The sequence below is a fragment of the Lentzea miocenica genome (assembly GCF_033949945.1).
In the GTDB taxonomy this organism is placed as follows: Bacteria; Actinomycetota; Actinomycetes; order Mycobacteriales; family Pseudonocardiaceae; genus Lentzea; species Lentzea miocenica.
On record NZ_JAXAVW010000048.1, the window covers coordinates 1 to 57,671 of the forward strand.

At 67.5% G+C, this 57,671-nt stretch carries 48 protein-coding genes (1 of these 48 running past the window's edge); 30 read left to right on the forward strand and 18 right to left on the reverse strand.

Annotated features, from left to right (window positions below; translation table 11 throughout):
* Positions 1 to 1,580: 1,580 nt before the first annotated feature.
* The 3 genes from SK803_RS41420 to SK803_RS41430 all read left to right on the forward strand — a co-directional run bounded on the left by SK803_RS41420 (position 1,581) and on the right by SK803_RS41430 (position 5,144).
* Positions 1,581 to 3,326 carry an RHS repeat-associated core domain-containing protein gene (locus SK803_RS41420; protein ID WP_319971692.1) on the forward strand — a complete coding sequence of 582 codons (1,746 nt, stop codon included), beginning with the start codon at positions 1,581 to 1,583 and terminating at the stop codon, positions 3,324 to 3,326.
* 10 nt (positions 3,327 to 3,336) lie between these two features.
* Positions 3,337 to 4,200 carry a hypothetical protein gene (locus tag SK803_RS41425; RefSeq protein WP_319971693.1) on the forward strand — a complete coding sequence of 288 codons (864 nt, stop codon included), beginning with the start codon at positions 3,337 to 3,339 and terminating at the stop codon, positions 4,198 to 4,200.
* Between the two features lie 524 nt (positions 4,201 to 4,724).
* A complete protein-coding gene (locus SK803_RS41430; RefSeq protein WP_319971694.1) occupies positions 4,725 to 5,144 on the forward strand; it encodes a hypothetical protein in 420 nt (139 codons plus the stop codon).
* On the opposite strand, the gene SK803_RS41435 is transcribed toward SK803_RS41430, so the two are convergent.
* Positions 5,132 to 5,926, reverse strand: a complete 795-nt coding sequence (locus SK803_RS41435; RefSeq protein ID WP_319971695.1) for a hypothetical protein — start codon at positions 5,924 to 5,926, stop codon at positions 5,132 to 5,134. The genes SK803_RS41430 and SK803_RS41435 overlap by 13 nt on opposite strands.
* Between SK803_RS41435 and SK803_RS41440 the strand changes: the two genes are divergently transcribed.
* Positions 5,925 to 6,179, forward strand: coding sequence for an integrase core domain-containing protein (locus SK803_RS41440; RefSeq protein WP_319971752.1), 255 nt, complete (start codon positions 5,925 to 5,927; stop codon positions 6,177 to 6,179). The two genes, SK803_RS41435 and SK803_RS41440, sit on opposite strands and share 2 nt — an antisense overlap.
* Before the next feature lie 74 nt (positions 6,180 to 6,253).
* On the opposite strand, the gene SK803_RS41445 is transcribed toward SK803_RS41440, so the two are convergent.
* A complete protein-coding gene (locus tag SK803_RS41445; protein WP_319971696.1) occupies positions 6,254 to 8,362 on the reverse strand; it encodes a PEP/pyruvate-binding domain-containing protein in 2,109 nt (702 codons plus the stop codon).
* A 107-nt stretch (positions 8,363 to 8,469) separates the two neighbouring features.
* On the opposite strand from SK803_RS41445, the gene SK803_RS41450 reads away from it, so the two are divergent.
* Both SK803_RS41450 and SK803_RS41455 read left to right on the forward strand, forming a co-directional pair.
* Positions 8,470 to 8,808: a PadR family transcriptional regulator gene (locus SK803_RS41450; protein ID WP_319971697.1), complete on the forward strand. Its 339-nt coding sequence runs from the start codon at positions 8,470 to 8,472 to the stop codon at positions 8,806 to 8,808.
* The gene (locus SK803_RS41455) at positions 8,790 to 9,455 is read left to right on the forward strand and encodes a permease prefix domain 1-containing protein (RefSeq protein WP_319971698.1); all 666 of its coding nucleotides are present in this window, start codon (positions 8,790 to 8,792) and stop codon (positions 9,453 to 9,455) included. The genes SK803_RS41450 and SK803_RS41455 overlap by 19 nt, the downstream gene beginning before the upstream one ends.
* Here the strand turns inward: SK803_RS41455 and SK803_RS41460 are convergent.
* The gene (locus tag SK803_RS41460; protein WP_319971699.1) at positions 9,412 to 9,717 is read right to left on the reverse strand and encodes a hypothetical protein; all 306 of its coding nucleotides are present in this window, start codon (positions 9,715 to 9,717) and stop codon (positions 9,412 to 9,414) included. The two genes, SK803_RS41455 and SK803_RS41460, sit on opposite strands and share 44 nt — an antisense overlap.
* Positions 9,718 to 9,867: 150 nt before the next feature.
* On the opposite strand from SK803_RS41460, the gene SK803_RS41465 reads away from it, so the two are divergent.
* Together SK803_RS41465 and SK803_RS41470 are read left to right on the forward strand one after the other, a co-directional pair.
* Positions 9,868 to 10,557: an arsenate reductase/protein-tyrosine-phosphatase family protein gene (locus tag SK803_RS41465; RefSeq protein ID WP_319971700.1), complete on the forward strand. Its 690-nt coding sequence runs from the start codon at positions 9,868 to 9,870 to the stop codon at positions 10,555 to 10,557.
* Positions 10,554 to 11,189, forward strand: a complete 636-nt coding sequence (locus SK803_RS41470) for an arsenate reductase ArsC (RefSeq protein WP_319971701.1) — start codon at positions 10,554 to 10,556, stop codon at positions 11,187 to 11,189. Before SK803_RS41465 ends, SK803_RS41470 begins: the two co-directional genes overlap by 4 nt.
* Positions 11,190 to 11,204: 15 nt before the next feature.
* On the opposite strand, the gene SK803_RS41475 is transcribed toward SK803_RS41470, so the two are convergent.
* Positions 11,205 to 12,188, reverse strand: a complete 984-nt coding sequence (locus tag SK803_RS41475) for an alkylmercury lyase family protein (protein WP_319971702.1) — start codon at positions 12,186 to 12,188, stop codon at positions 11,205 to 11,207.
* An 82-nt stretch (positions 12,189 to 12,270) separates the two neighbouring features.
* Between SK803_RS41475 and SK803_RS41480 the strand changes: the two genes are divergently transcribed.
* Entirely contained in the window at positions 12,271 to 12,699 is a 429-nt protein-coding gene (locus SK803_RS41480) for a heavy metal-responsive transcriptional regulator (RefSeq protein ID WP_319971703.1), read from the forward strand.
* A 367-nt stretch (positions 12,700 to 13,066) separates the two neighbouring features.
* Here the strand turns inward: SK803_RS41480 and SK803_RS41485 are convergent, their stop codons facing one another.
* From SK803_RS41485 to SK803_RS41500, 4 genes are read right to left on the reverse strand one after another with little or no spacing between them, the layout of a single operon-like run.
* Positions 13,067 to 13,696, reverse strand: coding sequence for a hypothetical protein (locus SK803_RS41485; RefSeq protein ID WP_319971704.1), 630 nt, complete (start codon positions 13,694 to 13,696; stop codon positions 13,067 to 13,069).
* Positions 13,697 to 13,754: 58 nt separating this feature from the next.
* Entirely contained in the window at positions 13,755 to 14,369 is a 615-nt protein-coding gene (locus SK803_RS41490) for a DNA-binding response regulator (RefSeq protein ID WP_319971705.1), read from the reverse strand.
* A complete protein-coding gene (locus SK803_RS41495) occupies positions 14,366 to 15,457 on the reverse strand; it encodes a hypothetical protein (protein WP_319971706.1) in 1,092 nt (363 codons plus the stop codon). The genes SK803_RS41490 and SK803_RS41495 overlap by 4 nt, the downstream gene beginning before the upstream one ends.
* Before the next feature lie 28 nt (positions 15,458 to 15,485).
* Positions 15,486 to 16,523 (reverse strand): sensor histidine kinase, encoded by a 1,038-nt coding sequence (locus SK803_RS41500; protein ID WP_319971707.1) that lies wholly within the window; start codon positions 16,521 to 16,523, stop codon positions 15,486 to 15,488.
* 526 nt (positions 16,524 to 17,049) lie between these two features.
* Between SK803_RS41500 and SK803_RS41505 the strand changes: the two genes are divergently transcribed.
* The gene (locus SK803_RS41505) at positions 17,050 to 17,337 is read left to right on the forward strand and encodes a helix-turn-helix domain-containing protein (RefSeq protein WP_319971753.1); all 288 of its coding nucleotides are present in this window, start codon (positions 17,050 to 17,052) and stop codon (positions 17,335 to 17,337) included.
* A gap of 18 nt (positions 17,338 to 17,355) precedes the next feature.
* Here the strand turns inward: SK803_RS41505 and SK803_RS41510 are convergent, their stop codons facing one another.
* From SK803_RS41510 to SK803_RS41530, 5 genes are read right to left on the reverse strand one after another with little or no spacing between them, the layout of a single operon-like run.
* Positions 17,356 to 18,876 carry a PfaD family polyunsaturated fatty acid/polyketide biosynthesis protein gene (locus tag SK803_RS41510; protein ID WP_319971708.1) on the reverse strand — a complete coding sequence of 507 codons (1,521 nt, stop codon included), beginning with the start codon at positions 18,874 to 18,876 and terminating at the stop codon, positions 17,356 to 17,358.
* Positions 18,873 to 20,891, reverse strand: a complete 2,019-nt coding sequence (locus tag SK803_RS41515) for a hypothetical protein (protein WP_319971709.1) — start codon at positions 20,889 to 20,891, stop codon at positions 18,873 to 18,875. The genes SK803_RS41510 and SK803_RS41515 overlap by 4 nt, the downstream gene beginning before the upstream one ends.
* 9 nt (positions 20,892 to 20,900) lie before the next feature.
* A complete protein-coding gene (locus tag SK803_RS41520) occupies positions 20,901 to 26,474 on the reverse strand; it encodes an SDR family NAD(P)-dependent oxidoreductase (RefSeq protein WP_319971710.1) in 5,574 nt (1,857 codons plus the stop codon).
* Complete coding sequence (locus SK803_RS41525; protein WP_319971711.1) at positions 26,471 to 26,725, reverse strand: acyl carrier protein; 255 nt, start codon at positions 26,723 to 26,725, stop codon at positions 26,471 to 26,473. The genes SK803_RS41520 and SK803_RS41525 overlap by 4 nt, the downstream gene beginning before the upstream one ends.
* A gap of 18 nt (positions 26,726 to 26,743) precedes the next feature.
* Positions 26,744 to 27,373 carry an RNA polymerase sigma factor gene (locus SK803_RS41530; protein ID WP_319971712.1) on the reverse strand — a complete coding sequence of 210 codons (630 nt, stop codon included), beginning with the start codon at positions 27,371 to 27,373 and terminating at the stop codon, positions 26,744 to 26,746.
* Positions 27,374 to 27,583: 210 nt separating this feature from the next.
* On the opposite strand from SK803_RS41530, the gene SK803_RS41535 reads away from it, so the two are divergent.
* A complete protein-coding gene (locus tag SK803_RS41535) occupies positions 27,584 to 29,062 on the forward strand; it encodes a CehA/McbA family metallohydrolase domain-containing protein (protein WP_319971713.1) in 1,479 nt (492 codons plus the stop codon).
* A gap of 863 nt (positions 29,063 to 29,925) precedes the next feature.
* Here the strand turns inward: SK803_RS41535 and SK803_RS41540 are convergent.
* The 5 genes from SK803_RS41540 to SK803_RS41560 all read right to left on the reverse strand — a co-directional run bounded on the left by SK803_RS41540 (position 29,926) and on the right by SK803_RS41560 (position 38,520).
* Positions 29,926 to 30,117: a hypothetical protein gene (locus SK803_RS41540; RefSeq protein ID WP_319971714.1), complete on the reverse strand. Its 192-nt coding sequence runs from the start codon at positions 30,115 to 30,117 to the stop codon at positions 29,926 to 29,928.
* Between the two features lie 275 nt (positions 30,118 to 30,392).
* Positions 30,393 to 31,052, reverse strand: a complete 660-nt coding sequence (locus tag SK803_RS41545; RefSeq protein WP_319971715.1) for an RNA polymerase sigma factor — start codon at positions 31,050 to 31,052, stop codon at positions 30,393 to 30,395.
* Positions 31,053 to 31,253: 201 nt separating this feature from the next.
* Positions 31,254 to 33,626 (reverse strand): type I polyketide synthase, encoded by a 2,373-nt coding sequence (locus tag SK803_RS41550; RefSeq protein WP_319971716.1) that lies wholly within the window; start codon positions 33,624 to 33,626, stop codon positions 31,254 to 31,256.
* Positions 33,627 to 33,646: 20 nt separating this feature from the next.
* Positions 33,647 to 34,786 carry an adenine nucleotide alpha hydrolase family protein gene (locus tag SK803_RS41555; protein ID WP_319971717.1) on the reverse strand — a complete coding sequence of 380 codons (1,140 nt, stop codon included), beginning with the start codon at positions 34,784 to 34,786 and terminating at the stop codon, positions 33,647 to 33,649.
* On the reverse strand, positions 34,783 to 38,520 hold the full coding sequence (locus SK803_RS41560) for a non-ribosomal peptide synthetase (protein ID WP_319971718.1): 3,738 nt from the start codon (positions 38,518 to 38,520) through the stop codon (positions 34,783 to 34,785). Before SK803_RS41560 ends, SK803_RS41555 begins: the two co-directional genes overlap by 4 nt.
* A 159-nt stretch (positions 38,521 to 38,679) precedes the next feature.
* Between SK803_RS41560 and fabG the strand changes: the two genes are divergently transcribed.
* The 19 genes from fabG to SK803_RS41655 all read left to right on the forward strand — a co-directional run.
* Positions 38,680 to 39,420: a 3-oxoacyl-ACP reductase FabG gene (fabG, locus tag SK803_RS41565; protein WP_319971719.1), complete on the forward strand. Its 741-nt coding sequence runs from the start codon at positions 38,680 to 38,682 to the stop codon at positions 39,418 to 39,420.
* Positions 39,421 to 39,496: 76 nt separating this feature from the next.
* Positions 39,497 to 41,143, forward strand: coding sequence for an aldehyde dehydrogenase family protein (locus tag SK803_RS41570; protein ID WP_319971720.1), 1,647 nt, complete (start codon positions 39,497 to 39,499; stop codon positions 41,141 to 41,143).
* An 11-nt stretch (positions 41,144 to 41,154) separates the two neighbouring features.
* Positions 41,155 to 42,258, forward strand: a complete 1,104-nt coding sequence (locus tag SK803_RS41575) for an acyl-CoA dehydrogenase family protein (RefSeq protein ID WP_319971754.1) — start codon at positions 41,155 to 41,157, stop codon at positions 42,256 to 42,258.
* Entirely contained in the window at positions 42,258 to 43,499 is a 1,242-nt protein-coding gene (locus tag SK803_RS41580) for an aspartate aminotransferase family protein (RefSeq protein ID WP_319971721.1), read from the forward strand. The genes SK803_RS41575 and SK803_RS41580 overlap by 1 nt, the downstream gene beginning before the upstream one ends.
* 28 nt (positions 43,500 to 43,527) lie before the next feature.
* Positions 43,528 to 44,013, forward strand: coding sequence for a type II toxin-antitoxin system RatA family toxin (locus tag SK803_RS41585; RefSeq protein ID WP_319971722.1), 486 nt, complete (start codon positions 43,528 to 43,530; stop codon positions 44,011 to 44,013).
* Positions 44,014 to 44,036: 23 nt separating this feature from the next.
* The gene (locus tag SK803_RS41590; protein ID WP_319971723.1) at positions 44,037 to 44,279 is read left to right on the forward strand and encodes an acyl carrier protein; all 243 of its coding nucleotides are present in this window, start codon (positions 44,037 to 44,039) and stop codon (positions 44,277 to 44,279) included.
* Entirely contained in the window at positions 44,276 to 45,505 is a 1,230-nt protein-coding gene (locus tag SK803_RS41595; protein WP_319971724.1) for a beta-ketoacyl-[acyl-carrier-protein] synthase family protein, read from the forward strand. The genes SK803_RS41590 and SK803_RS41595 overlap by 4 nt, the downstream gene beginning before the upstream one ends.
* Positions 45,506 to 45,514: 9 nt before the next feature.
* Complete coding sequence (gene fabI, locus SK803_RS41600) at positions 45,515 to 46,330, forward strand: enoyl-ACP reductase FabI (RefSeq protein ID WP_319971725.1); 816 nt, start codon at positions 45,515 to 45,517, stop codon at positions 46,328 to 46,330.
* Positions 46,327 to 46,806, forward strand: coding sequence for a MaoC family dehydratase (locus tag SK803_RS41605; RefSeq protein ID WP_319971726.1), 480 nt, complete (start codon positions 46,327 to 46,329; stop codon positions 46,804 to 46,806). Before fabI ends, SK803_RS41605 begins: the two co-directional genes overlap by 4 nt.
* A gap of 59 nt (positions 46,807 to 46,865) precedes the next feature.
* On the forward strand, positions 46,866 to 47,696 hold the full coding sequence (locus SK803_RS41610; RefSeq protein ID WP_319971727.1) for a helix-turn-helix transcriptional regulator: 831 nt from the start codon (positions 46,866 to 46,868) through the stop codon (positions 47,694 to 47,696).
* 122 nt (positions 47,697 to 47,818) lie between these two features.
* Entirely contained in the window at positions 47,819 to 50,083 is a 2,265-nt protein-coding gene (locus SK803_RS41615; RefSeq protein ID WP_319971728.1) for an MMPL family transporter, read from the forward strand.
* A gap of 156 nt (positions 50,084 to 50,239) precedes the next feature.
* Positions 50,240 to 50,938: a response regulator transcription factor gene (locus SK803_RS41620; protein WP_319971729.1), complete on the forward strand. Its 699-nt coding sequence runs from the start codon at positions 50,240 to 50,242 to the stop codon at positions 50,936 to 50,938.
* Positions 50,938 to 51,819, forward strand: a complete 882-nt coding sequence (locus SK803_RS41625) for a sensor histidine kinase (RefSeq protein WP_319971730.1) — start codon at positions 50,938 to 50,940, stop codon at positions 51,817 to 51,819. The genes SK803_RS41620 and SK803_RS41625 overlap by 1 nt, the downstream gene beginning before the upstream one ends.
* A gap of 69 nt (positions 51,820 to 51,888) precedes the next feature.
* A complete protein-coding gene (locus tag SK803_RS41630; protein ID WP_319971731.1) occupies positions 51,889 to 53,007 on the forward strand; it encodes an acyl-CoA dehydrogenase family protein in 1,119 nt (372 codons plus the stop codon).
* A 27-nt stretch (positions 53,008 to 53,034) separates the two neighbouring features.
* A complete protein-coding gene (locus SK803_RS41635) occupies positions 53,035 to 54,066 on the forward strand; it encodes an SDR family oxidoreductase (protein WP_319971732.1) in 1,032 nt (343 codons plus the stop codon).
* Positions 54,063 to 55,325, forward strand: coding sequence for an aspartate aminotransferase family protein (locus tag SK803_RS41640; RefSeq protein WP_319971733.1), 1,263 nt, complete (start codon positions 54,063 to 54,065; stop codon positions 55,323 to 55,325). Before SK803_RS41635 ends, SK803_RS41640 begins: the two co-directional genes overlap by 4 nt.
* 2 nt (positions 55,326 to 55,327) lie before the next feature.
* Positions 55,328 to 55,804, forward strand: coding sequence for a type II toxin-antitoxin system RatA family toxin (locus SK803_RS41645; protein ID WP_319971734.1), 477 nt, complete (start codon positions 55,328 to 55,330; stop codon positions 55,802 to 55,804).
* A gap of 9 nt (positions 55,805 to 55,813) precedes the next feature.
* Positions 55,814 to 56,320, forward strand: coding sequence for a flavin reductase family protein (locus SK803_RS41650; protein ID WP_319971735.1), 507 nt, complete (start codon positions 55,814 to 55,816; stop codon positions 56,318 to 56,320).
* Between the two features lie 11 nt (positions 56,321 to 56,331).
* Positions 56,332 to 57,671, forward strand: the 5' portion of a protein-coding gene (locus SK803_RS41655; protein ID WP_319971736.1) for a class I adenylate-forming enzyme family protein. It continues 334 nt past the right edge of the window; 1,340 of the gene's 1,674 nt are visible here — the first part of the coding sequence; the start codon lies at positions 56,332 to 56,334; its stop codon lies off the right edge, out of view.

Consider the following 57,671-nt stretch of genomic DNA (forward strand, 5'->3'; position numbering starts at 1 on the left):
ATCAGCGAGAGCCATATCACTAGCTGCATGGCGCCCGGCCGCCGCGCATCTTGCCCAAGCTCGGGAAATCAAGGCTGATCGAACGAGCGCATCGAGCTACTGGTGTTTCTGTGGTGAGCGCTTAGGTGGTGGCGGATCCTGTCGAGTTTCAGGCCTTCGCGCCGATCTCATCACGCGAGTCTTGAGCTGCCTGAACTGGTTTGCAGGGTCCCATTGCATCGTCGGCGTCTCGCTAGTGCTGAGGCGTCTCAGCTACCGGATTTACTACCGGTTCAGGGTCTGTGCCGTACGTGATGGCGCGCTCACTGGTCTAGTGACACGCCGCTTAGTGCGTGGTCACGACTGTTGTCCGGTCTGTGGCATGGCAGCACGCCATGCCACAGACTCCTGGTGAGATCCGGGTCGTCCTGGTTTAGGACTTGAGTGCTCGACGGAAGGTGGCGAATGGCCACGGTCGCCCGCAGGAGCCCCGCACACCGACGTGGCTGTCAGATTCCCAAGTCCCCTCGTTCTGGCAGATGATGTGGAACGCCTGTCTGGCCTGTGCGTCGGTACGCGCATCTGGGGCGCGACCGGACTTTCCTTCTGTGTCTTCTTCGGGCGTCTCGTTTTTGGGCATAGCACTTCTCCTCCATGAAGATCTCCGCGTTTCGCGTCGACGGTATTACTGGATTCGTTGGCATGGCGTCCACCTTCATCGAATGGTCGCGCGTCGTGTCCATATCATGAACATGCTGGTGGATAGCTGCCTAGCGCGTTTGGTGCCCCCTTAGGGGCTCTCAGGAAAGCGCGGGTTCTCGCCGCGCAGGGGGATGCCTGGCCCAACCTGTGGACTTTTATTAATATGAACTAATTGAGGGGAGCTTATATGACTATCTTTCAACGCGGGGTCAACCGTGCGGAGCGTGCCTCTGAAGGCTGGAGGTCACGGACACGCAGTGCGGATGGGCGGCGAGACCAGCAGCCTCGAACACGACTGACCGATGGGCAAGGCGCACGGAGCGCCCGATGCTGTGAGAGCTGCACACTGGGTGCGGGGAGGGGGGCCTGAGGGAAACGACACCAGGATGTTCTGTTCTCGATCTTGGGTGGAGGTCGGACCCGTGACCGGCAAGCCTCCGATGACGATCACGGCTCACCGCACCTGATCAGCGCAGTGCGCCGATCAGGTGACAAGTAGTGATCATCTAGTCACGTGCACCCGTTGGTTCCGCATACTCCGAGGCTCCGACTTCGCTCGGGAGGTGCCGATGGACGGGCAACGTGTCCAAGGCGATAACCGTGTGGTGGGGACCGTGTCCGGCACGGTGGTGCAAGCCCAGGTGATCAACGGCGGGGGTGCACGTCCACTCCGCCATTAAGCGAGACGCACCTCGTCAGCTGCCTTCAGTCCCGACCGGCTTTACCGGGCGAGCAGCGGAGCTCTCGGCGTTGGATGAGGTGTTCCTGAGTCGCACTGGACCGGCAGTGGTAGTGATCGTCGGCGTCGGCGGGATCGGGAAGACGGCCTTGGCGTTGAAGTGGCTCGGAGACCGCGTCGATCGGTTTCCAGACGGCCAGTTCTACGCGGACCTGTCCGTGTGGTCGAATACACCGACGCTTTCGGTACCCGTACCGAAACGACGTACGACCTGGCGGGGCGCGTCACCTCCGAGAAGCTGAACCCGCCGAGCGCGGCCGACGCGGCTCAGACCACCACCTACACCTACGACGACGCGGGCCGAATGCTCACCATGGCCATGGACGCCACGGTGCTCGCGACCGTCACCTACGACGCCGCGGGTGAACTGGTATCCGCGGCCTATGTCAACGGCACCTCCCTGAGTTCTGTCGGGAAGGATTCCGCAGGCCGGATCCTGTCGCAAGGCTGGAAGACCAGCGACAACGTCCAGATCAACTCGACCGTGGACCGAACCCGAGCGGGCACGATCACCGACGAGTCCCTGGGCGGAATCGATGCTCGACCGGGAGCCCCGAACTACGTCTACGACGCGGACGGCGGACTGACCGAGGCGTGGGTGGCAGGACACCACTACACCTACGACTTCACCTCCACCGCGAACGCGGCGTGCCCTGCGGGCACGAAGTCGAACGCGGGCCTGAACACGAACCGTGTACGGCTGCTGGACGAGACCTCGTCCGGCACGGCGGAGACCGGCTACTGCTACGACGCCGCCGACCGACTGCTGGCTACCACGGGTACGACCCCGGTGACCAACGTGCAGTACGACAGCAACGGCAACACCACTCAGTACACCACCGGCGGTGCGACGACGTATCTGTCGTGGGACGGCGCGGAGCGCAACATCGCTGTCCGTACCACCGGAACCACGCCGGCCGACGTGTCCTACATTCGCGACGCCACCGACCGGATCATCCGCAGGACTGCCGCCCAAGGCGACACCGAGACCGACGTGCGCTACGGCCACACCGGCAGCGGCGACACCGCCGACCTGGCCCTTGGCGCGGACAACAGGGTCCAGTCACGCAGCATCAGTCTGCCCGGCGGTGCGCTGTACACGTGGAAACCACAGGCCAGTGACCGCACGCTCGACCACCCCACCGTCCGCGGCGACCTCGGGCTGACCACCGGCGCCGACGGCAAGCAGGTCGGCACCCTGCGGACGTTCACGCCACACGGGGAACCGCTCCGGGCCGACGGCACGGTCGATCCCGACAACGTCCCCGACAACATGCCAGGCCAGATGGACCACGGCTGGCTCGGACAGCACCAACGCCCCTACGAGCACGCCGGAGCGCTGGCCATCGTCCAAATGGGAGCCCGGCCCTACAGCCCGCTGCTCGGCCGCTTCCTGTCCGTCGACCCGGTCGAAGGCGGCAGCGCCAACGACTACGACTACGCTGACGCCGACCCGATCAACCAGACGGACCTCGACGGACGATGCCCGTCGTGCGCCGCTGGAGCGGCAATCGGCACGCCGTTCGGGCCGGTAGGGATGTTCGCCGGCGCGCTGGTCGGTCTCGCGGTGATGATTGCCGCCACCCACGTGGCAACGCAGGCAGTTACCGCACCTAAACCTCACAAGAACTCGAACCGCTACAAGGGACCCTACTACGGGTACAGGATCGAGGATTCGAGGGGAAGAATCTTCAAGTACGGGATCACGGCCAGGAAGCCCTACACTGCCCGCCCGACGCAACAACTCAAGAAATGTGCGGCTGTGATGGGGTCGGCCTGTACTGTCAAACACATGGCAGGGCCTTTCGGCGGAAGGATTCCGGCGAGAAAGTGGGAACACGCCAGGATCATGCAGTACAAGCGTATCTACGGCCGTTGCCCGCCAGGTCAGCCGAGCTGCCGGTAAGGAGAGCAAAGTGATCCTGGTCCAGTGGACATTCTCCAGCGATCCATCTCTGATTCCGTGGTGGGTCGGACCATCCCGCTCCAGGAAGCCCTGGGGGCTGTACTGGCAGCCACTTGTGGAGCAGATCGCCAATAAGGTGAACGACAGCATCGACGAAGCCGCCTGGCTTGCGGGAACGAAGGCGGACAGTGTTCTGGTCGCGGTCGTTACTCCATTCTTCTCGGACTTCGAAGGTAAGGTGGTCGTACTGGACGGGACTGCCATGGTGGAACTGGTCGTCCCGGACGAGATCGCCAGTTCACGCCTCCTGGCCGAGGTTGGCGAATACATCGAGTCGAAGTCTTTCGAGGCGCTCGACAAGGTGGCCAAGAAGTTGAAGACCGGTCCCCCGGTACGTCGGATCGTCGAGGAGCCCGTCGGCGGTGAGCGGGTCGTCGAGTCTGATCAGGTTTCCCTGATCGGTACGGAATACCTGGGCGATGGACTCTTGGCATTGGTACCGCCACAGATGGCGGGGCGCAATTTCGTGGACGCCATCGTGCAAGTCTCGGAAGAGCTCGGCGAACATCGGCTGCACGGTTGGCGATTGTTCCAGGACGACACGCCTGAATCGGGACCAGGCGACGGCTCCGAGCTGTTCGTCGAGTTGGACTTTAGGGGGATTGACGTCCCGGCTCTGCTCAGTGTCCTTCAGTACAACAAAGAAAATGCTCTTGTAGTGATCGCAAGGAGTCTTGAGCAAGTCGGGCCGTGGCTGAAGAAGATCGAACCACTCATGCAGGGGGTGACCCTGAGTCCGATTCTGGCAGGGCGCGACGGGTCACTCGAGTGGATTTCCTTCCGTTTTGCCGAGACGCGAGGCAAGGGCAACTGAGATTGGTTGTCTGATGCGGGGTGGACAAGCTGGCCTTGCCACCCCGCATCTCCCGTTGCGAGGTGTTCGCCTGCGGTCAAAGGCCGCGGTGGATGCCTCGCTACAGTCCTGTACCGGATGAAGCCGAAGTGGTGGCGTGGATCGCGCCACCACGTGCACGTGGAGAGCGGTATGTTGCGGCGTCTGGCAAAGGTTCCCTCGCGGTCCGGGTCCTGTGCCCCGTCGTGGCCGCCGTCGCCGTCGCCACCTTCGTCGTGGTGTCCGCTAACGGATCTCCGCAGGAGTCCGCTGTCACCGCATCGAGTGAGCAGCGAGCCACGTCCGCCGAAGCGACCACGACCAATTCCTCTGCCGATCCGACCTCGCGCGTGGTCACCACAACCACGTCAGCGAGCAGTACTGCCAAGTCACCGGTAACCACTTCCACAGCACCGCGGGCCGCAGCCCCGGTCACGACCACGGTGCAGCGTGCCGAGGCGCCGTGGTTCACCAGTCGTGTTGGCGGCGCCAGCCAGGTGATCTCGGTGGTGGGTACGGGAGGCTCGAACGCGATGTTGTCCACGTGGCAGAGATCTGGAAGCGACTGGACGCCGGTGATCAGTGGTGTCGCGGCCAAGGTGGGCTCACCCGGTATCTCCGGTTCCTACGGGGAGTCCTCGTCCGCCACTCCGGCTGGGGTTTTCGCGATCACGGGCGCGTTCGGCAGACAGACCGACCCCGGTGCTGGGGTGTCGTATTTCCGGATCGACAACTCGGACTGGTGGGTCAGCGACGTCAACAGCCCCGACTGCAACACCCTGTGCGTGCCGAAATGTACGTCCGTGCAGGTCGCGGGGCTCGGCGCGTGGCTGGCGGTCGTCGGGCATGATCGCGCCCCGTGCTGGTCCGCTTCGCTTACCTTGCCGTCACCCACGCCTTCGCCGCGCTGCGGCTACTGCCACTGACTGACCGCGAGAAGGACGTCGAGATTCTCGCTCTTCGCCACCCACTCACCGTCTTGCAACGCCAACTCGGCGACCGACGCCCACAACTCCGACCTGAGGACAGGGCGTTCCTCGCCGCGCTCCTGACGCCGCTGGCTCGCGCAACTCTGCGCCGACTCAGACTGCTGGTCAGCCCGGACACGGTGCTGCGATGGCATCGTGACCTGGTGAAGCGTCGCCACGCCCGGACGAGCCGGCGTCGAAGGCCTGGGCGTCCGCGCACCGTGGCATCGGTCCGCCGCCTTGTCCTGCGTCTGGCGGCCGAGAACTCCTCGTGGGGCTATCGGCGCATCCACGGAGAACTCGCCCTCCTCGGTGTCACGGTCGCTCCTTCGACTGTGTGGGAGATCCTCAAAGCTGCTGGCGTCGACCCGGCGCCACACCGAGCGACCGTTACATGGGCCGAGTTCCTGCGCTCCCAGGCCGAGGTGGTCCTGGCGATGGATTTCATCGAGACCGTCACGCTGACCGGCGCACGCCAGTACATCCTCGCCGCTGTCCACCACGCCGGTAGGCGCGTGCGCATTCTCGGCACAACCGCGCACCCAACACATGCTTGGGTGACACAGGCCGTCCGAAATCTCCTGATGGACCTCGAGGACGCCGGCAGCCTCGCACGAGTCAGGTTTCTCATCCGTGATCGTGACGGCAAATCCCCCGCACTGATCGACGAGATCCTCGGCGGCGCCGGGATCGCGACGATCCTGACTGGCGTCCGGGTGCCCCGGCATGAACGCGATCATGGAACGCTGGGTCAAGACGCTCCGCGACGAGCTCCTGGACCGCACGCTGATCTGGAACGAGGCCCACCTCCGGCACGCGCTGCAAGCGTACGAGCAGCACTACAACCAGCACCGTACTCACCGATCCCTCGCCGCCGCAGCACCCTTGCGAGCCCGACTCCAACCCCTTGGACCTGACCGGATCGGACGCCTCGCGGTACTCCGACGGGACCGTCTCGGTGGAGTCCTCCACGAGTATCGGCATGCCGCTTGACCTGTGCAGACGTAATTTCGGCACGCACACCACCAGGACGTGGCTGACGATCAGGACCTGCAGGGCCATTGCCATCACCAGCTCACGACGCCAGTGGTGCCGTCGACGGCGACGGTTTGTCCTTCGGACAGCACGCGGGTCCCGTTGCCGGTTCCTACGATCGCGGGGATGCCATATTCGCGGGCGACGAGCGAGGCGTGCGCGGCGAGGTTGCCGCCATCAGTGATAACCGCCGCCGCGATGGCGAACAGCGGAGTCCACGCAGGAGTGGTCGTCGGTGCGACGAGCACCTCACCGGGGACGAACCGATCGATCTCGCTGGGCTCGCGCAGAATCCTGACCCTGCCGCTGGCTCGCCCTGGGCTGGCCGGTTGGCCGGTGATCGAGTTGTCCGCGGCGGGTGGCGGGGAGTGGGCAGCGCCTGCTCTGCTCATGACCACGCCGACCAGTCGGGACGGAGTGCCCAGCTGCAGCGGCGCTGCCAGACGACGCTGCCGCTGCCAGGTGGTGCGCCGCTGCTGAATCACCGCAGCGAGGTTCTCGTCCTTGGTGTTCAGCTCGGCGCGGGTGCAGAAGAAGATGTCGGTTGGATCGCTGGATGGCAATTCCGCGCCATGAAGCAGTGCGAGGCGGCGCAGCAACGGCCAGCCGAGCGTGAGGTCACGTGCCTGCTGCTCGCGAATGACGGCATAGCGCTGGGCGACGGCGAGCAATACGTCGAACTTCGCCCGCGACGAGGGCCGATTGGTGAGTGCGGCGCGGCACAGGTTCTCTGCGGCCTCACGGTTTGTGGCGGACCTGGTGCGTCGGGATTCATCCAGTGTGGACTGCGTAGCCATCGGGTGATACCAGTCGAGCGAGTACACCGCGTGCGGCGGGATGTCCGTCTCGATGCCCGGCAAGCCGGCGAGCAACACCGCTGCGCCGTCAGGAAGCTGATCAGCGAGGTACCGCCGGGCGAAACGTCCCAGCGCGGCCTCCATCTTCCACGCGGCGCCTCCGACGACTGCCAGCAGCCACAGGTACCTGCCCGCGAGGAAGGCGATGTCGTCGACCTCGCTCTCCGCGCTGTCGGCGAGCTGCTGGTACCGCGTACGCAACTCCGTCCATCGGACATGGAGTTGCGCGAGAAGCGCGGTGTCGGCAGCAGGAGGATTCACCAGTGGCCGTACCAGCGCATGATGTACGAACCGCACCAAGGTCAGCCTGCCTTGGACGAAAGCTCCGGCGAGCCGCGCGGGTGTGATGACCGGGTGCGGCGTCGTGTAGTACCAGCCGTGCACGAGCTCGTGCCCGAACGGCAGCGAGACGCCGGCCGTCGCTTTCATCTCCTCGTTGAACCCGGCGATGATGCGGGGGAGCACCCAGTCGGCGAACAGCGGAGTCAGCGGCTCCGGCAGCCACTCGCCGAGCCGGAAGTTGCGCTGCCACAATCCTGGTCCGGGTGCGCGCCAGTCCACGGGATCGGGCAGGGCGGTCATCGGCCGTGCCTGCATCAGGAACAGTCGCCCCGCCGCGAAGGCCCACTCGATGTCCTGCGGCCGTCCGAAGTGGGCCTCGACTCGGCGAGCCAGCTCGGCGACCGCGCGAACCTGATCGGCGTCCACCGCGTGTTCGGTCACCCGCTGACATCGCACCGCACTGCCTCGCACCGTCCACTGATCACCGATGGCCTCGCCGCCGACCAGTCGCTCGCCCAAGCCGCGGACCGCGGTGACCAGTAAGTCGTCCCGGTCACCGGTGAGCGGGTCCGCGGTGAACGCCACTCCCGCAGCGTCGGCCTCGACCATCGTTTGCACCAGCACCGCCATCTGCGTCGGCGTGTCCCGGTACGCGGTCACGCGCGCGGCGGCCATCGAGGCTCGGCAGGCCCGGACCGCCTCGGGGAGTCCGCCGAGGGGGACGTTGAGGAACGACTCGTACAGCCCGGCGTAGGACGCGTCGGGGAGATCCTCCGCCGCAGCCGAGGACCGCACAGCGAATGGGCTGCTACCCAGCCGCTCGGCGGCCTCGAGCAACGTGGCGTCGAGAGCTGTGTCGGACTGCTCGAAGGCGCGTGCGAGCACGACGAAGCCCGGTGGTACGGGGAAACCGATCGCGAGCAGCTCGGCCAACGTGGACGCCTTGCCGCCTGCTTCCTCGCGGTCGACGTCTATCGCCTCGGTCAGGTGAAGGATGTCCACGGCCACCACCGCCTATAGCTAGTATTGCTATAGGTAGCGATGCTACTCCAAGGCTTTGAACTGGCAAGTTGTGACTTTGTCAAGCCGCCGGAGTAGCGTTGCTACCTATGAGGCCCGAGACGCTCAAGGGGCACTTGGACGCGTTGCTGCTGGCGGTCCTGGAAGGCGGGCCGCGACACGGCTACGCGGTGATCGAGGCCGTGCGGGAAGGCAGCGACGGCACTTTCGATCTGCCGACCGGGACGGTGTACCCGGCGCTGCATCGGCTGGAACGTTCTGGACTGGTGCACAGCCGGTGGGACACCGTTGGCGGCCGGCGTCGCCGCACCTACGAGATCACGCTGGCCGGGCGCGAGGCCTTGAAGGCAGAACGGGTTGTGTGGGACACGTTCTCGACGGCGGTGTCAGCGTTGCTGGCGAGGCGACAATGGCCCGCGACGTCCTGATCATCGAGGGTTATCTGGCCGCCCTCGCCACTCGTCTTCCAGGCCCGCGCCGGGCGCGCGTCGCGGTGCTCGACGAACTCCGCGACGGTTTGACGGAAGCCGCCGCCCGCCACACCGACAGCGGTAGCCCACCCCGAGCGGCCGCCGAAGCCGCTGTTGGCGAGTTCGGCACGGTTGACCAGGTCGCTGCCGCGTTTGCAGGGGAGTTGGTCACGCAGCAGGCACGGCACGTCGTCACGGTGCTGGTCGTCACCGGCCCGCTGGTGGGTGTCTGGTGGCTGCTTCTGCTCGCGCCGACTTCACCGGCAGGCATTCCGGTGCTGCCGTTGATCGGTGTCGCGGTCCTCATAGGACTGTTGGTGCTTGCCACCACTGGCGGTTTGACGCGCTGGGTGCCGTCCGCTGTCCCTCGGCGGGCCTTGGCTGGCGCTGCAGCGGTCGCGGTGGGCTGCATGGTCGGGGACCTCGGCATGCTCACCGTCCTGGCCACCAGTTCCGATGCCGGGCTCAGCGTTTTGGCCATCACGGCCGTACTGGCGAGCCTGATTCGGCTCGGTTGTGGCGTTCATCTGCTGCGCGCGTGCCTCCACGCGCAGCAGGCGCTCAGTGGTGACGACGCGGATTCGGAGCGGAGATCAGCAGGGTGACGTCGTGTGCGGGGATCGGCACCAGGCCGGGGAAACGCCCAGGAGCAGCCTGTCCCGCACCAGAGGCCGAGCCGACAACCATGATGGCGGCGACCACGTCGATGCCGAACCCTGCGGCGACCCCGATGGTGCTCAGGAACACTGGTGGCAAGTCGAGCGTGCCCAGACTGGTGACGCGGGTCAGCACGGGGGTGGCCGCCATGAGGGCCATCAGGTCGGCAAGAACCTTGTAGAAGCGTTGCGATGCATCCGGATCGCCCAAGAGGCGCCGAGCAGGCTTTCCGTCAGCAGATTGACCGTGACCGCTCAATGCGTACCGAGCTCAGCCGCACAGCATGTGGGTCGTTGTGATTCTGTGCCGTGCCGGGCGGCAGCGTTGACAGCCGAAGATTACTCAATCACCATTGAGTCAATGAACATTGAGTGGTCTTCCTCGGTGGTGGAGCGGGCACGGCTGTACGCGGTGCTCGGCGAACCCGCGCGGCTGGCGATCGTCGACCGGCTGCTCCTGGGCGACGCCTCGCCCAGCGAGGTCGGTCGCGAACTCGGCCTGCCCAGCAACCTGTTGGCACACCACGTGAAGTTGCTGGAACAGGCAGGCTTGCTCGAGCGCACTCGCTCGGAAGGCGATCAGCGCCGCAACTACCTGCGGCTGCGCACCGACGCGCTGACCGGGCTCGGCCCGGCCGGGCAACGGGTCGCGCCGCGCGTGGTGTTCGTCTGCACCTACAACTCGGCGCGCTCCCAGCTCGCCGCCGCACTGTGGAAGAAGCGCAGCACCGTGCCCACCGCCTCCGCCGGTACGAAGCCGGCGGACGGAGTGCACCCGCTCGCGGTCGTGACCGCCAAGGCGCACGGCCTGCCGCTCGCCCGTGCCCGTACCGCACGGGTCGAAGACATCCTGCGGCCGGACGACCTCGTGGTCGCCGTCTGCGACAACGCCCACGAACAGCTCGACAGTCACCTCGACCGCCTGCACTGGTCGGTTCCCGACCCGGCCCGTGCCGGCACCGAGGACGCCTTCGAACACGCCTTCCTCGATCTCGCCGACCGGGTCGACCGGCTGGCCCCCGTCGTTCACCAGTCTGGAGAAGAGCGATGACCCTGAGCATCGACCAGCAACTCGCCCTCAAGACCGCCGCCAGCCGCCTGCAGTCGCAGTTTGACGGCATCTTCGGCACCGAGACCATCGAACGGTTCCTGAACACCAGCTACGACCAGTTCGCCTCGAACAGCACCATCCCGAACTTCCTGCCGCTGCTGGCCGAACGGTTCGCCCGCCAGAGGCTGCACGCCCTGGCCAAGGTCGAAGGACACGTGACGGACAACAAGCCGATCGTGCTCTTCCTCTGCGTGCACAACGCCGGCCGCAGCCAGATGGCGCTCGGCTTCTTCGAGGACCTCGCCGAGGACCGCGCGGTGGCCTGGTCCGGCGGCTCCGAGCCCGGAAACGAGATCAACCCGGCCGCCGTCGAAGCCATGCTCGAGCGCGGTATCAACATCTCCCGCGAGTTCCCCAAGCCGTGGACCGACGAGATCGTCCGCGCCGCCGACGTGATCGTCTCTATGGGCTGCGGCGACGCGTGCCCGGTGTTCCCAGGCAAGCGCTATCTGGACTGGACGCTCGACGACCCGGCCGGCAAGGACGTCGCCGACGTCCGCCCCGTGCGCGACGAGATCGAGCGCCACGTGCGTGAGCTCCTCCAGGAACTCGGGGTCGAGGCACGCGTCTGACTTTCTCGAGCGCGTTCATGACGATCCGGAAGCGAGAACCGGGCCGAAAGTCCGCGCGGCGATCTCTTCCGCCTGCGCCTGCTCGACGATGCGTCCGGGGACCTCGGGATGCTCGCTGATCCAGGAGTGGGCGGTGGTATGGCTCCGGAAGAAGTTCAGCGCGTCGCAGCATGCCGTGGCCGCGGGTCCGCCACCTGGGCGTTGTCCGACGAACACCACCGCACCGGCAGGTTCCCAGGTCGCCGTGCCGTCCCGCGTGGTGACGGTGATCGGCTCGCCGGTCACCGGGTCGGTGGAGGTGATCTCGGCGTCACGGTTGAGCATCGCCGGGATGCCGAGCGCGTCGATCGCGCACATCGACCACACCTCGGCGCCTCCATCGATCCGTACGCGGTGGCGCGTCTCCGTGGCGGAGAACGGATAAGCGGCGCGGATGTGCCCTTGCCCGTCCAAGGTCAGGAAGTCCTCGCGGGCCAGTTCCTCCAGCACGTCACCGGCCGTCCGGCCCGCTTCGGCGGCGATCGGTTCCAGCTCGTCCGGTGCGGGAGCGGTGCCGGTGGCGGCGAACTGGCGCAGCACCGCCTGATGCACCGCCCGCAGGCCTCGCGCGTCGGGCGCGCGACGCCCTCTCCCCCCACGGCCGACGGCGTCGAGCGCGTCCGACTCACAGCAGTCGCCGACAGCGGCCGGTTGCGGAAGGTCAGCACTATCGATCGCATGCCGCAGTGCGGCTTCGCTCGGCGCTCCTGCCACCGTTCCGTCCGCGCCCCGGTATAGGCGGCATGACACCGATGGCACCGCCTCGGCAGTCGCGAACGGGTCGATGCCGTCGAGCAGGATCGTAGGAGAGCCCGTCATCCCCAGTGCACAGGCCTGGTCTTGGTCGTGTACCTCGACCAACTCGATCTCTGCGGCCCGGCCCGCGAGGGCAGCTGTGACCCGCTCGAGCGCCGGGGCCGCATTCGGGCATCCCGGAACCGTCAGCACCGTGATCCGCATTGCGTGCCTTCCAGTCTTGTTCCGCACACCACGACGCTAGACCTTCCAGCGCACTGGAAGGTCAAGGAGTAGCGTCCGGGGTATGCGCATAGGGACTCTCGCTGTGACAAGCGGGTTGAGCACGAAGACCATCCGCTTCTACGAGCAGTCCGGTCTGCTGCCCGCGCCGCCACGTACAAGTGGCGGTTACCGCGACTATCCCGAGCAGGCCGTCGCGCGACTCGCCTTCGTCCGCAACGCGCAGAGTGCCGGCCTCACGCTCGCCGAGATCAGCTCTGTCCTCGCGTTGCGCGATGGTGGTCAGGCACCCTGTCGTCACGTCACCGCTTTGATCAGCGAGCGCCTGACCGACATCGAGCGCCGCCTGGCCGAAATGACCAAGACACGCGACGCGCTCCGCGGTCTTGCCCGACGAGGTGCGGCGACCGACCCAGCAACCTGCACCGAGAACGACATTTGCACGATTCTCGCCCAGACCGAGGGCCTACCTCGCGTCGCTCGTGACCAATGATTGGTTGTCGCTGGAGCTGACGAGGTTGGTGCTGAACGAGCGTGCGGGGGCCGTCCGTGAGGACGGCCCCCGCTTGGTTAGGCGTTCCCACCAACAGATCCCGGCCATCGGTAGCCGAGTCTTAGCCGCCGATCCGGCCACCGCCCAAGCGATCTCGGTCTGCTCACGCGTCGAGTTCGCCGCGCTGTACCCAAGCCAGCGGGATGATCCGCTGGTCCGTGGTGGGACGCGGCGGCACGGTGCCTCCATGCGAGTCGATCGGGAACGACAAGCACCGGCAGATCGGTTCATGTCGATCCAGGGCAGAGGTGGTCGTGCCGGTCAGCTGGCGACGCGAACATGAACAGCGGGCGAAACGTGCCCTGACCTACGCCGTTGCCACCGGCTCAAGCGGGATCGACAGGCCGGCCGCCGCGCTGCGAAGGCCGATGACGCGCGCTCGCCGCGACTTGATGACCGGCGATATCGCGGCTCGAACCTCGGCGCGGTGCTCATCGATCTGCTGATTGGCAACCTTGGCAGCCGCCGTCAGCGACTCTTCGACCTTGTCCCAGGCGTCGCGGAGGACTGACTCGAACGTCAGCCACACCTCGTCGTCGGCTGCGGCAAGACTCAGATTCAGTGAAATCTGCCAGGCCGGATAGTCGGGTTGTTTGGTTCGGAGCAGAGGATCGGTGGTGCCACCGCTGTTCATGATCCGGTCGGGCACGTCGAAGAGGGCGGAACCGGCACCCTCACATGGCACGTTCAAACTGAAGTGTGCGGGATGAGCGGTGTCGCTTGTCTCGAAGCCGAGTGCGTTGGTCTCTTGCATCTTGTTCCACTTGAGATCGAACCTCGGCACCACTGGAGATGCGGCGTGGTGGGCGAGAACTGCCTCGATGAGCGCGTCCCCGTCGTGCGCCGCAAGCTCGTCCTCCGACAGGCGGTGGGCAGCCGCCAGTGCCTGCGCGTGGCGTTCGGCGAACTTTGTTTCCCACGTCGGGATCGGCTCCAAGCGGCGAGGATTCGGCACGATGTTCAGTATCGGCCACCGAACCCGGTCGGTCAGGAGGTCAGGGCGTGTCGCCGTTGAGTTCCTCGGGCGCCACCAGGTTGTCCTCGATCGCGCGGGCGAGCAGCTCCGACTTGGAATATGCGGATCGGCCTGCCTTCTCGTACTTCTGGCGCGCCCGGCGGATGTACATGTCGACGGTATGCGGTGAGACCTGCATCTTGCGCGCCACCGAAGCCTTCGACGACGACTGGAACCAGAGCAGCAGTGCGATGCGTTCCTGTTCGGACAGCTTCGGTCGGTCGGCGCCGCCGTCGCTGATCAACGCGCCTGCCATCACCGGGCCGACGTACGGCTGGTCGGCTGCGACGGCGACCACCGCCTTGACGAGGTGCTCGCGTCCTTCGTGCTTCGCGACGAACTCGCGCGCGCCGGACTCCAGCGTGCGCAGGATCAAGCCGTGGCCGGTGAACTGCGAGTAGACGACGACGCGCTGGCCCGTGTCCGCCAGCTTGGCGACGTTGTCGAGGTCCAGCCGCCCGTGCAGGCTGAGGTCCAGCAACACGACATCGGGTTGGAGTCGGTCGTCCGCGGTCAGCTTGTCCACGTCGTCACCGGTGTGCACGACCTGGATGCGTGAGTCTCCGGTGAGCCAGCTCTCGACCCCCTCGATCACGACGGGATGGTCATCGATGATCGCGACCCTGATGGGGCTGTCCAATGCGCTTCCAGCCACAGGCGTCCTTCCTCCTCCTGAACGTCGATCGACACTTCTTCGGTTGGTGGCTCGCGGATCTGCTCGAGCGGTGTGCCGCCACCGTCAGCGAAGACGCTGACGGTCACGGCGTCGCTCTCCGCGAGCACGGTGATTCGGGCGTGCGACTGCGTGGCGACCAGCGTCACGAGCGCTGCTTCCGTGATCGCTCGTCTTGCTGTCGTTGCTATCTGGGGCACGTCGCCGACCACGATGAGCTCGACGACCACTCCGCGTCGCTCGGCCGCGTCGGCGCTGGCTCGAAGTTCGTGCAGCAGCGGGGTTTCGACCGTGTCGCTCTCGGCGAGGAGTCTGCGCATCCTGCCCACCGCGAGTTCACAACGTCTTCGTACCGCGGGATCAGACGGTTCGATTCCGCCGTGTGCGAAGTCGGCTAGCAGCCTGGTGAACTCGCGGTCCATCTCGGCGAAGCGGCGCAGGCGCCCGGTCTGGACGGCTCGCGCGGCGTTGTCCTTCGCGGCGATCATCACGCCGGAGTGGGTCGCGGAGACGGTGGTGCGCACCGCCTGAATGATCACTCTGTCGACGAGCACCGCGCAGATCTGCACGCCCACCGTGATGAACAGTCCGCTGAAGAGCCTCAGCACCACCGGATGTGCCGGTTGCTGCATCAACACCAGCGTGGCGAAGCTCAGCGAGGGAAGTCCGATCAGGACTCCGCCGACGATGTTCAGTTGCCAGTGCAGGATGAGCAGCACTCCGATCCACCCGACCGTCCCCGACATCCAGCAGCCGATCTCCTCGACGGCGTTGTCCGGGATGTAGGCGGTGACAGTGGCGATGCTGATACCGGTGGCGCACAAGGCAAGTACCCGAATCGCGTAGGTGCCGACCTGCAACCGCGCCATGAGCACCGCAATGCTGACGGTGAGCGCGGTGAGGACGATCGAAACCATCGCCGCCGGGTGGACGAACGGGGCCGGCTTGTCCGCGGCCAGTGCGTGCCACACGTTCCACGCGGCCGCCATCACGACGACAACCGCGGTCATGGTCCGGTTGTTGCTCTTTCCGGCCTGGTCAGCTGTTGCCGCGAACACGCCACCACCGCATCGTCACGCTTGTGCCGTCGTATCGTCCGCTCTGGACGTCAGCGGTGCCGCCCACCGCACTCATGCGGTCGACGATCGACCCGCGCAGACCACGACGGTGATGCGGAACCTGCCGGGTGTCGAAGCCCCGGCCGTCGTCGTGCACTGTCACCTCGATTCCGTCACCGCACTCTCTGACGCTCACAGAGGCGATTTGGCTCCCTGAATGTCGTGCCACGTTGGTGAGGGCTTCGGCCGTCGCCTCGGTGAACGCCATGACGACGTGTTTCGGCAGGCGGACGGGGACGAGGTCGAAGTCGATGCGCAGCTGGGGAAGGCCGGGCACCCAGGTCGATTCGAGTGTGCGCAGGGCCAGGTCGAGACTGCTGTCGGAGAGATCCGGGGTGGGCCCGGTGCGATGGCCCGCGCTCTGCAACGTGCGGAGGTCAGCCGCGGCACGCTGGCGCAACATCGCGCTGCCGTCCTGAACCGCGCCGGACGCCACCATGGTCAAGGTCGCGAGGCCGGTGTCGTGGAGCCTGCGCTGGTAATCGTCCTCGTCAGCACGCACGGCCGCGGCTATGACGGCGTGCACGTAGGCCGACGCGGCGTGAGTGACCGCCTCGTCGACCTGGCGGACGGCGTTGTTCAGGAGATGGATCAGTACCGCTGTGACCGTCCCTTGCGCGACCAGCATCGCCACGATGTACGCCGACGCGCCACCGACGTGCTGGGCGGACGCCAGCACCGCGCACACGATCAGGCCGCCGGAAGCGGAGAAGAGCATCTGGCCGGCGAGCAGCGATCCGATCGCGAGCAGGATCGTCCAGTCCACGTGGTCCGAGGGGGACGGGAGGAGCACGTCGTCGATCGCGCAGATCATGCCCACGATCGCGACGTCGGCCGCCGCGACCAGAGAGTTCGCGTTGTCCAGCACCGCGACGGCGGAGATCACCGACCAGAGGACCATTGCCGACACGACCAGGCCGAGCTGGGCTCCGGACACGCCGTGAGCAGCGCTCGCCACAACGACCGTCCCCGCAGTGGTAACGAGCCTGACCGCAACGGCGATTCTTGTGAAACCGATTCGCAAACGCTGCTGGGTCAAGCTCACGCGCTGCTTCTCGCGCGCTCCGTCCAGAGTTCCCGTCTCCACGTTGCCCCCTTGCCATCAAGTATGTCCGAGTGGACACGGCTCGTGCTGGGGTTTTGTCCGTGCAGGAAGGTCTGCTGGCAAATATGGGCCGATTGGTGTATTTTTCTGCGGCCTCTGGGCGGTACAGCTGCTATCTACTCTTGCGTAGGGTCACTGAGTGACTACTCGAATATCTGCCGGTAGTTGAGTGTTACGCGTTCGCGTGTTCCCTGTTCGCGTGTCATGCCGATTCGGCGTGCGCTCGGTACGGTCCCGGTTGTGGGGCTGAGAGACGGCAGGGGTCTTCTTCACTCGCCCTTCACACGATTGATTTCGCTGATCCGTGCCATTCGTCGAACCGACTGGTGCGTTCGGGTGATCCTGCATGATTGACGGCAGGATGGAGGGGGACGTGGTAATGCCGAGTTTTGTTGTGGGTGGACGGCGTACAGTCACGCCAGGACCTGTGCGGTTGCCGCTCGGGCCCTGGCTACGTGCGCGGCGGCGCGGTCGAGGGCTGACCGTGCGCGCCGCCGCTGGGCTGGCCGGGATGTCACCTGGCTTTCTGTCCATGCTCGAGAACGGGTCCCGGCGGCTCAACCGCCACCGGGACATCGTCGCGCTCGCTGCGGTTCTTCGGGTGACCGAGGCTGAACTGGTTGAATTTGAATCAACCGAGCCGGAGTACCTGCGGCTCGGTGCCTGAACTAGTGTGTTTGATGGCCTACTGCCTGTCCGAGTCGGTGGGGCAGTAGGTCCATTCGAACTCATCAGGAATGGAAACTTCAGCTGAACGAAGGTGTGCCACCCTGGTGTTGAAGGCGGCGCCTTTCATTAGGTGCAGCGCCACATCGGCGGCCTTTCGTCGGCCGGGATCCTTGAAGAACGTCGATACTGCCCATTCGTTGAACCCCGCCATCGCCGGCCCGCACCAGATCTGGTAGTCGAGACGGCGGTTTTCGTCGCCCGTGCTCGCCCAGCGCGACGCCATGCCGAGGTACCAGCGGAACAACAGGGCCATGCGGCGCTTCGGATCCTTCGCAGCACGTTCCAGCTGGCTGGGATCCCGCCGGGAGAAGTACTCGGTCACCTCACGCCACACGTGTTCGAGCGGCTGCTGGAAGATTTCTTTTTCGAGCTTGGTCCGCTCGTCGTCTGGGATCGCTTCCACGCCGTCGTAGCGCCGGTACAGCTCGTACAGCCGCCTGGCTCGCATGGGGAACATCGTGTTCCGGCGCAGCACCTGGATCTCCGCACCGAGCTCGAACATGTCCGCGGCGGGTGCCATCTGGAAGTCCGCCAGACCGGCATCGGCCAGTACCTGCCGCACAGCGGGTGAGGTGCCGGCTTCCACACACGCCTGGTTGATCGAGCCGGTGACCACGTAGCCGGCCCCCATCGCGAAGGCACCAGCCACTGCTTCGGGCGTGCCGATTCCGCCGGCCGCACCGACCCCGACGCGGATCTTGTACTGGCTCGCCGCGGCATCACGCTGCCGGATGATCATCGGCAGCAGGACGGGCAGCGGTCTGCGGTCGGTGTGACCGCCGGAGTCGGCCTCCGCGGTGATGTCGTCCGCCATCGGCACGAACTGGGCGAGCATGGCCTGTTCGGCGGTCACGAATCCCGCCTTGACCAGTTCCGTGACGATCGACTCCGGTGGTGGGGCGAGGAAGCGCGCGGCGACCTCGGGCCGTGACACCTTGGCGATCACGCGGTTCGCAGTCACGACCTCGCCGTCTGGACCACGGGAGAGGCCCGCGACCCGGTACCGCACGATGTTCGGGCTGAGCATCACGAACGCGGAGGCCTCGACGCACCGAACCTCGTGCCGCAGGAACATCTGGACGGCACCTTGCTCCAACGCCGGTTCGCTGGGGCTGCTGATCAGATTGCAGGCGAACGGCAGTCCGGGGATCTCTCGCGCGAATCGCAACAGGGCCTGCTCGATCACATCTGGAGTGAGCCCCGCCGCGCCGAAGGACGCGAGGAACCCCGCTCGTGCCATGGCGATGACCAGGTCGGCGGAGGCGATTCCGCCGGCCATCGCACCGCTTTGGTACGCGTAGCGAACGCCGTGGCGCTCGCGGAACGCGGCGGAGCCGAGCCGATCCGCAGGCAACGGGCCAACACTTGCAACGACTTCGCTGTCGTCGGCCGGGCGCTCGGTGGTCAAGGTGCCGCCACGCAACAGGTGAACGGTCGCGTCGAGGTCGGCCAGCGGGGACTGCTCGATCGTCGTCATCGTTGAGGCTCCACAGGTTCGGGGAGTGAACGGGTGAGCGCGGCCACGGCGTGTTGTTGTGCCACGTTGTGTGTGCGCAGGACGTGGCGATGCGCCAGCGCCACTTGAAGGGCGAGCACCGGCTCCGGGCCGGGAACGCGATGACATACGAGCCGGGCGAGGACCCTGGCGACGGCGAGACCGGTGGGCACGCCCCGCTGGTCCACCGACACCGCGACGTGCGGGCGATCGCCGAGCGTGTCACGGATCCATCGGGTGCAGCTCGCAGCCGGGCCGACCTCGATGAAGTACCGGTAGCCCCGCTGGTAGGCAGTCTCGACCAGACGGGGAAAGTCGACCGGGTGGGTGAGCGTGTGCGCAATTCGTTGAGCCGGCGTTGATCCGACCGGCAGCGACGCGGGCCCGAACTCGAACATCGACAGCAGTTCGGCATCGGGAACGCGGCGCACTTCGTGTGCGTGCAGGTCGGCCAGTCGTTGCCGCGAGCCGTCGAGCAACTCGCAGTGCAGCACGTGGGTCGTTGGAGACTTCGCCGACGAAGATCCCAGCCTCGCCAGCACTTCCGCACACTTCGCCGGATCGCCGGCGATCACCGTCTCCTCCGGCGTGTTGATGTGGGTGAGGAAGACTCGCTCCTCATCGCCGACGGCGGCTCGCACGCGTTCAGGGCCGGCGAGCACGACGTGCGAGGCCCACACCTCGTTGTCTGCGGTCGCCCACACCTGGCGCACAACGTCCTTGCGGCCGCTGATGCCGTTCTGAACCAGCGGACTCTCGTCCAATGAGGACGGATTCCAGTCCGCGAAGTCGAGAGCCGACAGCGCGAACAGCATGCTCGCCTCGCCGAAGCTGTAGGCCAGCGCGCCGTCCGGGCGCAGTCCGAGCTGGTCGCGAAGCATCCGGGTGTGGAGCACCGCGACGTTGAGGCCGATGTTGACCATGCCCGCCAGGTCGTCGCGCAGGGCTCGTTCGTGCCGCATTGCCTCGGCCGGACCGGGGGTGAGGCCGAGTCCGTGGATCGTGTCGAGGCGGTAGCGCCGGGCGGGTTCGGCGGCCTCCCGCTCGAACTGGTCGCGCAGCGCGGGGAAGAGATCGAACAGGTCCTCGGCGACGTCCGGGTAGGCGGTGAAACCGCCGGGGTACACGAACGCGACGCGGTAGGCCGCGCCGATCGGAGCGGTCGTGCAGTAGCTGCCCGCAGGTGTGGCCCACTCACCGCCAGGCGAGATGTCCGGCAGTCCACGCACAGCGGCCGACAACTCGTGCCGCAGTTGTTCCTTGTCGGTCCCCACGAGCGTCGCGCGCCATTGCCCGCGCCGTCCGGAGTGCTCTTCGATGAGCGCGTGTGCCGGGCGGTCCGCGGCGAGTTCGTCGAGGCATACCTGGGCCGCTGCCACGATCTCCTCGACGCTGTTTCCGGGCAGGACGAGCAGGAACGGAAGCGGGGCGGCGGCCGGAGGAGTGGCGCTGCGGAGGACAAGGCGTTCAGCGTCCGCATCGACCACTGCTGTCACAGGAGTTTCCCTGTGTCTGCGGAGCCACGGGCGGGTCTCGGCAGGAGTGGTGAAGCCGGCGGTGGTCAGCGTCGGTTTGCACGCCTCGGGGACTTCGAGAGACGACTTGGGCAGTTTCCGGACGGCGATGTGTTGTGCGACATGGGCGACCGCAGTGAGAAGTCCGGGGCTGGCGTCGATCGACTTACCGGGCGCCGAGCCGGGGTAGGAGGCCGCCACCGAGTTGAGCCGGTGCGCCGGCACCTCGCCGGCCAGCTCGACGTGGTCGGGTTCGCACGGTCCGCCGCTGAGATCGAGTGTCGCGTAGGTTCGTTGCGGACCAGCGGCGGCCAGCACGATCGCGGTGGTGTCGTCGAGCAGCACCACCGGCGACCCGTCCTCCTGAGCTACCAGGAGCAGCTGCTCCAGTGCGTCGACCCTCACCACGTGGGCGGTGTCGACTGCGGCGTCCCGCAACGCGGCATCCGCCGTGTCGCCGATGCCGATGATCGATGTGCGCATGTGCCTTCCTCAGCGGCCGAACTTCGCGGCGAGATTCGAGGTGGTGACGAGTTCGAGACCGGTGAAGCGCAGCAACACCCGGCCGTCGGGCGCGCATGCCGTCACCGTGCAGACGGCTTTCGGCGCCTGGTCGACGAGGTTCTCCACGACGACCACGAACTCCTCACCCAGCGGTGCGTGCACCTCGACCCGCTCCACCCGAGTGGGCAACGCGGACCGGCGGAGATCCCTCGACACCATCAGGGCGGCGGCTTGCGGCAGGAGATCAGCGCGAACCGGGTCGTAGTCGTTGGTGGCGCAGAGGCCACCTGCCAGCGTGTGAGCGGGCAGCGTGCAACCGAAAGCATTGCCATCGACCTTGGTGATCCCCTGGAACGCCGGGCCGTGGAACAACGTGCCGTCCAAGTACGGAGTGATCGGCATCCACTCCACGGGGAGTTCCAGCTTCTCGGGCTCACCCAGTTCGAAGTGCACCGTCGCGCTGTACCTCGGCTTGCCGCCGCCGTCGTGCACGCGCACGTCGTCACCACCTGAGCTGACGACCAGCTCTGACGGGCGGTTCTCGTCCAGGACGAGACCGCGGTGCACGGCGACTCGGCTCAGCCCACGTGGCTGCCGGTGTTCGACGGAGGCGAGCATCGCGCCGATCGCTCCGGTCAGCGGGAGCACCGCCACACCACCGATCGCGTGGTCGGCGAGCACCGGATCGGCCTCGAGTGCCGCGATCCTCAGCGTCCGGCCGGTCGTGAGTCCGGGCCCGGCCTGGACGACCGCGTCCGTCGCGGTGCACAGTTCAGCGAACAGCCTGGCGCCTGCGGCGACGTCGATCAGCTCGACACCGCGTTCGGCGAAGCGGCGAGCCAGCTCCGGCGTCACCATGCCGCCTGCCCAGGCACCCCACGCCACCGAGGTGACCGATGCCTTCGGCAGAGTCGTGCGCAACGCGCGAGCCATGCCATCAAGCGCTTGGTTCGCCATGGCGTAGGCCGCCTGTCCAGGGTTGCCGAAGAGGCCGGCGACCGAGGAGAACAGCATGACGTGGCGGAGCTGTTCAGTGTCGAGTGCGTCGAGCACGTGACCGAGTCCGTCGACCTTCACCGCGAGCACGTGGCGGGCGAGATCGAGGTCGATCTCGGTGATCCGCCGGTCTGCCAGCACGCCCGCGCCGTGCACCACTCCGGTGATGCGGTCGGCGTACGGAAGTAGCGCGTTGCGGACGCTCGCCGCGTTGGTGACGTCCATCGTCACGTACTCGGTGCCATCGATCGCCGCGAGCGTTGCCCGGATCTCCCGCTGGGCTTGGATCTGCTTGACGAGCTTCGCCACTGCCCGCGGTGTCGGACGTCCGTTCGCTGACAGCCGCTCGGTCACGGCCGCCGTCAGTTCCTGCTCCGGGACGCTGTCGCTCCAGGAGTGTTCGTCGGTCAGTTCGGTGCGGCCTGCCAGCACGACCTGACAGCGGTATAACGCGTGCAACTCGCGTGCGCACGCAGCCGTGACGCCCTGGCCACCGCCGATGATCAGAAGAACGTCGTCAGCGTTCGGTGCCTCAGCAGTCGTCTCGACTTCGGCGCGGCGGTCCGGCGCGATCGTCCACCTTCGCCCGTCGTGACCAGCCTGGCGTAGCGTGACGTCGGCGTCGTGGATCTCGGCAAGCAGCAGATCGGCGGAGGTCTCGTCGTCGAGTGCCGGATGGAGGTCGACCGCGCGGCAGAACAGGGTCCGGTCTTCGTGCGCCAGCGTCTTGACCAGGCCCGGCAGGCCGGCCAGTGCGGCGTGCGCCGGGTTGAACGACACGTCACCGAATCGGCCATCGATCCGGCTGACCGTCACGAAGGCTGCCCGGCCCGGTGCCTCGGAGAGCACCTGGGCTGTTTGCCTGGCAGTGGTCAGCGCCTCCGCTAGCGCGGTCGCCGCGTCGGCCACGGTTGCAGGCTCTTCGGCGATGTGAACCACCAGGTCGAGCCATCCATCCACTGTGGACGTGACGTCCCAGCCTCCGTCTCGCAGGGCGTCTGCCAGCCGCTTCGCCAGACCGCACTCGCCCCTGACAAGCGCCCGCTTGACGACGTACGCGTCATGCGTGACGTCCGGCGCGGGCAGCGGACGTGGACGCACCGGCGTGACGCCGGGTGCGCCCTCACCTGCTTTTGGGCCGACCACCTCCTGCGGGACGCCGGCCAGGAGGTCGTTGATGTCGGTGAGCGTGCGCAACTCCGCCAGCCGCTCGGGTTCCAGCTCAGGCGTGGTGGGGAAGCGTTCCCGCACAGCGCTCATGATCTCGACCCGCTTGATCGAGTCGACGCCCAGATCGGACTCGAGGTCCATGCCGGTGTCCAGCACCGCCACCGGGTAGCCGGTCTGTGCCGAGACGATCTCCAGTACGATGCCGATCGTCGGTTCGGCGGCCGGCGCTACCGCGACCACGGGAGCTACCGCGACGGGCGCGGGAGGGACAGGCGCCGGTGCGACGATCGGCGCGGGAAGTGGTGCCGGCGAGGGAATCAGGGCTGGCTCCTGGACGAGCGGCGCCGGTGTCGCGGCGCGCAGCGTGCCCTCGTAGGACCCTGCGAGATGGGCGAGGCGCAGCACGGTGTCGGCGGCCTGCACGTGGGTGCGGCCCAGTTCGAGGCTGTGCTGGACGAGTGCTTTGACGCCTTCCGTCAGCGCCGGGTCGATCGGGCCGCGTTGAGCCTGGTCGCGCAGGAGCCCTGTGAGCTGTTCTGAGACTCGCAGTTGCCCGCGCAGGTACTCGCTGTGGCCCGCGAGGTGTTCTGCCAGCAAGGAGCCCGCGGCAGGCGTCGCGGCCGGAGCCGGTGCCGGGGCGAGGGCCGGTGCGGCCAGTTCGTCCAGGTAGGCGCGTCGCTCGTCGGCGACGTGGTTGGCGCCGGTCACCAGGATCGCCATCCTTTCCGTGTGCTGGGGTTGAGGTGAGTGCGTGATGTGGCGACCGAAGCCGGTGAGCCCGGCGCCGAGGACGGCCAGTCGCGCCGCCGTCCGCTTCAGGCTGTGGTCGCCGTCGCCGTGCGGACCGTCGTCGGCGGACAGCACCACCGCGTCCGGGCGCTTGGCCAGGATCCGGCGGATCAGGCCGCTCAGGACCTGCCTGGGGCCCAGTTCCACGAACACGCGGAACCCGTCGGCGTACATCTGCTCGATCTGGGGAGCGAAGTGCACGGGCTCCCGAAGCTGTTGCGCGAGAACGTTGGCATTGGCGGCGGTGTCGGTGCCGTACTCGGCTCCACGGGTGTTGGCGTAGACCGGAACTGCCGGAGCCTTCACGACGATCTGGTCGACGGCCTTGCGGAACGGCACCAGCGCGTGCTCGACGTACCTGGTGTGGAAGGCTGCCGCGACCGGGAGCCGGGAGATGCGCGGACCGGTCATCTGCAGCGCTTTCACGAGCCGCGTGATGCTCTTCTCGCCACCACCGACCACGACCTGTTGCGGTCCGTTGACGTTGCAGATCCACAGATCGGGCTCGTTCGCGATCAGCCCTTCCACGTCACGTTCCGACGCGTACACCGCCGCCATCGCGCTCGGCTCTGCCGCGTCGCCGGCCATGGCGGCGCCTCTGGCCGCGGTGAGCCGGAAGAGTTCGTCGGTGGAGAGGCTTCCCGCTGCCCACAGCGCACCGAGTTCGCCGAGGCTGTGGCCGACCGCGCCGTCCGGCATGAAGCCAAGTCCGCGCAGGTACGCGAACTGGCCCGCGGCGAGCGCGGTGATGGCGGGTTGTGCGAAGTCGGTTCGGCGCAACAGGTTCTCCTGGGCCGCCCGCTCCTCGTCGCTGAAGACCGGGGGAGGGAAGACCACCTGGCCGAGAGGCGGAGAACCCGGGAACGCCAGTGCCGCCGCGTCGAACGCCTCGCGCACCGCCGGCACGGACAGCGCGGCCGCTGACCCCATGCCGAGGTACTGGCTGCCCTGCCCGGCGAAGACTGCGGCGACTCGGCCTGTGATCGCACGCCTGCGGTAGTACGCGGAGCCGTCGATCTCGAAGGAGTCCGGGTCGGTGCACAGCCGCTGCAGCACCTCGGTGCGCAGGCGCTCGAAGTCCTCGTCGGTCCTGGCCAGCAGCGCGACACGTGCGTGCTCGGCGGGAATCGGAGTTCCCGTCGCTGGCTCGTTCGTCAGCAGCTGGGCCAACGCCGCGGCGTCGGGTGCGTGCCAGATCCGCACCTCGGTCGCGGGGTGCAGCACTTCTGTCTGCGGAGCGTCTGCCTCCTCGACCACGCAATGAAAGTTCGTGCCACCGAAGCCGAACGCCGACACCCCTGCACGGCGACGGGGCCGGTGCGGCTCGACGATCCACGGCCGGGTCGTGCTGTTGACGTACAGCGGGGAGTCGGCGAACACCGCGGCCGGCGTGTCCACGTTGATGGTCGGCGGCAACACCTTCTGATGCAGCGCCAGCGCCGTCTTGATCAGACCTGCCGCGCCTGCGGCACCCTTGGTGTGCCCGATCTGCGACTTCACGCTGCCGACCGCGACGCTTCCTCGATCAGCACCGCTGAGGACCTGGCTCAGCGCCTCGAGTTCGGTGCGATCACCGGTCGGGGTTCCAGTGCCGTGACACTCGACGAGGCCGATGGTCTCGGGCTCGACGCCCGCGTCGGTGTGCGCCCGGTGCAGCGCTCGAATCTGCCCCTCTGCGTTCGGCGAGTAGATGCTCTTCGACCGGCCGTCGCTCGATGAACCGATGCCCCGCAGGACGGCGTAGACGCGGTCACCATCCCGTTCGGCGTCGGCCAGGCGCTTGAGGGCGAGCATTCCGATGCCCTCGCCGATGAGCGTCCCGTCGGAGGCGGCGTCGAACGGCCGGATGTGGTCGCCGCGCGACAGGACGGTCGTCTTGGCGAAGCACATGTACATGAAGATGGTGTTCTCGATGTCGCAGCCGCCGGTGAGCATCAGGTCGGCCCGTCCGGACTGCAGCTCGGAGACGGCGACGTTGACGGCGGCGAGCGAGCTGCCGCAGGCGGCGTCGACCGTGCAGTTGAGCGCACCGAGGTCGAACCGGTTGGCCACCCTGCCGGCCACCACGTTGCTCAGCAGACCGGGGAAGGCGTTCTCCTCCCACGGTGCGAACGCGCGGCTGAACCGGTCGACGACGTCGTCGGCGTCCTGAGTGGACAGACCGCTGTGGTGCAGCACCTGGCGCAGCACCGGAGTGTGCAGCCTTGCCGACAGCGAGTGCTGCAAGGTGCCCGTGCCCGTCATTCCGAACACGGCGCCAGTGCGTTCGGGCGTGTACCAGGACGAGCCCGGAGCGCCCGCGTCGGAGAGCGTGTCTCTGGCGACGGTCAGCGAGAGCAGCTGGACGATGTCGGTGACCTCCATGAGGTTCGGCGGCATGCCGAACTCGGTGGGGTCGAACCGCACTTCGGGTACGAAGCCGCCGCGCACGCTGTAGGTCTTGTCCGGCGCGGCCGGGTCGCGGTCGAGGAAGTCCTCGACGCGCCAATGGCTTTCCGGTACCTCGGTCAGGCAGTCGTTGCCCGCCAGGACGTTGCGCCAGAACGCGCTGATGTCGCGGGAACCGGCGAACAGCCCGCCCAGCCCGACGATCGCGATGTCGCTCATGCGGGAGCAGCCGCCTCGCTGGCGACGTGCTCGGCGAGCCGCGAGATCGTGGGGAAGTACCAGAGCGTGGCGGAGTCGATCTCCACGCCGGCCCACTTCGCGAGCTCGTCCGACAGCACCAGCACGTCCGTCGAGTCCAGCCCGAGCTCGTTGAAGTGCCAGTCCGCGGCGATCTGGCTCGGGTCGAACCCCTTGCGCCGCGCGACGGCGTCGACGAGCCACTCCCGCGCGGATTCCGTTGAGAGCATCATGAATTCACGTCCTCCAGGTCAGGCTGTCGCGCTCAGCTGCACAGAACGGCCGGAGCCGTCCGCGGATACAGCCTCGGCGGTGTCGGCAACGGCGAGATGGCGAGGAACACCCAGTTCCTCGCGCAGCAGGTTGAGGATGCGTCGGCGCGTCGGGCCGATGGATCCGTGCGGAATCCGCAGCCGCCTGCTGATCTCCGCGTAGCTCAGCTCGTCCTCGCCGAACAGCAGATCGAGCAACTCGCGTTGCGGTGCGCTGAGCACGGACACGGCCTCACCCAGCCGGGAGTGCTCCGCCGCGACGTCGAGCAGTTCCTCGGCGGTGGCCTCGGTCGCGGGCAGTTCGAGCAACTCCAGCCCGTCGCCGACCGGAAGATCCCGCTTCGGCCGCCCGACGTGACGCAGCGCCTCGCGCTTGGCCACGGTCACGATCCACGCGCGGATCTTCTCGGGCTCGCGGATCACGTCGATCCGCTGGAACACCCGCGTCCAGGTCGCCTGACAGGTGTCCTCGGCGTCGTCGGCGTCCAAACCGAACGAACGGACCGTGACCCACACCAGCGGCCGGAACGACTCGATGAGTTCTGCCCAGGCGCGTTGGTCTGATTGCCGGCAACGGGCGACGACCGTACTGATGTCCGATGGCGGCACGACACGATCCCCCTGCTGTGTGAACAAAAGCCGTTGCCAGCGAACTTAAGCGCCGCTCAAGCCGTTTTGTTCACAGTCGTGATGCTCTGACAGGTTCTCTTGGCGGGCAGGGAGTTCGCGGGCGAGCTAGACGGCGTTCACCCCAGGTTCAGGGTGGCGACTGATACTCGCCCGGCCGCACAGGCACCCCTGGCGAGGAGAGATCGTTCGATGGCAGACATCACGGATTCCGGACAACCGCAGGTATCACGGCGGCAGCTCGTCAAGTTCGCCGGAGTGGGCGCGACCTTCGTCGCCGCCGGTTCCGTTGCCGCACCGGCACAGGCAGACGACGAACAGGAACGAGGTAGAGGTTCTCGGAACCGGTCCTGGAGAGCCGGTGACCACCACGTGCACTCCGAGTACAGCGGGGACTTCGACACCTCCGTGACGCCGCCGCGGTTCCACAAGGGAGCCGACGCGGTCTACCCGATCGTCACAAACGCGATCATGGCCAAGAACTTCGGCCTCACCTGGGCGATGTGCACCGACCACGGCGGACCGACGCACTCCAAGGTCAACCTGGAGCAGGCCTACCCGGATCTGCTGCTGTCCCGCAAGCTGGTGCCGGAGGTGCTGCAGTTCTGGGGCATGGAGTTCGACGCACCCGCACTCGACCACCACACGCTGATGATCCCGCGGCACGACGACGAAGCGAAGATGCTCTTCGAGCTGGAGAGCCGCTTCGCGAAGCGCGACGCGTTTCCCAACGATCCCGGCCGTGACACCGAGGCCAAGATGGTGGAGTTCCTCAAGGCGGCCAAGGACATGCGGCAGAAGCCGCTGGTGATCGCGCACCACGCAGCCAGGTCCGCCACCGGCCTCGGGGTGTACGGCCAGGACACGCCCCGGGAGTTCCGCAACGGCAACGACGCCGCACCGGACGTCTACGTCGGCTTCGAAGGCTCGCCCGGCCACCAGGCCGGCCCGCTCGTCGGCGGTGCGCGCGGCGGCTACGGCAGCCACCCGACGTACGGCGGGTTCGACCAGATGACGGCCCGCGTCGGCGGCCTGTGGGACTCGCTGCTCGGCGAAGGCCGGCGCTGGTGGATCACGGCGACCTCGGACTCCCACGTGCACTGGACCCGCGGCGGGTCTGACTTCTGGCCTGGTGAGTACTCGAAGACCTACGTGCACGCGCGCCAGGACTACGCGGACATCATGGACGGCCTGCGCAACGGCCGGATCTTCGTCACGACCGGCGACCTGGTCACCAGCCTCGACGTGACCGCGAGCAACCGGGGCAGGAAGGCCGCAGCCGGCGAGAGCCTGACCGTGCGCCGCCGCGACCGCAACGACGTCGAGATCGAGATCTGTTTCCGCCCGTTGAAGGGGAAGAACGGAAACGGGGTCAGGCCGGAGATCCGCCGCGTCGACCTGATCGTCGGCGAGATCACCGGGCCGAACGCCAACCGCGACGCCGACACCAACCCGACCACCAAGGTGGTGGCCAGGTTCGGGCCGGACCAGTGGCGCCGCGATGGCGACGAGTACTACGTTCGGCACACGCTGCGGGACGTGCAGACGAACCTGTACGCCAGGGTTCGCGGGACCGGCACCAACGAGGACGAACCGCTGGCCGACGGCAAGGAAAGCCCATGGGACGACCTGTGGTTCTACTCGAACCCGGTCTTCGTCCACCGCGTCTGAGCTGCGGAGCGTGAGGGCTGTCAGGTCGAGGCGGAATTGTCTCGACAGCTGGGCCCTCACTGCTCATGGCGCCGTCTCAGCAGTTGAAAGGTCCGCCGCCAGAGCAGCTGAGGTTGCTGCTCGTCGCGTTGAGCGCTGTCTGCGGACGTATCGGGCACCAGCCCAGCCGGTTCCGAGGACCGAGGCACCGCCAGCCAGGATCTGAGCCGCCGTGTTGTGCAACAGCGGTGCGAGGGCTCCGCTGGCGTAGGCGCCAGCACCCCCAAGAGTCAGCATCACCAGCGCTAGCCCAAAAAGCGCGTCGCGTCGAATCTTTGGGTCACGAACCCAACCGTCGATTACTTCGATCCAGTTGGCGCGAACCGTGTCGCCGTCATCTGCCGACGACTTCTTGCTCATCTTCTTGTCTCCTCTCAACGCTGTTCCTGGTGTTGATAGGAGAACGAGTTGAGTCAACTGGATCTCACTGCCTCGGACGGGCGGGGACGAAATATCGGTTTCGTCCCCGCCCGCTTGACCCCCGTTCGACAGGTTGACACGGACACAACCTGTCGAACCAATCTGCGAACGACGTCTCCGCTGCTGTCTCCAGCGGACACCTCTTATCTGTGCTAACCCCTTTCTGCGGTCACACGCTGAGCGACCCGTGTGACACATGTACCGTCTAGCAGTTTCCCCCTGCTTCGACGGTGCGGCACACAATCGCAAGGGGGGAATCGTGTGGCCTGCAGGGCCACTCTTGCGCTGGTGTGCCGGCTGCCTCTCCCGAATCTCTCCACGTCCGGGAAGGCTCATCCCTCTTTGCTTCGCAGCTGTTCCATGCTTCCGATGCTGCCGAGATCGGCGTGGGTGCGAAAGCTCGACTATGTGAGGATGCGGTTCACGTAGTCGATCGCATCCGGATCTCCGAGTTCTGCCGCTTTGTGCCACCACACAGCGGCGTCTTCATCTTGGTTGAGCAGTTCGTACAGCTCGGCCGCCGTTCGGGCGCTGTCGGCATCCCCGAGGGATGCCCGCACCACGGCCTGGTGGAGCTGCAAGTGCAGCAGCACCATGGGCGACACGCTCTCCTCGTGCTGATCTCCAGTCTCAGCGCGAGGAGCCCCAACTTGAAGCGGGTGGGCGCCGGTCCCCACATGACCGGCGCCCACCTGCTCCGCGGTGTGAAGAACCGCCATGCACTTCGGCACGGCAGAGGCTTGGACTCGAAACCTCAGAAGCAGCCTGAGGAGCCGGGGCCAGAATCCCGGATCCAGTTCATTCACAACCGTGGGGGTGGAGCTGTTGGCGTGACTGCGATTCCGCTGGTCCACGCACATCTTCGGCTCCTCTAATTCATTCCTGCCAGCAACGGCTCAAGCCGCGTCAACCCCAACGAGGTGTAGTTGTGCACGACCTTGGCCGGAAGCTGCAGCTCCCGGCACACCTCGTTGACGGTCTTGTCTTCGAGGAATCGTGCGGTGATCACCTGTCGTTGACGTCGAGGAAGCGAATCGAGTGCTTCCTTCGTTGCTGTTCTCAGCGACTTCAGCCAGGGTGGGCCCACTGCCTCGTAGACCCGCGTGTCGTCGCCGAACGTCAAGTCGTGCTCTGCTACGTCACTTTTCTTCCTCCAATGTTCGCTGATTTCCCACTTCAGGGCGGTAATGCAGTAACTTGTGGCAACTTCGCACATTGTTTTCCCGGATCTCGCCAGGCGGATTACTACTTCCTGGGCGAGATCTTCCGAGAGGTGCCAGCCGTTGCCTCTGGAATAGGACTCGTACGTCAGAATCCTGAGCTTCCCGAGAGTCCTCTTTTCGCATTCGGTGCGATCGTGTGGCTGGACGCACGGAGGAAAAGAAGGTTTCTGCATCACAACTGCAGCCCCTGAATCGGGGTTGTTGCTGTGATTTTGGCTGACCGCCCTGACCTCTTGGTGGCTGAGATGCTGGTCAGAGCCGTCGGCACGCGAGCCGAACCCGGTCACGTTGCCGATCTCCTTAGTCAACAGCGGAAGGTTGGAACGAAGACCTAACGGGTTGGCGGCCGCCGGAACTCACCGCGGTCGTCCTTTAAGTGGTGCGCGTCACACGAGCGTGAGTAGCCGTCGGCTGATGCCTGTCAACGAGAGAGGTAACGCTACTGGTCCAAACATGTCGACAGGCGGCACCCTGAGGGGGTACCGCCCGTCGACCTTCGGGTGGATCGCTCAGCTTGCGGTGACAGGTTCGCGTGCCTCGTCTGCCATCAGCGCCCCGACGAACCCCCGGATCGTCGGATGCTCCGCGAAAGCCGAGGCAGGCACCTGCCTGCCCAGCTCGGCACCGAGCTTGGCGGAGATGTCGATGAGCACGAGCGAGTCCAGGCCCAGCTCGAACACGTCCTGGTCGGGGTCCGGCGGCCCGTCCTGCGCCCCGAAGATCCGCATGACCTCCTCCTGCACGTACCCGACGATCGACGCCTCGTCGGTGAGCAGCTGCCGCGGCTGCTCGACCACAGCGGTCTGCGTGCCGACCGAGTACCGCTTCCGCTCGAACGGATATGTCGGCAGCGGAACCCGGCGTGCTCGTTCGTCCGCGTAGACCTTCTGCCAGTCCACCCCGGCACCGGCAGCCCACACCAGTGCCAGCGCGCTCAGCAGGGGACCGCGGCCCGTGGCCACGTCGCCGAGATCGACCCACAGCGCCACCGGGTCACCGGAGGCGAACTCCACGGCCGCATGGCCCTCGGCCTTGGCCAAGGCCTCATGCAGGTCTGAAGTGCCGGACAGGCACGCGATGACGAGTTCGCCCAGACCGCCGCGAACGGCGGCGGACGAGATTCCCCAGGAGAGCAGCAACTCGGTCAGTGCGAGCTGCGTGACGAACGCGGCGGTAGGCGAGGAGGTGCTCAGCAGCTGGCGGGCATTCCCTGCGCCCGAACGCGCCGCGACGGAGTCGACGAGCAGAGCGAAGGCGGGCAACTCGTCGTAGAGGTCGATCGCACCGGGAATCGTTGCGGCGAAGGTGAACCCGAACCTCGGTGCGGCTTCAGCCGTCGCGGTGACGACGTTGTTCTCATCGCCGATGGCGAGGGTGAGCGCGGCGCTGCGGACATCGCCGCTACAGCGGACGGCCCTCCGATAGCGGTGTGCCCGCCGCCCCACGGCGAGTGTGTGCGCCACGTCGTCCAGCTCCAGCTCAGGATGAGCCCGCAGATACCGCGACAGCCTCTCGGTCGCGGTCTCCAACGCGGACGGAGTGCGCGCGGACAGCACGAGCAGCTGGTCCTGTTCGCGACGCTCCGCAACGACCGGCGCGGGTGCCTGCTCCAGCACGACGTGGGCGTTGGTACCGCCGATGCCGAACGAGCTGACCCCGGCCCGGCGCACAGTCGCCTGCCAGTCGGCGGTCTCGGTGCTCACCCGGAACGGCAGCGTGGTCGCGTCGATCTCCGGGTTCAACGAGGTGAAGTGCAGACTCGGCACCAGCTTGGCGTGGTCGAGCATCAGTGCGGTCTTGATCAGCCCGGCCACGCCCGACGCGGCGTCGAGGTGGCCGATGTTGCTCTTCACCGACCCGATTGCGCAGCCACCCGCGGGCAGGCCGGGGCCGAACGCCTCGGTGAGCGCGGCCAGCTCGATCGGGTCGCCCAGCGGCGTGCCCGTGCCGTGCGCTTCGACGTAGCTGATGGTGTCGGGCGAGATCCCGGCGACCGCCTGCGCCTCGGTGATCACCGCTGCCTGTCCCTCGACGCTGGGGGCGGTGTAGCCGGACTTCGCGGCGCCGTCGTTGTTGACCGCGCTGCCCTTGATCACGGCGTGGATGTGGTCGCCGTCCCGCACGGCGTCGGCGAGCCGCTTGAGCACCACGATGCCGACGCCGCTACCGAGCACGGTGCCCTGGGCGGCAGCATCGAACGGCCGGCAGTGGCCGTCGGGCGACAGGATCATGCCCTCCTGGTGCAGATAGCCCTCGACCTGCGGAGTGCGTACGTGCACACCACCGGCCAGCGCGATCTCGCATTCGCCGCCGACCAGGCTCATCACCGCCTGGTGCACCGCGACGAGCGAGGTCGAGCAGGCGGTGTTCACGCTCATGCTGGGCCCGCGCAGGCCGAGCTTGTAGGACAGCCGGGTGGCCAGGAAGTCCTTGTCGTTGGCGATCATCAGCCGGTACCGCTCCGGCCCCGACGCGGTGAGGTAGCGCTCGTACAGGCCGTGCAGCAGGTGGGTGTTCATGCCTGCGCCGGCGAACACGCCGATCGAGCCGTCGAACGAGTTCGGGTCGTACCCCGAGTGTTCGAGCGCCTCGTGCGCGCATTCGAGGAACTGCCGATGCTGCGGGTCGAGGATTTCGGCGTCGTCTGCGGTGATGCCGAAGTGCTCGGCGTCGAACATGTCCGCGTCCGCGAGCGTCTGTCCGGCCCGGACGTACGCCGGATTGGCCAGCACGTGCGGCGGTGTGCCAGCGGCGAGCAGTTCGTCGTCGGTGAAGTGGCGGACCGATTCGTGGCCCGCGCACAGGTTGCGCCAGAACGCGTCCACGTCCGCCGCGCCGGGGAACCGGCAAGCCATGCCGACGATCGCGATGTCGAGTGCCATGATGCTCCAGGTTGGTCAGGTCAGCGGCGGGGCAGTGCGATGCCGAACTCGGCCGCGGTCTCTTTCAGTTCGAGGCAGGTGCGGGCGACGTGGGCGGCGGCGTCCTCGGTGGCGCCCAGCATCGAGAAGAGTTCGATCAGCTCCCGCTCGTGTTCGGCGGGATCGCCCTCGTTCGCGGAGATGGCGAAGAGGGTGGTGCGCAGCCGTTCCTCGAGCTCGATCACGTTGAGCGCCTTGGGGAACTTCAGGCTGAACGAGGTGCGCTGCTGGTCGGGATTGCGATGCGCCGCACGGAGATGACTGGAGGCGTTGATCTTGTAGTACATGCTGCCCCAGTGCGTGTACGAGTACAGGTTCAGCAGTCCGAACAGCCGGCAGTGCGTCTCCAGGGGTGAGGCGCTGTAGAGCCCCTTGTCCTTCAGTTCGGTGACCATCTGGTCCGGGTCGTAGTCGTAGCGGGACCCGATGTATGGGAAGACGATCCGGGGCAGGTCGTCGGCGGGGGCGAAGAGGATCTCCTCGATCCTGCCCTTGAACACCTCGTCGGTGAGTTTCGCACCGAACGTGCGGTAGAAGCCCTGCACGACCTTCCGGACGTCCGACTCCATGGTCAGGATCTGCTGCGGATCCGCGCACAACGCGATGTAGGGAATCTTCCGTTCGAACGCGACGAGGATCGCGCGGATGAGGAAGAACGACCGGCACGAGTAGCAGGGCAGCTTCTCGTCGAGGTACTTGCCGGGCTTCTCGGGTTTCCGGGAGAAGATCTCCGCCATCACCTTCGTGATGCCGTCGTCGTCGGAGTCCAGCAGGAACTCGGCATCGATCTTGTCCCGCATGCCGCGCACGTTCTGAACGGAGTGCTTGCTCTCGAACGGGATGTCGAAGGTGTAGGCCAGCACGCGCTTGCCCAGGCCGTTCACGAAACGGTCGAGCATGAACGTGCTGTCCTTGCCGCCGCTGTACATGAACAGGCAGTCGAACTCGCCGGCGGTGTTCGGCCCCGCGTTGACGAACCCCTGGTACATCTCGCTGGTGTAGCGGAAGTTCTCCACGAGATCGGTCGCCATCGTGAGCTTGCACAGGTTGCACAGGCCGTCGTCGTCCAGCGTCACACCAGGGTGCTGTGCCCCCAGCGAACACACCTTGCATGAGGTCACTTTCGGGGCTCCCCGTCTCCTGGTGTCTTGACCGAACGCAACGCGCGCAGATCAGCGAGTCCTGCTGTGCGCCTTCCGGTGTCCGCCTTCGCTCGCGTCGGCGTCTTCGCGGTGAGGTGACCGGCCATCGCGCGCACGGTCGGGTGGCTGAACATGTCCACGCGAGTCACCGGGACGCCGAACTCGTCACGCAGCCGCTTCACCACCTGCATCAGCAGCAGCGAGTTGCCGCCCAGGTCGAAGAACCCCGAGTCCAGGCCGACATCGCCGCGCCCGAGCACGTCCTGCCAGACGCCTGCGACCGCGCGTTCGGTCTCGGATCGCGGCACGACGAACAGAGCGACCGGAGCTGCGGGTGCGGGCAGGGCCTTGCGGTCCACCTTGCCGTTGTCGGTCTGAGGAATGGCGGTGAGCCACACGAACGCCGACGGCACCATGTAGCCCGGCAGTTCCGAGGCCGTCCACCCACGCAGGTCCGCGTCGCTCGCCCGTTTCTGGCGCGCGACGAGATAGGCGACGATACGACGGTCGCCAGGGGAGTCCTCGCGCACGATGGCGACGGCGTCGGAGACCGCTTCGTGTCCGCGCAGCCGGGACTCGATCTCACCCAGTTCGATGCGATGCCCGTGCACCTTCACCTGGTTGTCCATGCGGTTGAGGTAGATCAGCCGCCCATCCGGCCGCTGCCGCACCAGATCGCCGGTGCGGTAGAGCATGCCGGGTGGCAGGCCCGCCGGGCTCTGAACGAACCGGGACGCGGTGAGCTCGGACCGCTTCAGGTAACCCTGAGCAACACCGTCGCCGCCGATGAACAGCTCGCCCGGCGTACCAGGCGGCACCGGCGCACCGGTCTCGTCGAGCACGTGCAGGCGGGTGTTCGCGATCGGCCTGCCGATGGTCACTGGCTTCCCGGCGACGACCTCGTCCACTGTGGACCAGATCGTGGTCTCGGTGGGGCCGTAGAGGTTCCACACCTGCTCGCACGACCCGGCGAGGAAGTCGGCCAGATCCTGCGGCAGCGCCTCGCCGCCGCACAGCACCCGCAGGTTCGCGTCACCGCGCCACCCCGCAGTGCGGAGCATCTGCCACGTCGCCGGCGTCGCCTGCATCATGGTCGGGCTGCTGCGGCCGAGCTGCTCCAGCAACGCGAACCCGTCCGCGGCCGTCTCCTCAGCGCAGACCTCGACGCGTCCGCCAGAGATCAGCGGCAGGTACAGCTCCAGACCGGCGATGTCGAAGCAGACCGTGGTGACCGCGAGCAGATGGTCTCCAGCCGTGCATCCGGGCTGATTCGCCATGGCACAGAGGAAGTTCGTCAGCGCGCGGTGACCGACGCGGACGCCCTTGGGTTTGCCCGTCGAACCCGAGGTGTAGATGACATAGGCAAGGTCACCGGCATTCGCACGCTCCCGGAACTTCTCGCCCAGCCCGCGCAGATCCGCTCGGTCCAGGTCGACCACGTGCGTGGGGAAGTCGTCGACGTCGTCCAGCAGAGCCGACTCGGTCAGCAGCACGGCGAGGCCGGCGTCCTCGGCCATCGCCCGGATTCGGGCCGGCGGGTACGTGGGGTCGAGCGGCACGTACGCGGCACCCGCCCGCAGCACCCCGAGCAGCGTGACCACCAAGTCGGCGGAGCGGCGCAGGTAGACGCCCGCCAACGAGCCCGAGGCGACACCGCGCCGGACCAGGAACGCGGCGAGGTCGGCGGACCGGCGGTCCAGTTCCCCGTAGGTGAGCGTGGTGTCACCGAAGATCACGGCAGGGGCGTCCGGAGTGCGCCGTGCCTGCTCGGTGATCAGCTGGTGCACGCACTTGGCGCGCGGGTAGTCGCGGCGCGTGCTCGCCCACTCCGCCGTCATCTGGGTGCGGTCGGCCGTCGTGAGCAGGGACGCCGTGGTGAAGTCGGATGCCGTGAACTGGCCGAAGCGCTGGGTGATGCCCTTGACGGCCTCCGGAGCGAAGTGCCTGGCCGAGAACCGCCACAGCGTCGTGCCGTTCTCCGCGATCCCGATCGAGAGCGTCGTGCCCGGCCTCGGGGAGGTGTCGAGGCCGGACACGACGCTGACCGGGAGTCCGTCCCGCGCCAGATCAGCGGTGGGACCGGACAGTTCCGGCCGGGTCCAGATGTCGTCTCGGAGAGCCGGGCGTGCGCGGGCCAGCTCCAGTTCGGTCCGCACGGAAGTACGGAACGTTTCCGAGATCGGCGGCACCCGCAGAATCCCGTGGTCGAGGCCCACGTCGAAACCGTCGGTCTGGCCGCTGATCCTGGACAGGAACGCGAGGACGCGAGCCTCGACATCACCGCCCGGTGCCGCGATCTGGACCGAGACGTACTCATCCGCGGGTGCTGACGAGGGCTTTTCGTGCGGCAGGCGGAGAGCCTGCAGCCCGGTGAGGCGACGCACCCAGAACTCGTCGGCGGCGCGTGCGGCGGCGAACGGATCGGACGGACCGGGCAGCGTGCCCAGCAACCGGGTGGGGTCGGCCGCCATCGCGCTCAGCAGCTCGACGAAGTGGGTCAGGAGGCTCGCCGCGGCCGCGGCGTCGAAGCGCGAGCGGTCGTGGCCGAGCGAGAAGGCGAGCTCGCTGTCGCGATAGGCGTTCAACGTGAGCGGCACGCCCACCTGGTCGCGATAGGTCGTGCGGGTGTTCTCCCAGCGCCCGCCCTGCCTGCGGAACAGCGTGTCCACGGCGAAGTCCTCGAACACCAGGATGCTCTCGAACAACGGCATCGACGCGGGCACGTCGGCCCATTGCCGGATGAGCCCGAGCGGTGTGTGCTCGTACTGCTGAAGCGGCTTGTGGCGGTCGCGCAGTTCGCGCACGAAGTCGATCACCGTGTGAGCCGGGTCGACCTCCGTGCGGTGCGGCAACGTGTTGATCAGCAGACCGAGCATCGACCCGCTGCCGGGGACGCCGGCCCGGCAGGACCGGGTCGCGCCGAACACCACGTCATCACTGCCCTGGTACTGCGCGAGCAACATCGCCCAAGCGGCGTGCACGAACACGCTGACCGGAATCCGGTTCTCCCGGGCGAGCTGCTCGACGGTGGCGGTCGCCTGCTCGGGCAGGGTGCGGGAAATCGAGCCGTAGCCGCTGTCGCCAGTGGAGCCGCCCAGCCTGGGGGCTGCGGTGAATCCGGCGAGGTGCGTGCGCCAGAACGGTTCGCTCGTACTGAAGTCCTGCTGCGCCAGCCAGTCCAAGTGGGCGCTGAACGGCGTCCGCTGCTGGAGATCAGGAGTGCCGCCCGTGCGGAACGCGTCGTAGCGGACCACAAGCTCGTGCACGAGGGCGGCAAGTGAGCGGCCGTCCACCAGCGCGTGATGCACCGTCAGAAGGAACCGGTGCTGCTCAGATCCGGTGCGCGCCAGCAGGAAGCGGATCGGCGGCGCCGTGAAGTCGAACGGCAGGTGCTTGTCGGCGAGCAGGTGGTCGCGCAGCCGCTGATCCGGGTCGCCGTCACGCCAGTCGACGACACGCATCGTGAACTCGGCGTGTGCTCGCACGAACTGGCTGGGACCGCCGGGGTCCAGCACCGTGCGCAGGACCGGGTGTGCCTCGACCAGGGCGCGCAGTGCGGCGCCGAAAGCCTCTACGTCTAAGGGTTCGGACAGCGCGAGCGTGCACTGGACGACGTAGCTGCCCTCCTCGGGTGCGCTCAGGCTGTGCAGCAACATGCTGTGCTGAAGCTCGGTCAGCACACGCGGTTCGTCCGATGTGGATGGTCGGGTCATGGGTGCGGCTCCTTCACGTCGCATTCCCACAGTGGGGTGCCGCGCCCGTTTGGATACTCCGGCGACGAATTTGCCGCCGCGGTATCTCCGCCGCACCTGGCCGGGTCTGTGGCCGTGAAGGGCGATCGCCCCGTCACCACACCAGCTGGGGAGGAACCGATGTCGGAGCGTCCGTGCGCGATCGTCACAGGAGGGTCGCGCGGGATCGGCAGGGCCGTCGCGGTCAGGCTGGCCGTCGAGGGTCACGACATCGCGTTCTGCTCGCGGGCGGTCGACGACCACGTCAAGGAGACGCTCGAGCTGATCAGGGCCGAGGGTGCCGACGCGGTGCACGAGGTGTGCGACGTCAACGACCTCGCCTCGGCGCGGGCGTTCATCACGCAGGTCGAAGAGCAGCTCGGTCCGATCGCGGTGCTGGTCAACTCGGCCGGCGTGGTCCGCGATGGCGCGTTCTTCCGGATGTCCGGCGAGGACTGGGACACCGTGCTCGGCACCAACCTCACCGGCACGTTCAACCTCTGCCGCGGCGTCCTCTTCGGGATGATGCGGCGCAAGGCCGGCGCCATCGTCAACGTGTCGTCCATCGTCGGCGAACGCGCGAGCGCCATGCAGGTCAACTACGCCGCCGCGAAGGCCGGCGTGAACGGGCTGACCCGGTCGCTGGCCAAAGAAGTCGCCGCACATGGCGTGCGGGTCAACGCGGTCGCGCCGGGGTTCATCGAGACCGACATGACAGCCGAACTCGACGACAAGGTGCGTGAGGCCGCTCTGGCGATGACTCCGCAGCGGAGGTTCGGCACGCCGGACATGGTCGCCGACCTCGTGTCCTTCCTCGTGTCGCCGCGAGCCGAGTTCATCACCGGCCAGATCGTCCACGTCGACGGCGGCATCAGCCTGTGAGTGCGGAAGTTGTTGCACCGCAGCGGATGTATCTAGCGAAGCGCAATACCCCACTGTGGTGCGGGACTCAGGACCGATGAGAGGCAGCAGGATGAAGACGGTGCCGACCTACGCGTCGTTCGTCGGCGGGCAGGACATCGCCTCCGACCGCCACCTCTACACCGTGAGCGCACGTTCGGTGCTGGAAGACGTGTTCTCCGCACTGACGCTCAAGCGGAAGCTGGACTCCGGCGCTGCCGACCCGGCCGAGTTCGCCGATCGGATCGTCGGACGATGCGCTGCCGCAGAAAACGACGTCAACGAGGCCGCGCTGCGTGCAGCTGCTGAAGCCGCGCCGATCTGGGCGGCGACTCCGCTGCGCACGCGGCTCGAGGGCATGGCGATGATCCGGGAGCGCGTCCGCGCCCGTCACGACGAGATCGTCGACACGCTGATCGCCGAGGGCAACCCGCGGCTGCTCGCGCAGTGGCAGGTGTCCGGCATGCTGACCGCGGCGAGCGACGACATGCTGAGCTGGTTCGAAACGCAGCTGTGCCAGGAGTTCACGGCCGGGCCGCGCCGGTTGTTCGTGCGCCGGGTCGCCGACGGCGTGGTGTGTGTGAACCCGCCCCAGAACGCCCCGGCGTCGAGCGCGCTTCTCGGCTGCATGTCCTTGCTCGCAGGCAATGCGATCGTCGTCCGAGCACCGCGCAGCGCGCCGCTCGGTGTGATGTACCTGCTGCGCGAGTTCGTCGCGCCGGTGCTGGAGGAGCTCGGCGCACCTCCCGGCACGCTCAACGTGTTCTGCGCGCGACCGGGCCGCACCATCGACACCTGGCTGGAAAGCCCGCTGGTGAACGACATCTTCTACACCGGCAGCGTCGAGCGCGGCCTTGAGGTCGAACGCAGATGCATCGAGGCAGGCAAGAAGCCGATCCTGGAGCTCAGCGGCAACGACTGCGTGGTCGTCTGGCACGACGCGGACATCGAGCTGGCAGCTCAGGCGCTCACCGAGGCGTTCTACGGCTCCGGCCAGATCTGCATGGTGCCCAATCAGGTCGTGGCACATCCGCGCATCGCCGACGAACTCCTCGCCGCGCTGGACGCCGCCCTGCAGAAGGTGAAGCCCGGATACCCGGACGAGGACGGTGTGCTGCTGTCCCCGGTCATGCGCACGGAAAGGTTCTTCGGCTATGTACGTGACGCGCTGGAGCACGGCGCCAAGCTCGTGCGCGGCGGAAGGCGGCTGGAAGTCGACGGCACACCCTCCGACACCGGGATGTTCCTGGAACCCACGGTGCTGCGCGTGGATGGCCTTGTGGACTGCCGAGACATCGAAATGGTCCGCGAGGAGACCTTCTTCCCCCTCCTCCCGGTCGTCGTCCCGGCGGAAGCGGAGGACCACGGCCTGCTCGACGACGTGATCGCGTTCGTCGAGAGCAACCGCTACGGCCTGCGCAACTCGTTGTGGAGCAAGGCCCCTGCGGTGATCGACGAGTTCGTCCGGCGAGTCCGCAACGGCGGCCTGCTCAAGATCAACGACTCGCACATCGGCTTCGCCCCCTACCTCCCGACCCACGGCGGCACCGGTCTCACCGGTGGCGCCTTCGGCGAGGCCAACTACCCGGCCCTGCGGACCTCCCACCTGCAGGGCGTGTCGATCGCCGAGGGTGTCCGGCCCCTCGAAGCGGTCTTCGACTCGTACCGCCTCGTCGCCGGCGTTCCCGCCCAGAACAAGGAGTAGCAGTGCAGTTCATGGAGATCGACCGGACCACGCTTGACCGCCTCCTGCCGGGTCTGCGCAAGCGGCTCGCCGAGGTGTCGCTGACCGAGCTGGAGTCGGAGAAGAACCCCGGCATCGAGATCTTCCGCACCCTCGGTGGCACGAACCTGCTGGTGCCGAAGGAACATGGCGGTCTTGGCGCTGACGCCCTCGACGCCGTCCGGGTCATGCGTGCGCTCGCCGCCGTTGCCCCGTCCACGGCCGTCGCCACGATGATGCACCAGTTCTCGGTCAGCACGATGGTGGCCGCGGTGTCCTTCGGTGCCGAGAGTGGTGTGAACCCGGCGCTGCTGGACAGCATCACGCAGAACCAACTGCTGCTGTCGTCCGCCTTCGCGGAAGGCCGAACCGACCAGGACATCCTGCAGCCGACGATGACGGCGACGCCGGTCGAGGGCGGGTTCCTGGTCAGCGGCACCAAGAAGCCGTGCAGCCTCTCGCGGTCGATGAACCTGATGACGGCCAGCGTCGCCCTTCCGCCGGAGCACAGCATCACCGGCCTGGGCATCGCGGTGATCCCTGCCGACGCCGAGGGCCTTTCGGTGCACCCGTTCTGGTCGAGCTTCGTGCTGGCCGGCGCGGAGAGCGACGAGGTTCGGCTCACCGACGTGTTCGTGCCCGCCGAGCAGATGGTCGCGCCGCCGATCGAGCAGGCGATCATGCTGCAGATGACCGGGCTGGTGCACTTCCAGCTGTCCGTCAGCGCGGCCTACACGGGTATCGCGAGTGCACTGGTGCAGCAGGTGTTGGAGCGCGGCCGCGGATCTGTCACCGACCGTGCGGATCTCGCAGTGCGCATCGAATCGGCGGCGTTGGCCACCGAGGCCGTGGCACGTCAGCTGATCGCCGGCGACCCGATCCACACCACGCTCGCGGCGGCTCAGGTCGCGAGGTTCGGGGCGCAGCAAACGATCGGCGAGGTCGTCAACCGTGCGGTCGAGTTGCTGGGCGGCATGGCCTACGTGTCCTCTTCGGACATCGCGTACTTGGCCGCCGCGTCACACGGCATCTCCTTCCACCCGCCGTCGCGCAGCAGTGCCGCTTCTTCGATCGTCGACTACTTCACGGCCGGATGATGACCAGCGTCGCGAGCGAGACGTTGCGCCGTTACCGGGCGCACCTCGGAAAAGGCCGCGCGGCACTCGCCGAGCTGCTCGGCGGGGAGGCGGAGGTCGCCTCGTCCGGCGCCTGGGTACACACCGACACCGGCCGCAAGCTGCTGAACTGCGGCGGCTACGGCGTGCTGATCATGGGCTCGCGGCACCCCAGGGTCGTCGAGGAGGTGACAGTCCAGCTCGCCACCCACCCGGTGTCGACGCGGCTGTTCCTCGAACCGTCGATGGGCCGCGCCGCCGAGGTGTTGACGTCGGTTGTGCCGGACGGGCTCACGAAGGTGCACTTCGCGAACTCCGGCACGGAAGCCGTCGAGGCAGCGGTGAAGATGGCGCGCAGCAAGGGAAAGCGCAAGCTGATCTCGGCGCACGGCGGCTACCACGGCAAGACGCTGGGAGCCCTGAGTCTCACGGCGAAGGACACGTTCCAGCGCCCGTTCCAGCCGCTCCTGCCGGACGTCTCCCACGTTGCCTACGGCGACGCGGATGCTGTCCGTGCCGAACTCTCGGCATCGCCGGGGGAGTGCTGCGTCGTGCTGGAGCCCGTCCAGGGCGAGGCCGGCGTCGTGATCCCACCCTCCGGGTACCTCAAAGAGATTTCGGCTCTGTGCCAGGAGTTCGGAGCCTTCTTCGTGCTCGACGAGATCCAGACCGGCATGGGCAGGCTCGGCAGCTGGTGGGGTGCTGACGCCGAGTCGATCACACCGGACGTCCTGCTCACGGGCAAGGCACTCGGCGGAGGACTGCTGCCGGTCTCGGCCGCGGTCGCCACCGAGGACGCCTACAGCGAGTTCGACCGCGACCCGTTCCTGCACACCTCGACGTTCTCCGGCAGCCCGCTGGGGATGGCGGCCGTCATCGGCGCCATCGCCGCGGTGCAGGAGGACGGGCTGGTCGAACGCGCACGCCACCTCGGAGCGGAACTCCTGCCGGAGCTGCGCAACGTCGTCACCCGCGTGCTCGGCGACCACGTGCGAGACGTCCGCGGTGAAGGCCTGCTGATCGGGCTGGAGTTCGCCACGCCCGACGTGCCGACGCTGCTGATGGTCGACCTGGTCGCCGAAGGCGTGGTCGCCAACCACTCGCTCAACGAGGGGCACGTCCTGCGCTTCACCCCGCCCGCCGTGCTGACCGGTTCGGACGTCGCGTTCTTGCTGGACGCGGTGGAGCGGGCCGCCACCAAGGTCGCGCGCTGGTGCGACTGATGAGGAGTTTCTGAATGAGGAGCCCAGAATGAGGTCGATCGAGCTCAGGGCGGCGGTGCCCGCGTGCGCGCCGGCCGATGCCTTCGAGCGGCTCAGCGACTTCAGCCGATTTCCCGAGCTGTGCGAGGAAATCAGGTCGATCACGCAGCACCCGGCCGGTCCCGGCGAGCCCCGGCACACCGACTGGTCCGTGGAGTTCCGCCAGGGCCTGCTGAGCTGGACCGAGCGCGAGACCTTCGACCACGAGGGCCTGCGCGTCGAGTTCACCCAGATCGACGGCGACTTCGCCGACTTCTGCGGCACCTGGCAGGTCGCCGCGTCCGGTGACGGCAGCGAGATCGTCTTCGAGGTCACCTACGACTTCGGGATCGAGAGCCTCGCCGGCGCCATGGACCCGATCGCCGAACGCCTGCTGCTGCGCGTGGTCGGCGACATCCTGGACGGCCTGTTCGACGGCGTCGTGCTGGCCAGGGGCACCGATCCCGAGGCGTTGAGCCTCGCCAAGTCCGAGTAACCACCAGAACGAGGGTGACCATCATGTCAACGACCATCGACCGTCTCTCCGCCGTGCTCGTCTCGCGTTTCGGCATCACCGAGGGCGAGGTCAGCTCCGACTCGAAGCTGACCGACCTCGACCTCGACTCGCTGGCCCTGATCGAGCTGGGCATGGTCGCCGAGAAGGAGTTCGGCATCAAGATCAGCGAAGAGGACGTCTCGCCCAGCGACACCATCGCCAAGGTCGCGAGCCTGATCGACGGCAAGGTCGGAGTCGCCGGATGAGCGGCACCTTCGACGTCGCGGTGACCGGGGTCGGCCTGGTCACCTCGGCGGGAATCGGCGTGCAGGCTTCCTGGGAACGCATCCTGCGCGGCGAGTCCACCGCGACCACCGATCCCGGCCTGTCCGGGATCGGGTTGCCGGTGGACTTCAGCTGCCGCGTGCCGGACTTCAACGCGGCCGAACTGCTGGACCGCCGCAGCGCGTGGCGCCAGGAGCGCTTCACCCACCTGGCGCTCTACGCGGCACGGGAAGCCGTCGCCGACGCGAAGCTGGACCCGGCCACCTGGGACGGCGCCAGGGTCAGCGTGATCATGGGCAACGCGCTCGGCGGCACGCCGACGTACGAGGCCCAGCTCACCGCGCTGCGCGAGGACGGCGTGTCCGCGGTGACGCCGATGCTCATCCCGATGATCGGGCAGGGCGGTTCCACCGGGTTCGTCTCGATGGACTGCGGCGCACGCGGCCCGAGCTGGAGCGTGTCCTCGGCCTGCGCGTCCGGTGTCACCGCGCTGGGTACGGCACGTGACCTGCTGCAGAAGGGCATCTGCGACGTGGTGATCGCGGGCGGTTCCGAGTCGGCGCTCAGCCCGCTCATCACCGCCGGCTTCGCCCGGATGGGCGCGATGTCGACCCGCTGTGACGACCCTTCGGCCGCTTCCCGGCCGTTCGACGTCGACCGCGACGGCTTCGTCGCCTCCGAGGGCGCGGGCGTGCTCGTGCTGGAACGGCTGGACGACGCGCTGGCCCGTGGCGCCCACGTGCGCGCCAAGCTCAGCGGCTACGGCTCGACCTCGGACGCGTTCCACGTCAGCGCACCGCGACCGGACGGCTCCGGTGCCGAGGCCGCCATCCGGATGGCCCTCGCCGACGCGGGAGTGAGCCCGGACGAGGTCGACCACGTCAACGCCCACGGCACGTCGACACCGCTCAACGACCTCAACGAGGCCAAGGTCGTGCGCCGGATCTTCGGCGACCGCCCTGTCGTCACGTCGGTCAAGGGCAGCGTCGGTCACTCCCTAGGCGGCGCCGGCGCGATCGAGTCCGTCTGCGCGGTGCTGTCGGTCGAACAGGGCCTCGTCCCCGCCACGGCGAACCTGGAGAACCAGGACCCGCAGATCGAGCTGGACATCGTCACCAAGGCGCCGCGCCGGATGCCGGTGAACGTCGCCATCAACAACTCGTTCGGCTTCGGCGGCGCCAACGCCGTCGTCGTGTTCACCAAGTAGGGGAACACCATGCTGCTCAAGGACAAACGGATTCTTGTGACCGGTGTCCTCACCGAGGACTCCATCGGATACGCGGTCGCGCGGATGGCTCAGGAGGCGGGTGCGGAGGTCGTGCTCACCGGGCACGGCAAGGCACTGCGGCTCACGAAGCTCACTGCGGACCGGCTGCCCGAGCCGTGCGACGTCCTGGAGATGGACGTGGTCGAACGGGACCAGGTCGACGCCGTCGTCGCCGACCTGGAACAGCGGTGGGGTGCGGTCGACGGCGTCGTGCACGCCATCGGGTTCGCTCCCGCCACCGCGCTCGGCGGCGGCTTCCTCACTGCGCCGTGGGAGGACGTCGCCACGGCGTTGCAGATCTCCACCTACTCCTTCGCCACGCTCGGCGCCGCTTTCGGACCGCTGCTCGCCAAGTCCGGCAGCGGGTCGCTGGTGGGCATCGACTTCGACGCCCGCCAGGTGTGGCCCGGCTACGACTGGATGGGAGTGGCGAAGGCGGGACTGGAGAGCTGCAATCGCTACCTCGCCTACGACCTCGGTCGCGACGGCACCAGGGTGAACCTGGTGGCGGCGGGCCCGCTGCACACCGTGGCGGCCCGATCCGTACCTGGGCAGAAGCTGCTCGAGGAGCTGTGGGGCGACCGGGCACCGCTGGGCTGGGACGTGCGCGACGCCGAGCCGGTCGGCCGGGTCGTCTGCTCGCTGCTCTCGGACTGGATGCCATCGGTCACCGGCGAGCTCATCCACGTCGACGGCGGCGCGCACGCCATCGCCACCAGCGTGTCCGGCACCTGGCTGAACCGGAAGACGGAGAACACCGAATGAAGCGCTACAGCTCACCCGCCGAGATGATCGCCGAGGTCGGCACGACGCTGGGAACCAGCACCTGGTGGCTGGTCGACCAGCAGATGATCAACACCTTCGCCGACCTCACCGGCGACCCGCAGTGGGTGCACGTCGACGAGGTGCGGGCGAAGGAAGGACCGTTCGGAGCCACGGTCGCGCACGGCATGCTGACCATCTCGCTGGCAGTGTCCCAGCTCGCCGAAATCGTCGAGGTCGGCGGCACGGACATGCTGCTCAACAAGGGCATGGACCGGCTGCGGTTCTCGGCTCCGGTCACGGCGGGCACGCGGATCCGCACCACCGCCGAGCTGGTGTCGGTCACACCGCGGATCCGCGGCTTCACCGAGATCGTCTTCGGCGTCAGCGTCGAGGTCGAGAACACGGGCAAGGTGGCGTTGACGGCGCAGGTGCGCGCGTTCGCGCACGTCGCTGAATCGGACGAATCGACCGTCTGATGTGCGCCCCTGCCACAATGGTGCCCACATGCGGCGACCGGCGTGGACAGGGGAGGCTGATGGCGGACGACACCTGGAGTGGTGGGTTCGGCTTCATCCGGCCGGGGTGGCAGCTCTACCTCGGCGCGGTCGGTCACGCGGCCGAGCACGCTCACCACGCGATCCAGATCGTCGTCGCCGACGGCCAGATCGAGCTCCAGGACGGCGAGGGCCGGCGGCGGCGCTGCCAGTCCGCCGTGATCCCGGCGAACGAGCCGCACGCCATCGTCGAGGGAAACCCGCGCACGGTGATGCTCTACCTCGAACCGGAGAGCACCACCGGCCGGGAACTCGTCGCCCGTGGCGTCTCGTCCTCGTCCGTCGCGTCCTGGGCCGATTCCGCTCGAACGTTGACACCCGCGCTGCTCGGCAACGACGACCAGGAGCCGGAAGCGCTGGTGTGCCGGATCTTCGGTGCGCTCGGTGTGGACTGCCGGGTCGTGACCGGTGTCGTCGGCCATCCGGTGCTGGAGGACGCGATCCAGTACCTGCCGACGATCATCAGCGGCCCGGTGTCGCTGGCCGAGGTGAGCGCCGCGGTGGGCATCTCGGACAGTCGGCTGCGCCACCTGTTCGCGTCCGAGATCGGCCTGTCGTTCCGGCGATACGTGCTGTGGCTGCGGCTGCAGCGCGCTGTCGAGTCGGTGCTCGGTGGTTCCACGCTGACCGAGGCCGCGCACACCGCGGGTTTCACCGACTCCGCACACCTCACCAACGTCACCCGCCGCACCTTCGGCCTGGCACCGTCGCTGCTTGCCAGGGCGGTGTCGCCGCATCCTCCGAGTGAGGACTGCGAGAAGGTGACCGTGGGATGCATGGACGTCCCGGAACGGCACAACCACACCCGTTAGTGGGTGTACCCCTGGTGGGTATAGCCGTTTCTTACAAGTCTCGGGACGGGCCGCGCCCGCAGACTTCTGTCATCGGGTGACGATCGCCCGCTCGCAGGAGTTTCACCGAGGAGTGAGCAGAAATGGAAGCGGACCAGAAGGAGCGTGAGGCGCCGCCCGGCATCAGCAAGGGCGCGAAGCGCTCACTGCTGGAACGCATCGGACACGGCGTCTTCCGGCGCCGGATCCTGGTGCTGGTCGCCGTGGTCGTCGCGATCGGACTCGCGCTGCCGTTCGGCTCGGACGTCACGGAACGCCTGTCCGAAGGCGGGATCACCGCGACCAACGCGGAGGCGACCCGCGCCGACAACATCCTGAACAAGGACTTCAAGGCAGGAGCACCACATCTGGTGTTCCTCGTGAAGACGCCGGGCTCCGTCGAGGACCCCGCCGCGGTCAAGTTCGGCACGGAGCTCACCGACCGGCTCGCCAAGGAATCCGGTGTGGTGCAGGCGGAGTCGTTCTGGAGTCTGAACGGCGCGCCGCCGCTTCGAGGTGAGGACAGCAAGTCCGCGATGGTGCTCGTCCGGCTCGCCGGCGACGAGAACGAGGTCAGCAAGGCGACCACGCGCATCGTGCCGAACATCGTCGGCAAGCGCGACGGGTTCACCGTCGAGGCGACCGGTGTCGCGCAGGTCCGGGCCGAGGTCAACACCCAGAGCGACGAGGACCTGGTGCGGGCCGAGCTCATCGCCGCGCCGCTCACGTTGCTGATCCTGCTGCTGGTGTTCCGCGGTGTCATCGCCGCGCTGACGCCGCTCGCGGTGGGTGGCCTGGCGGTGGTCGGCGCGCTCGTCATGTTGAAGGTGTTCAACATGATGGTGCCGGTGTCGGTGTTCGCCGTGAACATCACAATCGCGCTCGGGCTCGGCCTCGCCATCGACTACAGCCTCTTCATCCTCACGAGATTCCGAGAGGAGCTGGCGAGCGGATCCGATGTGAAGGAAGCGATCGGTACAACGGTGCGTACCGCCGGCCGCACAGTCGTCTTCTCCGCGCTGACCGTCGCGGTATCGATGTCGTCGCTGTTGTTGTTCCCCATGAACTTCCTGCGCTCGTTCGCCTACGCAGGTATCTCCGTCGTGGCGCTGGCGGCGCTGGGCGCGGTGGTCGTACTGCCCGCCCTGCTGTCGGTGCTCGGACGCAAGGTCGACGCGCTGAGCCTGCAGGGCCTGTTCAGATCACGGAAGAAGGCGGCGCAGACGGACGGCAGCGGTGGCTTCTGGCACCGCTGGTCGCTGATCGTGATGAAGCGGCCGGTGCCGTTCTTCCTGATCGTGACGGCCCTGCTGCTCGTCGTGGGATCGCCCTTCCTGGGCGCGAAGTTCGGCGAGTCGGACGACCGCGTGCTGCCGCCCGATGCGCCCGCACACGTTGCCGCGCAGTACATCCGCGACAACTACGCGAGCAAGGAGGACTCGCCGCTCACCGTGGTGCTGCCGGGCGTGCCCGCGCAGGCCGACTCCACGAAGATCGGCGACTACGCCACCAAGCTCTCCCAGATCGGCGGCGTCACCAGGGTCGACGCCGCCACCGGTTCGTACATCAAGGGCGAGCAGGTCGCACCACCGGACCCGAGTTCGGCGAGGTTCGACGCGCAGGTGGGCACCTGGGTGTCGATCATCTCCGAGCCCGAGCCGTACTCGCCGCAGGGTGGCGACCTGGTGGCGAAGGTACGAGACCTGCCGTCGCCGTCCACGGACCGGTTGGTCGGCGGTCAGGCCGCGCAGCTGGTGGACGCGCGTGTGAACGTCGGCGGTGCGTTGCCATGGGTGTTGCTGTTCATCGCGGTGACCACGTTCATCCTGCTGTTCCTGTTCACCGGAAGCCTGCTGATCCCGTTGCAGGCCATCTTCATGAACCTGCTCAGCCTCACCGCCACGTTCGGGGCGATGGTCTTCATCTTCCAGGAAGGCCACCTGCGCTGGTTGGTCGGCGATTTCATCGTCACCGACAACGTCAACATCCGAATGCCGATCCTGATGTTCTGCGTGGCGTTCGGTGTGTCGATGGACTACCAGGTGTTCATGTTGTCGCGCATCAAGGAACACCACGAGCTCACCAGTGACAACGTGGCGTCGGTCGCGTGGGGCCTCGAGCGGGTGGGCCGGTTGGTGACAGCGGCCGCAGTGATCGTCGCGGTCGTGCTGTTCGCCTTCGCGACCTCTGGGCTGACCCCGGTGAAACTGCTCGGGGTGGGCCTGGCGATCGCGGTGATCGTGGACGCGACGCTGATCAGAGGTGCGCTCATGCCCGCACTGATGCGCATGTGCGGCAACGGCAACTGGTGGTTGCCGGGATGGCTCCGCGCGTTCCACAACAAGTTCGGGTTGTCGGAAGCGCGGTAGCGGAACCGGGGCCGGCTCTCTTCCTTCCCCAAGGACCCCTGGGAGAGCCGGTCCCGGACCCGCTTGTTCACGAGTGCTGACAAATCCGCCTCTGGCGCTTCGATACTGACTGGTGCGGCCCTCCTGTGCCGCACCAGCCGGAAAAGGGGCGACGGAGTGCGGATCTTGCTCATCGAGGACGACGACCACGTCGCGGACGCGTTGCGTGAGGCACTGGTCCGGTTTGGGCACACCACCGACCACATCACCCAGGGCGCCGAGGCGGTGGGCGCCGCCGAACAGGCCGACTTCGTCCTGCTCGACCTGGGCCTGCCCGACCTGGACGGCCAGGAAGTCTGCCACCGTCTGCGCGAGTCGTCGCAGGTGCCGATCATGGTGCTGAGCGCGCGGACCGAGGAGATCGACCGGGTGTTGCTGCTGCAGGCCGGCGCGGACGACTACCTGGTGAAGCCGTTCAGCACCCGTGAGTTGGTGGCGAGAATCGACGCGGTCAGCAGGAGATCGCTGCGGACCGCCGTGGCGATCGAGCCGGGGCAGTCGGACAGCCCGATCCAGCTCGGTCCGCTGTCGGTGGAGCCGAGAACCCGCAAGGCCAGTGTGGACGGTCGATCGATCGCGTTGACCCGCAGGGAGTTCGATCTCCTGCTGGCGTTGCTGGCCGACCCAGGCGCTGTGCGGCACCGGGAAGACCTGATCAACGAGGCGTGGGACCCGAACTGGCACGGCTCGACTCGGACGCTCGACGTCCACGTCAGCTCGTTGCGAACCAAGCTCGGGCACCGAGACTGGATCACCTCGGTGCGAGGTGTGGGTTTCCGCCTCGCCGTACCCGCTGCGATGTCGACAGGATCCTGATGAGCTACACCGTTCTCGCTCTGCTGCTCGTAGTGGTCGGACTCTTCGCGGGAGCGGTGGTACTGGTAAGGCGCCTGCGTCGTGTGCGCGGTGTACTGGAAGAGTTCACCGCGGGCAACTACACGCCGCGGCTCCCACTGTCCGGCTCGCTCGTCGCTGCGGTCAACAGCCTGGGCGATCGCCTGGTCGAGCTGCACGACTCGCAGCGGTCGTTCGTGGCCGATGCCTCCCACCAGCTGCGCAATCCCCTGGTGGCATTGCGGTTGCGGCTGGAGAACCTGGAACCGCACGTTCTGCCGGAAGGTCTCGGCAAGATGGAGAGCGCCCTGCGCGAGGCCACCAGGATGAGCCTGATCCTCAACGCCCTGATGACACTCGCCAGAGGTGAGGGGCGTGCCCACGCGGTGCAGCCAGTGGACATCGCCGCCGTGCTGGAAGACCGGATGGCCTCTTGGAGGCCGATCGCGGCGATAGCGGGTGTCGACCTCTTCATCAAGCCGTGCACGGGTTTGTGGGCGAACGCGCTGCCCGCCGCCGTCGATCAGATCCTCGACGTGTTCATCGACAACGCCCTGCGCGTTTCTCCGGTGGGGTCGACGATCGAGCTGTTCGCGGAGTCGTCACTGCACCAGGTTCGGCTGTTCTGCCGTGACGAGGGACCTGGCATGAACCCGGCCGACGCGGCGCGCGCGTGCGAACGTTATTGGCGTGGCACGCAAAGACGTGACACCGACGGCGCCGGCCTTGGGTTGTCGATCGCCGCCGGCCTGGCACGAGCCAGTGACGGTTGGCTCGCCCTCAATCCTGCGCCTGGCGGCGGAACGGATGCCGTCCTCGTACTGCGCACCGCTCAGTCCACTGTGGATGACAGAGAAGTTTAAGCAATCCCTTACAAAAGGCTGTTGCTGTCCTGGGTAGACGCTGCACCGTCGGTTTCTAGTGTTGTTGGCATGCAGTACTTGCGACGCGAACGAGACCAGCTGGAGCGCTTGCTTCCCGGACTGGACGACGCTCTGGCGGACGTACCGCTCGCCGAGCTGGAGCAGCAGGGCGGTCCCGGCATCGGCCTGTTCCGCGACCACGGGGGCGCCGCGCTGCTGGTGCCGAACGAGCACGGGGGCCATGGCGCGGATCTGCTGACGATGGTGCGTGTGCAACGCGCACTCGGCGCACGGTCGCCATCGGTCGCGGTGGCCACCACCATGCACCACTTCTCGGTGGCCTCGCTGGCCGAGACGGCTCGCACGAGCAGCGGCATGGAATGGCTGCTGCTGTCCGCGATCGCCAAGGACAACCTCCTGCTGGCCTCCGCGTTCGCCGAGGGCCGCACGGGGCAGCACATCCTCTCGCCGTCGATCGTGGCACGTGTCGACGGCGGCAAGGTGTTCCTGAACGGCAGCAAGAAGCCGTGCAGCCTCGCCAGGTCGATGAACCTGATCACCGCGTCGGTGTCGCTGCCAGGGCCGGACGGCACGTCGCAGCTCGCCGTGGCCCTGGTTCCGGCGGACGCGCCCGGCGTCTCGGTCAAGCCCTTCTGGACCAGCCCGGTGCTCGCGGGTGCTGAGAGCGACGAGGTGGTCCTCACCGACGTCGAGGTGCCCGAGGAGCTCGTCGTCCGGACCGGCGTGACGTCCGATGGACAGCTCGACCATCTGCAGACCGTGGGGTTCGTGTGGTTCGAGCTGCTGATGACCGCGAGCTACCTGGGCGTGGCATCGGCGCTGGTGGAGCGCGTGCTTCAGGTCGACAAGGTCGACGCCCGGCTGCGGGCCGACGTGGTGAGTGCACTGCAGGCGGCGATGCTGGCCGTCGAACGCGTCGCGAGCCAGGAGCCCGATCACGACTCCCTCGCTGACGCACTCGCCGTCCGGTACGCCGCTCAGGACGCGATCGACCAGGTCGCCGGCCGCTGCGTGGAGGCGTTGGGTGGCATGGCCTTCATCGGCTCCGGTGACGTCGCCTACCTCAACTCCGCGTGCCGCGCGCTGGCTTTCCACCCGCCCGCCCGTGCCCGCATGTCCGGCGCGTTGCTCGACCGGCTTCGCGGTGAACCGCTGCGCATCCCGTAGCCCGACAGACATCAGGTGAGTGAACTCGTGACATCGCAACAGACCATCCTTCTCACCGGCGCCTCCGGTGTCGTGGGCACCGCGCTGCTGCCGAAGCTGGCCCGGCATCGGGTCATCTCCATGGTGCACAAGCAGGTCCCGCCCGGTTCCACCGAGCACGTCCGCGGTGACCTCGGCGCGCCGGACCTGGGCTTCGATCCGGCGGTCGCACGCCGGCTGGCGGCCGAGGTCGACGTGGTCGTGCATTGCGCGGCCGTCACCGACTTCGGTGCGGGCGCCACGGCCACGGATGGCCTCAACGTGGCGGGCACGCTGAACGTGCTGGACTTCGCGCGCAGGGCCGACGCGACCGTGCACTACCTGAGCACCGCGTTCGTGGCTCGCGACGGCATGACCCGCGGTCGCACGAACGAGGGTGGCGCTGATCCTGCCGACTACCTGACCTCGAAGCTCGCGGCAGAGCAGCTCGTCCGGGACAGCGGTGTGGCCGCGACGATCGTTCGGCCGTCGGTCGTGATCGGTGACAGCGAGACCGGCGCCATCTCGAAGTTCCAGGGTCTGCACTCGCTGGCGCTCGCCGTGCTCAAGGGCGCACTGCCGCTCCTGCCGCTGGACCAGCGCGCGCACATCGACTTCGTGCCCCAGGACCACCTGGCGAACGCGCTCACGGCGTTGATCGACACCGAGACGCGCGCGGGGGAGTACTGGGTCACCGCGGGTGAAGCCGCGCTGTTCACCCAGGCGATGATCGACATCGTCACGGACGAGGCTGAGCGGGCCGGGTTGTCGCTCGTACCGCCTCGCCTGGTGGAGCCGGACATGGTGGACCGGCTGGTGCGGCCGGTGTTCATCGACCCGCTGCCCAAGGGCGTGCGCCGCCGGTTCGACGACATGCTCGCGATGACCGCCCTGTTCGCGGGCGCGGACTTCTTCCCGTGCAGTGCGATCCCTGGCGTGACGCCGCTCGACGAAGACCGGCTGACCGACGCGTTCCGCAATTCCGTGCGCTACCTCGCGGTGGAAAAGGGACTCGCGCGTCCGGGAACGGAAGCGGCATGACCGAGCTGGACGTCCCTGAGCTTTACCGCCGGCACCTGAGCAGTGGCCGCGCCGGGCTCGCCCAGTTCACCGGTGGGCACCTGGAGACGGACTCCGCGGGCGCTCGAGTGCACGCGAGCGGGCACGAGTACCTGGACTGCGGCGGTTATGGGGTCTTCCTGCTCGGTCACCGGCACCCGGTCGTCACGAGTGCGGTGATCGAGCAGATCGGGCGCAACCCGATGGCCACCCGCCTGCTGCTCGAACCCACCGCGGCCGTCGCCGCGCAGGCGCTCGCCGCCGTCACACCCGAGGGACTGGACCGCATCCACTTCGTCAACTCGGGCGCGGAGGCGGTCGAGGCGGCCATCAAGTTCGCTCGCGCACAAGGCAGAAAGACACTCATCTCCGCTGTCAACGGGTACCACGGCAAGACCACGGGCGCGCTGAGCCTGACCGCGCGGGAGGTTTACCAGCAGCCGTTCCGCCCGCTGCTTCCTGACGTCCTGCACGTGCCGTACGGGGACGCGTCGGCGATCGCGGAAGTGCTTGCCGGGCAACCGAACCGTGCGTGCGTGGTGCTGGAGCCGATCCAAGGCGAGGGTGGTGTTGTCCTGCCTCCGCCGGGTTACCTGCGCGAGGTGGCACAGCTGTGCGCCGAATACGGCGCGCTGTTCGTGCTGGACGAGGTGCAGACCGGTCTCGGCCGGCTCGGTACCTGGTGGGGTGCCGACCGTGAAGACGTCGTGCCGGACGTGCTGCTGGTGGGCAAGAACCTCAGCGGTGGCGTGATTCCCGTGGCTGCCGCGGTGACCACCGACGAGATCTACGCGCCGTTCGACAAGGACCCGCTGCTGCACACCTCGACGTTCGCCGCGTCGCCGGTGGCCATGGCCGCCGCTGCCGCCACCGTCTCGGTGATCGCGGAGGAGGGGCTGGTCGACAGGGCTCGCGAGCTCGGCGATCACCTGCTCCTGAACCTGCGGTCGATCGTCGACCGCGAAGTGCCGCATCTCGGTCTGGACATCCGGGGTGCCGGCCTGTTGATCGGCGTCGAGGCCCCAAGTGCCCACATCGCTGGAGACCTGGCCCTCGAACTGCTGTCGCAGCGCGTCCTGGTCAACCACTCGCTCAACGCCAGCACGGTGCTCCGGCTGACCCCGCCCGCCGTGTTGACCGAAGCCGATCTCGACTGGCTGTTCACCGCGTTCGTCGTCGCCCTGAAGGCGGTCGGCGCACGCCACAGGGGTACCGCCGCCACCCTCGAAAGGACTTCCTGACCATGCCAGCCGTACGTGTGGAGACACTCGTCCCCGTCGCCGACGCCGACTTCGTGTTCTCCCGGATCAGTGACTTCCCCCGGTACGCCGACCACACCCACGCCGTGCGAGAGATCCGGGTCGAACAGGGTGCCGACGGTGCCGTCGTGTCCGACTGGTCGGTCAACTTCCGCAACGGCGTCATGCGGTGGCAGGAGAGCGACCGCATCGACCCGATCGCCCGGACCGTGGAGTTCGACCAGCTCAAGGGCGACTTCGTCGGCTTCAGCGGTAGCTGGCGCGTCGATCAGGTGGGCGCGGACGTGACGCTGCGCTTCGACGCCGAGTTCGACCTCGGCATGCCGAGCCTCGCGCCGATCATCGACCCGATCGCCGCACATGCGTTGCGCGACAACATCGAGGCGATCATCCGCGGCCTGCTCGGTGAGCACGTCGTCTTCCTCGCGGACGACGAGTCCGAGCCGGCCAAGGTCGGTTAGGCCACGCCGATGCGCTCATCCGCGCCCGTCGAACACGGCAGCCGGTTCCGGGACGTCTGCGCCGCGCTGCCCGCGGCTGTTTGCGTCGTCACCGGAACCGGACCGCAAGGCCTGTACGGCGCCACGGTGTCCTCGATGTGCTCAGTGTCGCTCGACCCGCTGATCGTGCTGGTGTGCCTGGACAACCGCTCGTCCACGCTCGCCGCGATCGTCAGGAGCGGCTCCTTCGCCATCAACGCGCTGCACGCCGGACAGGATGCCATCGCCTCCCGGTTCGCGTCCCGTGTGGACGGTGCCGCCAAGTACCAGGGCGTCCCGCACCGGATCCAGGACGGTGTACCCGTGCTCGACGACGCGCTCGGCTGGTTCGTGTGCGAGGTCGCCGAGGTGCACCGCAGCGGTGACCACACCATCCTGACCGGCCTGGTGCACGCGGTCGGCGGTGGCGATGGTGAGCCGCTTCTTTGGCACAGAAGGACTTTTCGCGGGCTCGCGCCCGAGGACCCCTCCAGTTGACAGGTGGAACGATGACGAACAAGCCCGACTTCCTCACCAACTACGCCCCGACCTGGGGGCGTCGCAGGCTCACCCCGTTCTCCCGAGTGCCCGCGACCGCCCGTCTCGGCGATGTGTGGCAGACCGCTGCTGCCCGAGGCGGATCCCGCACGGTCACCGTGGACCGCGCCGCCGACATCGACCCGAACGGGCCGCTGCAGCGCACCTACGCGGGATGGGCCGAGCTGGTCGACGACGCGGCCGCCTGGCTCTACGAGGCCGGCGTCCGCGAGTGGGACCGCGTGGCGATCATGAAGTCGAACCACCTCGACGTCGCGCTGCTGGCGTGTGCGGCGGCGCGGATCGGCGCGGTGCCGGCCCAGCTGGCCTGGACGCACCCGCCGGAGTTCGCACTGCCGATGCTCGCCCGGCTGCAGCAGCCGTTCCTGGTGACCGACCAGGTGCGTCTGGTCCAGTGCGGACTCGACGAGCACGCCCTGGCGACGCTGGTGAAGCGGACGATCGTCGTCGACGGCAGCGACCGCACGGATGTCGTGGCGCTCGACGACCTGCGCGGTGCCGCCAAGGCGAAGCCGAAGCTGCGCGGCCTGGACGAGCCGATGGTCATCACGCACACCTCGGGCACCACCGGCGTGCCGAAGCTCGTCATGCACTCGGCCACCACCGCGCACGCCCTGTCGCTGGTCGAGGCCGAACGGTGGCCCGGTGCGGCGCTGCAGGCCGAGGACACGATGGCGCTCGCCGACCCGTTCTGTCACCAGCGCCTCAGCACCGGCATGCTCGCCATGGCCACGATCACCCCGACGATGCTGATGCTGTCGGACCCGCAGTCCGAGCAGGCGCTCAAGCTCATCCGCGACAACCGCCCGACCGTCGTCGAGACGCTGCCGAACATCTACCTGTACTGGGAGCAGTTCGCCCAGGAGGCGTCACGGCCGCTGCGCAACGTGCGGCTCTACGTCAACTCGTTCGACGCGATCCACACCCGCACCATCCGCACGTTCCTGAACGCCACCGACCACAAGCGCCCGATCTGGGTGCAGTCGTGGAGCCAGAGCGAGGCGGGCGCGATGGTGATCCGCCCCTACAGCCGCAAGTCGGTGGCCAAGCGCGGTCACCGTCCGCCGCCCACCCAGGTCCTCGGCTGGCCGATCCCTGGGCTGTGCAAGGCGCGTGCCGTCGACCCGGAGACCGGCAAGAAGGTGCCCGCGGGCCAGGTCGGCCTGATCGAGATCAAGCAGCCGGGCCGCTGCCTCGCCTACGTCGGTGAGCAGGACCGCCACGAGCTCAAGACCAACGGCTTCTGGTGGAACACCGGAGATCTCGGTGTCGTGAGCAGGCTCGGTGCGGT

Excerpts from the sequence above, each read along its gene's own strand:
- SK803_RS41590 (WP_319971723.1), top strand. The coding sequence starts at position 44,037 with ATGTCAACGACCATCGACCGTCTCTCCGCCGTGCTCGTCTCGCGTTTC.
- SK803_RS41625 (WP_319971730.1), top strand. The coding sequence starts at position 50,938 with ATGAGCTACACCGTTCTCGCTCTGCTGCTCGTAGTGGTCGGACTCTTC.
- SK803_RS41630 (WP_319971731.1), top strand. The coding sequence starts at position 51,889 with ATGCAGTACTTGCGACGCGAACGAGACCAGCTGGAGCGCTTGCTTCCC.
- SK803_RS41575 (WP_319971754.1), top strand. The coding sequence starts at position 41,155 with ATGGAGATCGACCGGACCACGCTTGACCGCCTCCTGCCGGGTCTGCGC.
- SK803_RS41480 (WP_319971703.1), top strand. The coding sequence starts at position 12,271 with ATGCGCATAGGGACTCTCGCTGTGACAAGCGGGTTGAGCACGAAGACC.
- SK803_RS41645 (WP_319971734.1), top strand. The coding sequence starts at position 55,328 with ATGCCAGCCGTACGTGTGGAGACACTCGTCCCCGTCGCCGACGCCGAC.
- SK803_RS41640 (WP_319971733.1), top strand. The coding sequence starts at position 54,063 with ATGACCGAGCTGGACGTCCCTGAGCTTTACCGCCGGCACCTGAGCAGT.
- SK803_RS41570 (WP_319971720.1), top strand. The coding sequence starts at position 39,497 with ATGAGAGGCAGCAGGATGAAGACGGTGCCGACCTACGCGTCGTTCGTC.
- SK803_RS41605 (WP_319971726.1), top strand. The coding sequence starts at position 46,327 with ATGAAGCGCTACAGCTCACCCGCCGAGATGATCGCCGAGGTCGGCACG.
- SK803_RS41475 (WP_319971702.1), bottom strand. The coding sequence starts at position 12,188 with ATGCGGATCACGGTGCTGACGGTTCCGGGATGCCCGAATGCGGCCCCG.
- SK803_RS41440 (WP_319971752.1), top strand. The coding sequence starts at position 5,925 with ATGGAACGCTGGGTCAAGACGCTCCGCGACGAGCTCCTGGACCGCACG.
- SK803_RS41520 (WP_319971710.1), bottom strand. The coding sequence starts at position 26,474 with ATGAGCGACATCGCGATCGTCGGGCTGGGCGGGCTGTTCGCCGGTTCC.
- SK803_RS41610 (WP_319971727.1), top strand. The coding sequence starts at position 46,866 with ATGGCGGACGACACCTGGAGTGGTGGGTTCGGCTTCATCCGGCCGGGG.
- SK803_RS41580 (WP_319971721.1), top strand. The coding sequence starts at position 42,258 with ATGACCAGCGTCGCGAGCGAGACGTTGCGCCGTTACCGGGCGCACCTC.
- SK803_RS41505 (WP_319971753.1), top strand. The coding sequence starts at position 17,050 with ATGCCGAGTTTTGTTGTGGGTGGACGGCGTACAGTCACGCCAGGACCT.
- SK803_RS41450 (WP_319971697.1), top strand. The coding sequence starts at position 8,470 with ATGAGGCCCGAGACGCTCAAGGGGCACTTGGACGCGTTGCTGCTGGCG.
- SK803_RS41515 (WP_319971709.1), bottom strand. The coding sequence starts at position 20,891 with ATGCGCACATCGATCATCGGCATCGGCGACACGGCGGATGCCGCGTTG.
- SK803_RS41510 (WP_319971708.1), bottom strand. The coding sequence starts at position 18,876 with ATGACGACGATCGAGCAGTCCCCGCTGGCCGACCTCGACGCGACCGTT.
- fabI (WP_319971725.1), top strand. The coding sequence starts at position 45,515 with ATGCTGCTCAAGGACAAACGGATTCTTGTGACCGGTGTCCTCACCGAG.
- SK803_RS41615 (WP_319971728.1), top strand. The coding sequence starts at position 47,819 with ATGGAAGCGGACCAGAAGGAGCGTGAGGCGCCGCCCGGCATCAGCAAG.
- SK803_RS41435 (WP_319971695.1), bottom strand. The coding sequence starts at position 5,926 with ATGATCGCGTTCATGCCGGGGCACCCGGACGCCAGTCAGGATCGTCGC.
- SK803_RS41455 (WP_319971698.1), top strand. The coding sequence starts at position 8,790 with ATGGCCCGCGACGTCCTGATCATCGAGGGTTATCTGGCCGCCCTCGCC.
- SK803_RS41560 (WP_319971718.1), bottom strand. The coding sequence starts at position 38,520 with ATGACCCGACCATCCACATCGGACGAACCGCGTGTGCTGACCGAGCTT.
- SK803_RS41585 (WP_319971722.1), top strand. The coding sequence starts at position 43,528 with ATGAGGTCGATCGAGCTCAGGGCGGCGGTGCCCGCGTGCGCGCCGGCC.
- SK803_RS41525 (WP_319971711.1), bottom strand. The coding sequence starts at position 26,725 with ATGATGCTCTCAACGGAATCCGCGCGGGAGTGGCTCGTCGACGCCGTC.
- SK803_RS41550 (WP_319971716.1), bottom strand. The coding sequence starts at position 33,626 with ATGGCACTCGACATCGCGATCGTCGGCATGGCTTGCCGGTTCCCCGGC.
- SK803_RS41540 (WP_319971714.1), bottom strand. The coding sequence starts at position 30,117 with ATGGTGCTGCTGCACTTGCAGCTCCACCAGGCCGTGGTGCGGGCATCC.
- SK803_RS41495 (WP_319971706.1), bottom strand. The coding sequence starts at position 15,457 with ATGACCGCGGTTGTCGTCGTGATGGCGGCCGCGTGGAACGTGTGGCAC.
- SK803_RS41465 (WP_319971700.1), top strand. The coding sequence starts at position 9,868 with ATGAACATTGAGTGGTCTTCCTCGGTGGTGGAGCGGGCACGGCTGTAC.
- fabG (WP_319971719.1), top strand. The coding sequence starts at position 38,680 with ATGTCGGAGCGTCCGTGCGCGATCGTCACAGGAGGGTCGCGCGGGATC.
- SK803_RS41470 (WP_319971701.1), top strand. The coding sequence starts at position 10,554 with ATGACCCTGAGCATCGACCAGCAACTCGCCCTCAAGACCGCCGCCAGC.
- SK803_RS41595 (WP_319971724.1), top strand. The coding sequence starts at position 44,276 with ATGAGCGGCACCTTCGACGTCGCGGTGACCGGGGTCGGCCTGGTCACC.
- SK803_RS41535 (WP_319971713.1), top strand. The coding sequence starts at position 27,584 with ATGGCAGACATCACGGATTCCGGACAACCGCAGGTATCACGGCGGCAG.
- SK803_RS41650 (WP_319971735.1), top strand. The coding sequence starts at position 55,814 with ATGCGCTCATCCGCGCCCGTCGAACACGGCAGCCGGTTCCGGGACGTC.